This window comes from Microtetraspora sp. NBRC 16547 (assembly GCF_030268965.1).
Taxonomy (GTDB): Bacteria; Actinomycetota; Actinomycetes; order Streptosporangiales; family Streptosporangiaceae; genus Microtetraspora.
The window spans coordinates 342,244-398,327 of sequence record NZ_BSSE01000002.1 but is presented as its reverse complement, the minus strand read 5'-3'; the positions used below and the strand labels follow the sequence as shown (position 1 = coordinate 398,327).

Below are 56,084 nucleotides of genomic sequence, written 5' to 3'. Positions count from 1 at the left end.
GTCGTGGTAGCCCGGATCTCCGCCTTCGTGATCGGCGCGGTCGCGATCGCGCTGAGCATCTTCGCCCAGTCGCTCAACGTGGCCTTCCTGGTCGCGCTGGCCTTCGCGGTGGCGGCCTCGGGCAACCTGCCCGCGATCCTCTACAGCCTGTTCTGGAAGAGGTTCAACACCGCGGGCGCCGTCTCGGCGATCTACGCCGGCCTGATCACGTCCGTCACGCTCGTCATCTTCTCGCCGGTGGTCTCCGGCGCGCCGACGTCGATGTTCCCCGACAGCGACTTCCACTGGTTCCCGCTGTCGAACCCCGGCATCGTCTCGATCCCGGTCGGCTTCCTCGCCGGCTACCTCGGGACGATTCTCAGCAAGGAGTACAACGCGTCGAAGTACGCCGAGATCGAGGTCCGCTCGCTCACCGGTGTCGGCGCGGAGAAGGCCACCGAGCACTGACCCCGGGGCGATGATCCGGGTCCGGTGACACCGGTCAGGCCCGGCCGCGGGCGGCGCAGTCCCCGCGGCCGGGCCGTTCCCATGCCCGGCGCCGCCCGCGCGCCGGAGCGGGGGTGAAGGAGCACCTGTCCGCCGCGAGATGGTACGGCGGATCTCCTGTGGTTATCGTCGGTTTCGTGTACCGGCAGACGGCCAGAACCAGGATTCTCGACGCGGCCGAGGAGCTCTTCTCGGGCGGAGGGTATGACGCGACCCCGACGGCGCGGATCGCGGAACTGGCCGGGGTGCCCAAGGGTCTGCTCTTCCACTACTTTCCCCGCAAGATCGACGTACTGATCTCGCTGGTGGACGAGCGGACCCTGGTCACCGAGCACGACGTCGAGGAGGACGCCCCGGCGGCGCCGGGCGACGCCGCGGGAGCCCTGTCCCGGCTGGCCCGCCGGATGCCGCTGCACGCCTCACCCGCGATGCGGCGGATCCTGTTCCGCGAGGCCGACACGCACGGCTCGATACGGGACCGGCTGCACCGGCTCAACGCGGAGATCATCAGAAGGGCGCGGTTCGCGCTGGAACTCGCCAGACCGGGCGGCCGCGGCGACGCGGCGAGGCTGGAGGCCGCCGCCGCCACGTTCGCCGCCGTCCTGCTCTACCAGGAGAGCCTCTGCCAGCTCACCGGCCATCACATCGACCCGGACGCGGTCGCCGAGCTGATCGCCCACGCGCTGGGCTGACTCGCCGCCGTCTCCGCCGCCATCTCCGCCGCCGGATCAGGCGGGGACCTTCTCCATGGTTTCGCGCTCCATGGCTGCGCGCGCCCCGGGCTCGGGCCGGGCGGTCCGCGGTTCGGCCGCGCGCGGCTCCCCGCCCTTCGCGTTCACGCCCTCGACTTCCCCGTGCTTTGCTTCCGCGGCTTCCTGAGCCGCGCTGTCCTGAGTCGCGCTGTCCTGAGTCGCGCCGTCCTGAGCCGCGCGGTCCTGAGTCGCGCCGTCCTGAGTCGCGCCGTCCTGAGCCGCGGCCTCCAGCTCCGCGGCCTTCTCCCGCTTGGCCAGCGTGGTGAGCTCCTCCATCGCCTCGTCGATGTGGCCGATCAGGCTCCACACATCCGGCACCCGGTCAGGGCAGGCCACCACGCCGAGGTCCAGCCGCCCGTCGTACGAGATGCAGGTGATGCTGAGCGCCCCTGTGACGTCGGTCAGCACGGACATCGGGTAGTACGACAGCACCCGGGCCCCGCAGAGGTAGAGCGGGAACGGCGGACCGGGAACGTTGGACACGATCAGGTTCACCCCGGTCCCCACCATGCCGGCGAGCCGGAACAGCACAGGCGTGGCCAACGCGGAGAACGGCGCGGGGAACATCGCACAGACGTCGCTGAGCCAGGTGGCGGGCGACACCGCGAAACGCCGCTTCGCGGCCAGCATGGCCGAGCGCACCGACGACAGCCGCTCCTTCGGGCAGTCCACGTTCGTCGCCAGCGGAGTGATCATCGCGGAGATCTGGTTGCCGATGGTCTCGCTGCCGCGCGCCTTGCGGACGGCGACGGGGACCGCCGCGATCAGCGGCTGGTCGGGCAGCGAGTCGCAGGAGATCAGCCAGCGGCGCAGCGCGGACGCGCACAGCGTCATGACGACGTCGTTGACACTCATCCCGAAGGTGCGGGAGACCCGCCGGATCTCACCCAGCGGGATCGAGCCGAAGGCGAAGCTCCGCTCGCCGGAGATGACCCCGTTGAACGGGGTGCGCGGGGCGGCGAGCGACGGCAGCTCGGGCCGGGGCCGTTCGTCGCCGAGCAGACGCCGCGTCGCGCGGGCGACGAGACGGGCGCCCGGCAGGGCCGAGGCGAGGGGGACGGCGTCGAGGTCGGCCACCACCCGCGTGAACGACCGCAGCGCCGCGACCGGGTGGACGACCGAGCGGGCCAGCCCGCCCGCCAGCAGGCCGATCTGCTCCGGCGTCCGCTCCGCCGGGACCTCCGGAGGCATCTCGACCAGGCGCGGCTCGGGGGAGATGTCCAGCAGGGAGGCGAGGATCTCGGTGCCGGACACACCGTCGATGGCGCAGTGGTGGACCTTCATGTAGAGCGCCACCCGGCCGTCCGGCAGCCCGTGGATCAGATGCATCTCCCAGAGCGGCCGGGCCCGGTCCAAGCGGCGCGCGTGAATGCGGGCGACGTGCTCGGCGAGCTGGTCGTCGTCGCCGGGGGCCGGCAGCGTCGACTCGTAGACGTGGTCGCGCAGGTCCAGGTCCGAGGCCTCGACCCAGTACGGCCGGTCGAGCGCGAAGGGCACGTCGGCGAGGCGCATCCGCAAGGGAGGCGCGAGGTGGAGGCGCTCGCGCAGCAGGTTGATCAACCCCTCCCAGGTGACCGTCCCGGTGGGCGCGGACGCCGGATCGAGGATCGCCATGCCCGCGACATGCGACGCGGTCGTATGCGACTCCGCGCTCAGAAACTGCGTGTCGAGTGGCGTCAGCTGACGCATCGGCAATCCTCCCTGCTCGCCGCCATGCTCCGTGGCGGACGATCATCGTCCGCTTCCGGAGTGTGACCATCATCTCCGCGCCGGGTTACCGCCGCGTTTCCCGCACGTCTCCGGGGAGTGATTTCAGACGAGCGTGACCCCGGCGTGGAGCCGGGAAAAGGCCACGGGAGCGAGACCAGTGCAGGTCGGACGCGCCTCACCTCTCCTGATGCAGGTGAGGTGGCCTCGTGGTGACATTCCCGTTCGACGGCTCTTCTAGTGCCGCTCTTGGCAATCTTTGTCCTCGGTCACCGTGACGGGGTGTCCCACGATCCCGTCGTAGAGGTAGCCCAGCGTGTTGCAGGCCGTGCGCGACGGCTGGGTCGCGCCGGTCTCGTCGGTCGCCCGGGCCTGGAGGACGTACGGGCCGGGCTCCTCCGGGAACCAGGCGATGTGCCACGGCGCCCAACCGGCGGCCACGCCCCGGCCGCGGATGAGGGCACGCAGCCACGACCGGCCGCCGTCGACGCTGACCTCCACCTTCACGACGCGGCCGTTCCCCGACCACGACCTGCCGCGCAGGATGTGCCGGCGTCCGGCCTGGAGCGTCGCGTTCCAGGGCAGCTCGAAGGCGCTCTTGACCACCTGCGTGGTCAGCGGCTCCTCCGACTGGCCGGGGCCGAGCATCCGGTAGAGGTCGGTGCTCCAGGGAGACGCCAGCGGGGTGGTGGAGACCTCGATGGCGCCCAGCCACTTGATCGAGGCGATCCCGGTCCAGCCGGGGACGATCAGCCGGGCGGGGAAGCCGTGGTCGAGCGGCAGCCGTTCGTCGTTCATCTCGTACGCGAGCAGCACGTCGTCCAGCACCTTGGCGATCGGGAGCGGGCGGCGGACGTGGCCGAGGTTCACGCCGTCGTGGACGTACTCCGGGTCGAGGCCGCTCGGCAGGACGTCGACGGCGTCCTCGCGGAGCCCGGCTAGCGCGAGGATCGCGGCCAGCGGCACACCGCGCCAGCGGGCCACGCCGATCGCGCCGAGCCGCCACGGCGTGCCGGGGGTGTGCAGGCCCTGCTGGGAGGCGAAGAAGGCCCGCCCGTTGCCCGCGCATTCGATCGCGACGTCCATGGTCCGCGCCGGCAGTGCGAGCAGTTCGTCGTACGTGAAGTCGCGGGGCGAGCGGAGCCCCGACCCGTGCACCCTGAGCCGCCAGGCGTCGACGTCGATCAGCGGGGTCGAGGTGTGGTTCCTGACGAAGAACCGGTCGTTGGGCACGTGGTAGCCCCGCCCCCGCATGGCCTCCCAGCGCATCTCGGCGCAGGTGCCGTATACGTCGAACAGCTCGGGAGGCACCGGCTTGACGAAGGGCCGCCCGGGCTCGGTCCCCGGGATACAGCGGATCTCCCCGCGCGGGCGCGGGACGCGGACCTTGGAGACGGACGTGCCGGTCGGGTCATCGAGAGCCATGTGGACCACCCTCCTCGATCTTCACCTATTTCCTACCAGGAAACCGTGAATCCTGTGGCGCGGCCACGACCTCTGGGCCCGCGGGGCGAGATGTACCGGCGCGGCGGCCTCGACGCCTGCCGACGAGCGCGGAGTCATCCGGCTGCCGGCGCCAGGGAGTCCGCCTACCGGCGCCGGGGTGTGCGGCTACCGGCTGTCGGGCCCGCGGCCGACGAATGCGCGTAGGCGGTCCAGTGGCCAGGTGTTGATCACGTCGTCGGTGGTCAGCCAGGCCCGTTGGGCGATGCCGACCCCGAATCGCTGGTTGGCCAGGTGCGGGATCGCGTGCGAGTCGCTGTCGATCGAGAACTTGACGCCGTGGTGGCGGCCGAGCCGGACCAGATCGGACGGGAGATCGGCTCGGTCCGGGAACGAGTCGATCTCCATGGCGGTGCCGGTGCGCGCCGCCGCCCGGAACACCGCGTCCCAGTCGGCGTCCACCGGGGGCCGCTTGCCGATCTTCCGCGTGGTCGGATGGCCGATGATGTGGACGTTGGGGTTCTCGCAGGCGGCGATGAACCGGCGGGTCATCTCGTCGCGGCTCTGGCCGAAGTGCGAGTGGACGGACGCGACGCATATGTCGAACCCCTCCAGGATCTCGGGCGGCCAGTCCACGGAACCGTCGGGGGCGATGTTGAGCTCGGTGCCGTGCAACAACCGCATGTCGGGATATCTCCGCTGCAGCGTGGCGATCTCGGCCCGCTGCTGGAGCGCCTTCTCCAGCGTCATCCGCTGCATGACCAGGTCGGGCGCGTGATCGGTGACGGCGTAGTAGGCGTAACCCCGGCGCGCCGCCGCGGCGACCATGTCGTCCAGCGAGGCGATGCCGTCGGTCAGGTTCGTGTGCGTGTGCAGGTCGCCCCTGAGGTCGCCGAGCTCGACCAGCCGGGGGATCCGGCCCTCGATCGCGGCCTGGACCTCGCCGCCGTCCTCGCGCAGCGTCGGCGGCACCCACTGCATGCCGAGCGCGTGATAGATGTCCTCCTCGGTCTCGGAGGCGATGACGTGCTCCTCCCCGTCGAACAGGCCGTACTCGGAGAGCTTCCACCCCCTCTTCACCGCCATCTCGCGGATGCGGACGTTGTGCTCCTTGGAACCGGTGAAGTAGACCAGGGCGGCCCCCCACGACTCGGCCGGGACCAGGCGCAGGTCCACCTGGATGCCGCGATCGGTCTGGACCGAGGTCTTGCGGTCGCCCCGCGCGATCACCTCGGTGACGTACGGCTGCGACGCGAAGGCGGCCATCAGCTCGACCGGGCCGACGGCGAGGATGTCGACGTCGCCGATCGTCTCGCGCATCCGCCGGAGCGAACCGGCATGGGTGATCCGCTCGGCGGGCAGCGACGCGATGACCCGCTCGGCCAGATCCACGGCGATGCCGAGGTGGACCCGCCGGCCCGACTGCTCCAGCTGCTCGACTCCCTTGAGCAGGTTCTCCTCGGTCTTGGGGCCGAAGCCCCGCAGCCCGGTCAGCCGCCCGCCCCTGATCGCCTCGGCGAGGGCCGCGGGGGAGTCGACGCCGAGTTCCTGGAACAGGAACAGCGCCTTCTTCGGCCCGAGCGACGGGACCTTCGTGAGCTCGCGCACCCCCTCGGGAACGACGGCGCGCAGATCGTCGAGCTGGCGGAAGCTGCCCCGCTGGAGGAACTCCTCGACCTTCTTGGCGATCGCCTCGCCCACGCCGGGAATCCTGCGCACGTCCGTCTGGCGGAGATCCTCGGGGAAGCCGGCGATCGACTTCGCCGCCTTCTGATAGCTCCGCACCCGGAACGCGTCCCCGCCGTTCAGGGCGAAGAGCTCGGCGTACTCCTCGATGGCGGCAGCCGCCTCGTCGTTCGACCGTCCCATGCCAGCAGCGTACGGCGTGCCTCCGACAATCTTCCCTCCCGCCTGCCGCCGGCCTGGACGGTCACCCCCGGCGGAGCGGAGAGAGCGGAATCCGCTCTGGGAAGCGGCCCGCGGCCATGCCGTGCGGCATGACCGTCGTCCAGAGGCCGCAATGCCGTCAGGCCGGGCCACCCGGCCGGGACGGACGAACGGCGCCCGCGCCGGGACGACGCGGGCGCCGCGCGGATCAGAACTGGACGGCCCGCGCCTGGTAGGGCTCCTCCAGGTAGGACATCTCCTTGTCGGAGAGTTCGAGGCCGGTCGCCGCCAGCGCGTCCTCGACGTGGCGCTCCTTGGTGGCGCCGACGATCGGCGCGGTCACGCCGGGCCGGTGCAGGAGCCACGCCAGCGCCACCGACGCCGGTGCCACGCCGCGATCGCGCGCCGTCTCGGCCACCCGATCGATGATCGCCGCGTCGGCCGCGCCGCCGTAGAGCTGCTCCTGCCGCGCGCCATCCCCTACCTGGCGTACGGTGTCGGCCGGCGTACCCGCGCGGGCGAGCAGGCCCCGGGCGAGCGGGCTCCACGGGATCAGGCCGACACCCTGGTCGAGACACAGCGGGATCATCTCCCGCTCCTCCTCGCGGTAGACGAGGTTGTAGTGGGGCTGCATCGCGACGAATTTGGTCCAGCCGTTGCGTTCGGCGGTGTTCTGGGCCTTGGCGAACTGCCAGGCGTACATGGAGGAGGCGCCGATGTAGCGGGCCTTTCCAGCGCGGACGACGTCGTTGAGGGCCTCCATGGTCTCTTCGATGGGCGTCTGGTCGTCCCAGCGGTGGATCTGGTAGAGGTCGATGTAGTCGGTGCCGAGGCGGCGGAGTGAGGCGTCGACGGCGGCGTGGATGTGCTTGCGCGACAGTCCCCAGTCGTTCTGGGCGGAGCCCATGGGGAAGTAGACCTTGGTGGCGACGACGTAGTCTTCGCGGCGGGGGAAGATCGCGCGGAGCAGGTTGCCGGTGATCTCCTCGCTGACGCCTTGGGAGTAGACGTCGGCGGTGTCGAAGAAGGTGACGCCGCCGTCGGCAGCTTTGCGGACGATGGGTTCGGCCTGATCCTGGGGGAGTACCCAGCCGCCCCATTTGTCGGGGTCGCCGTAGCTCATCATGCCGAGGCAGATCCTGCTGACCTTGAGGCCCGTGTTGCCCAGCCGTACGTAATCCATGCCGATCACCCTAGGTTCCGTCCGGTCGTGATGGACATACGGGCCAGCTGAACGAACTCTGCGAGGAGCGGCGGTGGCAGGTCATCAGGCGGCCACGTCCCTTCAGCTGGAGTTTGTCCTTCAATACTCGTCTATGCGGGCGGCGTAGCCGCTTCGTGAGCAGCGAGGTCTTCAGGGCTGCCGACGAATGCCGGTCCACAACCGGGTGGAAGACGTTCCACCACCATCGTCACGGCTTGTGCTGGCGTAGCCGCCCATCCCACCGTCTCGCTGCGGAGTGGACCGGATACCTGGTAGCTGCCCTGCACAGCGGGGACGATGTAGGGGATATCCCACGTCCATCGAGGGTCCGTACAGCGGCTGAAGTGCAGTTCTCCCATGCCCGTCCACGGCAGCAACTGCCGCAGGCGAGGCTCGGCATATGCGGCCTCCAACAATTCGGGACGTACGCGTCCATCAGCGCGAACATTGTGCCGGCTCAGTCATGCGCGCGGTCGGCGCCCGGGAAATAATCCTTTAGGATTCCTGACCATGATCGCTTGGGCCAGTTACGCGGCGGACGACTGATAGCTATTGGGGCCGCGACGGCAGGCCGGTCTCGTTGACGGCGAGATTCTCCGGACGGCGGCGGCACGGCAGGACGTGAAAGGCGTTGGCGTGGAAAGGGGTCCGGTCCCCGCACCACTGAAGCTCATGCGAGGGCGGGGACGCGTCGGCCGGCGTCGCGAGAGCGAATAGGAGCTTCGAGAGCGGTACGAGAGATTATCGCGACCGCGGCCTGCCGTGGCGGGCCAGTAGAACCCTTGCGAGCACATAGGAGGCGCACATGAACATCGGCAAATGGATATCGCTCGTCGCGGCGGGGGCTGTCATGTCGGTTGCGGGGTGCGGGCAGACGACTGGTGCCGTGGCGAGCGCTTCCGAGGGTCCCGGGAACATCGCCATTCATAAGGAGGAGCAGACCGAGTACTCCTTCAAGCTCCAGAATAGCAACATGACGGTTGATGACCCTGAAACGTACAACGCCATGATCAACCTGGCCGACGGCCGGCGGGTGGCGATGTTCTACCGTCGCGGCACGGGCCTCATGGAGCAGCGCTACAGCCCCCAGGCCGGAGGGTGGACCAAGCCCCGCGCGATCTTCCGCACGGAGTTGGATCCCTGCCAGGGCATCTCGATGCGCACCACGGTCGGGACCGTGGCCGTGATCGCCGACTTCGGGACATTCTGTTATGACGGTGAACCGCCGATGGAGTCCATCGCCGCCGTCAGCACGGGGAACTTCCAAACGTGGGACATCCACCTCATGAAAGGTATCGACGGCTGGGAGCGGTCCTCCATCTCTCGGGACGGAACTTCGGTTTCCTTCATCCAGGAAGGCTGGAGGATCCTTCGCTGGAATTCCGGTCGGGGATTCTTGGGCGTGAAGTCCCTGCCCGAGTCCTAGGCGGTCCTGGCCGCGAACGTCGCTGGCGGGCGGCTAGCGGGGGCGAGAGAGTCCGCGTTCGTAGTTCTGCGCCTCGACTATTTGATCGGCGCTACTGGTCCCACAACAACTTCCAGGATTCCCGCGGATCGCCTCAATCCCACGATGCGTGAATTACTTTAGCTCTGCGCCATAGAGTCTCGGAGCGGTAGGTGATCATTTTTTAGGGAGCGGTGGTAAGAGTGATGGGCGCAGCATAAATGAGTCATACTTCTGTTTAGTTGAACTTGGATAGACGATGATCATCGCGTCTTTGTTTGTCTCGACGTAGCCGCCGCGCTCGCTGAGTCGCACACATGATCCAGTGCGCACATCGCCGATATAAACCGGCTGGCCCTTGTCCATGGCGTGCCAGGATACTAAGTCCCCTGAAATGTTGATGTCGTCGATTTCTTTGTCTGGACCTTCGTCGAAGATGGTGCGGGGTTCGTCCCAGCCGACTCTCCAGGCGCGGGCCGTCTGAAAGTTGCTCTCGATCCATGCGAGCGTCGAACCACTAGCTACTAGCTGTCCTACTTGGCCAACTCCTTGCAGACCTTGCGGTGTCTCTACGGGTGATCCAGTCTGTAGTGAGGCGGCACGGAACTCCAAGCCACCATTGGATGGAACCTCAAGCCAAATAATTAAATCGCCAACTATTCGCGCTGTGTGAATTTTGCCACGAGCAATCACCGTTTTTCTATCCGTGGCTAAACCGTATAGATAGACTTCGGTGGTGTCGCGATCTATTTTCTTGCTCCATACAGCCTTTCCGGAAAAGGCGTCGACAAGCGGGTATGGGACGTTGGTATCTTCATCTAGCGTCCTATTCTTGCGAGATGCACTGTCCCAGGCGTGAACCGACCAGTCATGATAGGAGGACAGGGAGTGCTGGATTGCAAAAACAAACCAGCGGCCGTCGTAGGCTCCATCTACTTGCTGGTCGCGATCGGAGTGCTCCATCTTGTATACCGTTGACCAGGAGCCACTTTTCCAATCAAGTTGGACGATTTCCTCATTTATTGGAGCGCCGGTGTATTTGTCGGTGCCGGTTTCCAGTTGGCCGAATACCGCAGAGCCGTCAGGTCCAACCGATGTGGGTCCAACCTGGCCGCCTGTAGTATTTGTGGGAATTTCTCCCTTTGTTATCGAATTACGCCAAGAGGCGGGAAGATCGACTTCGCAGTTAAGGAGCTTTTCCTGGTAGGCGGGAGATGAAGCCTTCTTTTTGGGTGCGGAGTTAGCCTGATATATCGATGTCGACTGCGGTTCCGGCGTGCAGCCGATGCCACACATCAGCACCGCCAGTGCCATGATTCGTCTACCAGACAAAGCGAAACCCTCCATGGTCTGCATCTGGAACGTCTAGGGACAGTAGAGGCAGAGAGTGCGCAGAAGGGCCATTGTTGCGTATGCCGTCAGGCCGAGTCAGGTGCTTCGGTGAGTTATCAGGGGAGGGGCGAGGTAGGACTCTGCGTCGGAGTAGTGCATGGGCGGCGCGGGCCGGGACCGGCCGGAGAGTCGCACGCCGGGCCCGCTGGTGTCCCGGAGCACCGCGAGCCGCCGCAGGCGGGTCGCCTCGCCCCTGTAATGAAAAGGCCGCGTACGCGGCCGCACTTCACGTGGCCACGTACGGAGTGCCCGCAGGTGTCAGTTCATTGGATGGAGCGGGACACGCGAAAGAGCGCCGATGTCGATGGGGTGTTTCAGGGCTACGGCTCTCCCGCGTCCAGGCGGTGGACAAGCCTGCGGAGCGCCTGAATCTCGGCCTCCAACGCGCGCTTGCCCTTTGTGGTGATCGAGACCCACGTACGGGGACGCCTGCCCTCGTAGCCCTTGTGCATGGCGATCAAGCCCGAGTTTTCGAGCACCTTCAGATGCCGCGAGAGGTTGCCGTCGGTGACCGCGAGCTGGTTCTTGAGGAAACCGAACTCCACCTGACCGGCTTCGCGAGCGATCGAGAGGATGCCGAGCCGTACGCGCTGGTGGACGGTGTCGTCCAGCGCATACGTCGGATGGAGCGCGTTCGCGTCACCGGGGTCCGCGGGTGAGGTGTCCGCTTTCATGTGGTTGTCGTGATCAACGCGGTGGTGTGTGGTGCCCTTCGCGGTCGCCCTGATCTCCATTCGGCGAAACCCGCGACGAGCAGAACCGCCGTCAGCAGGAGTGCTTTGAATTGCGGGCCGTCGGTCCAGCCCGGGTCGGCGGGGTATGCCCACGGGAGCCAGCCGGTGCCCCACGACGCGGCAAGGTAGGCCGACAACAGTGCGGCGTGGCACAGTCCCGCCATGGCGGTGATCCAGCGGCGTTCGAGAAGGCCGAGGACCAGGAGACCCACTCCCACGAGGTACCACGGGCAGGCGTAGGCGTTCTCGATGAAAGTCGCGTTCCCCGGCTGCCCGCGGCTGAAGAAGAGAGCGAGGAACGCCGCCACGACGAGCGCGAACGTGACACCCATGGCCCAGAGCCATGACCCCCGGCGGGGCAGGATCCCCCGGATTTCGCCACGATGGCGATACCAACGAGCGAACGCCAACCAGACCAGAGGCAACACGGCGAACCAGATCCCCCAGGCCACGAATCGCAGGACCGCCCCGTCGAACTCATGGGCGTCGCAGGGAGCGCCGGGGATGTGGGCGACGCACAGTCCCTTCAGCTCCGCGTAGGCGAAAGCCGGATAGGAGAGCACGTTCCGGCCGTGCGCGCCGAAGTTGTAGGCGTAGCGGGCGACGGGAACCGCCGCGAGCGACATGAGCCCGAAGCCCAGCAGCGGCACCCACGAGCCTCGCAACTGCATCCGCGCCCTTGATCGCAAGGAGTCGGTCTCCGCGAGCAAGGCGCCCGGTTCCCGAGGCCACGCCCCTGGCTCTTGGGAGTCGGCCATGGCAGGTGTGTCCACGCGGTATCCCCCATCGTTCGTACTCGGAGTCTGGACAGCGGGCACAAGGTGCCGCCGGTCGTCAACTTTGTATCGCAAAGTACTTGGCAGTCAAGAGTGACCACAGGATGAGAGCGGTGCGTAGGACGGCGCGGGCCGGCACCGGCCGTTGATCGCGGTGTCCCGTTTTACGGCGCGGTCGCAATCAGTCGATGAACAGGCGCCGGACGGTACGTACGGCAGGATGTCCAGAATGGCGGCCGGCGTCAGTGGCGCGGATGCCCCGGCTACGCGTGGAAGGGCGCGGGCAGCAGCCCCGCCGCCCGTGAGACACGGGACGCGTGGTCACGCGACCGTCAGGTCACGTGTCGTCGCGTTCCCCCGCTGCCAGGACTGCGCGAAGTTCGGCCACCGACGGGGCCCCGGAGACGCCTCCGGCATTCCGGTACAGGCGGCACGCGAGCCCAGCGGGTTGTCCGGGCTCGGCGAAGGGGTCGAGTCCGTCGACCAGGATCGTGGGCGAACCGTGCATGCCGAGTGCTTGGGCCTGGTTGTGGTCGGTGACCACCTGACAGGTGATGTGGACATCCGGTCGTCCGGAGAGCGCCTCGGCCAGGCGTGCCTCCAGCAGGGGCAGGTTGGGGCAGTCGGGGACTGTCAGCAGCGTCACGTCCATGACCTCACCCTAGTTCTCTGTCGTTTCGGATCTGACCCGCTCGACCGGCGGGCGGTCATTTAAGCGGTCGGCCCTTCACACATCTCGGATGACCACGCCTGGTTCTCCTCCCCCGCAGACGAGACCGCAGGGGAGGCTGTCGTGCTATCCGGGTCCCGTACGGGGTCTGAACGGCGGTCCGGGAGTCAGCCCATCATCGCCTTCATCGGCTGCCACGGGGTCGCGTCGAAGATCAGCATGATGGAGGTGATCCGGCCGTCGTCGAGACGGAAGTGCTCGGCCGTCCGCTGGGTGCCGGCGGGGGTGGCCGTGTGGACGTCGTAGACGAGGGTCGCCTCCGACTCGCCGTACAGCTCGCTGATCATGTCGACTCCGGTGACGACCTGGAGGAAACCGGGGAGGCCGGACAGATGGCCGGCGGCGTCCGCCGAACTCATCAGCGGGCTCTGGAAGGCGAACGTCTCGGCGAGGTGGGCGGCGGCCGCGGGCACGTCCCCGCGGAATCGGGCCTCGTGATAGCCGCGGACGGTCTGCCGTGTCCGGGTGGAGGCGCTGGTCATCGGACTCCGATCTTCCGGCCGTGGGGACGGCCGGCGGTATGGGAAGGGTTGGCCTCGCGGGCGTGTCATGCCTGGGGGTTCGCGCCGGTGCGGTTCAGGTGTTCGGTGAGCCGGTGGTGGTTGTCGGCGAGGCGCAGGCACAGGTGCCGCAACTGCGTGAGCTCGGCGGGTGTGAACCCCCGGAAGATGGCCGCCATGGCGACCTGGGTCGGGCGGCGGAATGCCTCGATCCATTCCAGCCCGGCGGGCGTGATCTGGGCGCGGACGGACCGCCGGTCGTTGCGGTCGGGGACCCGGCGGACCAGTCCGTCGCGTTCGAGGGTGTCCACCAGCCCGGTGACGTTGCGGGAGCTCACCCCGGCCGACTGGGCCAGCTCGCCGATGCTGATCCCGTCGTCCACGGCGGCGCTGAGGCGGATCAGGATGTCGAGCGCCCCGGCGCTCAGCCCGCGGCCTTCCGCCCCGTGCGAGCGCATCCGCTCGATGGCGTGCACGGCGGTGCGTACGGCTGCCGCCGCTTCGAGGGCGAGAGTGTCCTCCTCTCCGGCGAAGCGGGCCATCGCGTCCCTGGCCCGGGGGTCGAAGAGGAGGTCGTCGTGGTCGCGGCGGAAACCGCTCGTATCCGATTTATGTACATCCTTCATGATGAGGCACGACTTTAATACCTACTTCACGAAATTGTCCACACGGTCCCTTCCGGTCCTGTGAGAGCGCATCTGTGCGCAACCGCGATCGGGTCACATCTTGCGGATGGTCCTGGCCTCCTCGGCGGCGGCGAGCACGCCGTCCAGCGGGGCGCCGCACCCGGCCGCGACGGCCGCCGAGACCGCGCCCTCGACGAACGGCACGTCCGCGATCACTACGGACCCGGGGCTCTCCAGGAGTCGCGCGGTCAGCACGGAGCTGCCGAGATCGGGGATGAGAAGAACGCCGTCCCCCTGGTCCACCTTCTCGATGGCCGCCGCGACCTTGTCCACGCTCGTGCCGATCCCGCCGTCGTCGGTGCCTCCCGCCGCCGCGACCGGCACGTCCACGCCGCAGATGCCCCTGGCCAGTTCGGCCGCCTCGGAGGCGAGGCCGTCGCTGTGCGAAATGAGAACGATGCCCACCATTCCGGTTCCCTGTAGGTCTCTCTTCGTAGGTCTCTTCTCCGCCGTCCGACCCTCAGCGGGAGGCGGCGGTCCTGAGCGCCGCGAGGAGGAGCGCGGTGGACGCCGCCCCGGGATCCTCGTGGCCGATGCTGCGCGGGCCGAGATAGCTGGCCCGTCCCTTGCGCGCCTGGAGCGGGATCGTCGCCTTCGCTCCCTCCTCGGCCGCCGCGGCGGCCGCCTCCAGCGCGTCCTCGGGCGTCCCGCCCTCCTGTACGGCCAGGGCCAGCGCCCTGACGGCCGGAGCCAGGGCGTCGACCATGGTCTTGTCGCCCTCCTCCGCCCCGCCCAGCCGCCGTATGCCGGCGAGGCCCGCCTCCAGGGCGGCGGCGAGCTCGGCCGCCGACACCTCCGTGGCCTCGCCGAGGGACTTGCCCATCTCGCGGAATGCGATGCCGTACAGGGGGCCGGAGGCTCCGCCGACCTTCCGGATCAGCGTGGACCCGGCCAGGACGAGCACGCCGCCCGGCGTGACGGGCGGGCGGGCGGCCAGCGCCTCGGCGACGGCGGTGAATCCCCGGTCGAGGTTGGTGCCGTGGTCGGCGTCGCCGATGGCGGCGTCCAGCCGGGTGAGATGGTCACGGCCGGCCCGCACGGCGGCCGTGGCCTCCTCCATCCATGTGGTGAAGAACCGCGTGTCCAAGGGGGACTCCAGAGTGTCGGGTTTCGGTCAACGGCCCCAGCGCAGCGCCGGCGTCTCCACCGGAGCGTCCCAGAGCCGGGTGAGCTCGCCGGTGAGCGCGCACGTCGTCACCGAGAAGCCCTGCATGTCGAGGCTGGTGACGTGGTTGCCCACCAGGCTGCGCACCGCGGTCGCGCCCTTCTCCTCCAGGTACGCGGCGACCTCGGCGAAGACGATGTACAGCTCCATGAGCGGGGTGCCGCCCATCCCGTTGACCATGACGAGCGTTTCCCCGGAGAGGGGGAGGTCGTCGTCGATCGCGTCCATGGTGAGCCGGACGAGCTCGCGGGCCTCCCGGTGCGCGGCCCTGGCCCGGCCGGGCTCGCCGTGGATGCCGATGCCGAGTTCGATCTCCGCGTCGCCCAGCTCGAACGTGGGCGCGCCCGCGGCGGGCGTGGTGCACGCGGTCAGCGCGACGCCGAAGGACCGGCTGCGGGTGTTGACCTCCTTGCCGACGCGGGCCACCTCGGCCAGCGGTGCCCCGCTCTCCGCGAGCGCTCCGGCGATCTTCTCGACGAACAGCGTGGCGCCGGTGCCCCTGCGTCCGGCCGTGTAGAGCGAGTCCCGCACGGCGACGTCGTCGTCGACCAGGACACGCGCCACCTCCACGCCCTCATCGCCGCTCAGCTCGGCCGCCATCTCGAAGTTGAGCACGTCGCCGGTGTAGTTCTTGACGATGTGCAGCACCCCGGCGCCGCCGTCCACGCCGGTGGTCGCCGTAGCGATCTGGTCGGGGACGGGCGCGGTGAAGATCTCTCCGGGGCAGGCCGCGTCGAGCATGCCGTAGCCGACGTATCCGCTGTGCAGCGGCTCGTGGCCGGAGCCGCCGCCGGAGACCAGCCCCACCTTGCCGGGCCGGGGCGGCTCCCTCCTGAATATGACCTTGTTCTCGATGTCCACACGGAGCGAGGGATGCGCGGCCGCGACACCGCGCAGCGTGTCGGTGACCACCGAGCCGACACCGTTGATGAGCTTCTTCATGCAGCCGTCCTCACGCGGGGGGCCAGTCGTCCCTTTTACGCCTGCCCTGTCGTGAGGGACGGCAAGCCTCGATCCCCAGCGTCCCCGCCGTCGGTCTGGAAGATCTCCTTCCACACGGCCGCCGTCGCCGGAGCCGCGTCGATCCGGATGGTGGAGTTCGGCCCGTGGGCCTGGGCTCTGCCGGCCGCTCGCGGCCCTGGTCGGCTGATCCACGGCGTACCGCGCGCATGCTGGCGCTCACGACGGCGGTTGTAGGAGGATTCTGGGGATCTGTGACCAATGGGAGGCGGGCGCATGTCGGTGTTGCGGGATCTCGTGGCGGGCATCCGAGGCGGTGGGATCGAGGTGGTGGACCTCACCGCGCCGCCGACGGGCGCGGTCATCGGAGCCGGGCCCCTTCCGATCGTCGGCGGCTCCGGCAGCCCGGTCCGGGTCCTCGCCCTGGGGGAGCGGTGAACGTCGCCGAGGCCGTGGCCGCGGTCCTCGCCTCGCTCGGAGTCGACACCGCGTTCGGCGTCGTCGGCAGCGGCAACTTCCACGTGACCAACTCCCTCACCGAGCACGGTGTGCGGTTCGTCGCCGCGCGGCACGAGGGCGGCGCGGCGACCATGGCGGACGCCTACGCGCGGATGAGCGGCACCGTGCCTGTGCTCAGCGTCCACCAGGGGCCGGGCCTCACGAACGCCCTGACCGGGATCGCGGAGGCCGCGAAGAGCCGCACCCCGCTGCTGGTGCTGGCCGGCGAGGCCACCTCGCCGCGGTCCAACTTCCGGATCGACCAGCCGGGTCTCGTGGCGGCCGTGGGCGCGCTCGCCGCGCGGGTCGACTCGGCCGAGACCGTCGTCGAGGACACGGTGCTCGCCTACCTCACCGCGCTGCTCGGCCGCCGCACCGTCCTGCTCAATCTCCCTCTCGACGTCCAGGACGCGGTCCTGCCCGACGACGTCGAGCGGGCCGTACGGGATCTGCGGTCGAGCCGGATCGCCGACGCGGGGGAGCGGGGGTCCGACGTGGTGCCGCCGGACTCGGCGCAGTCCGGCCCCGCCCCGGCCGACTCCGTGAGCGAGCTGACCGGGCTGCTCGCCACCGCGGAACGCCCCGTCTTCGTCGCCGGCCGTGGAGCGCGCGGCGCGCGGCGGGAGATCGAGGCGCTCGCCGACCGGACGGGCGCGCTGCTCGCCACGTCGGCGGTCGCGCGCGGGCTCTTCCGGGGCAGCCAGTGGGACCTCGACGTGAGCGGCGGCTTCGCGTCGCCGTTGGCGGCCGAGCTGATCCGCGACGCCGACCTGATCGTGGGCTGGGGCTGCGCGCTGAACATGTGGACCACGCGGCACGGCTCGCTGATCGGCCCGGACGCCAAGGTCGTGCAGGTCGATCTCGATCCCGACGCCGTCGGCGCGCACCGGCCGGTCCACCTCGGGGTGGTCGGCGACGTGGCCGAGACCGCGCGGGCGGTGGCCGAGGCCATCGGCGTGCCCCGTGACGGGTACCGCACCGCCGAGTTGGCCGCGCGGATCGCCGGGGAGATCCGCTGGCGGGACGTTCCGTACGAGGACGGGAGCGGGAACGGCCGCATCGACCCCCGCACGCTCACCATCGAGCTGGACGATCTGCTGCCGGCCGAGCGGATCGTCTCCGTCGACTCGGGAAACTTCATGGGATATCCGTCGATGTTCCTGTCGGTTCCGGACGCGAACGGCTTCTGCTTCACCCAGTCGTTCCAGTCGATCGGGCTCGGCCTGGCCACCGCGATCGGCGCCGCGCTCGCCCGGCCGGACCGCCTCCCGGTCGCCGCGCTGGGCGACGGCGGCGCGCTGATGGGCGTGGCGGAGCTGGAGACCGTCGTACGGCTCGGCCTGCCGATGGTCGTCGTGATCTACGACGACGAGGCATACGGCGCGGAGGTCCACCATTTCGGCCCGGGCGGCCACCCGCTGGACACCGTCACGTTCCCGCCAACCGACATCGGGGCCGTCGCCCGCGGCTTCGGCTGCGACGCGGTGACCGTACGCGAGCGAGCCGACCTCGCGGGTGTCGCCGAGTGGCTGAAAGGGCCGCGTGACAGACCACTGGCGGTCCACGCCAAGGTCACCAAGGAGCGGGGCGCGTGGTGGCTGGAGGAGGCGTTCCGCGGGCACTGACCCCTCACGCGCCCTTCGGGCGGCTCTCCCGGAGTCTTCCCGACGGGCTCTCCCGAGGGGGCCGGATCAGGAGGTTACGGTACCGTAGGTTACCGTTCCGTCATGGCTGAGATCGTGTATCCCCCGGTGATCCGGACCGCGCTGGCGCTCTTCAAAGCGCTGGATCTCAAGATCCGTGTCGAGGGCGCCGAGCGCATCCCCAGGAAGGGCGGGGCGGTGCTGGTCAGCAACCATGTCAGCTACCTCGACTTCGTCTTCGCCGGTCTGGCCGCACGTCCCTCGCGGCGCCTCGTCCGGTTCATGGCGAAGAAGGAGGTCTTCGACAACCCGGTGGCCGGGCCGCTGATGCGCGGCATGCACCACATCCCGGTGGATCGTTCCGCCGGCGCGGGCGCCTTCGGCGCGGCGGTGCGCGCGCTGAAGGACGGCGAGATCGTCGGGAACTTCGCCGAGGCCACGATCAGCCGGTCGTTCACGGTCAAGGACATCAAGAGCGGTCCGATCAGGATGGCCTCGGACGCGGGTGTTCCCCTGATCCCCGTCGCCGTGTGGGGCCCGCACCGGCTCTGGACCAAGGGCCGTCCCCGCAAGCTCCTCCAGCGGCACGTGCCCGTCACGATCCTGGTCGGCGAGCCGATGCACCCCGAGCCGGGCACCCCGCTCGCCGACACCACGGCGGAGCTGCGGCGGCGGATGTCGGAGCTGCTCGACCGGGCCCAGCGGACCTACCCCGACATCCCCCCGGGCGTCTGGTGGCAGCCCACCCACCTCGGCGGCACCGCGCCCACTCCCGAGGAGGCCGCCGCCCTGGACCGCCCCCGCGGTGCCCGGCGCGCAGAGCCCAGGCCCGGCGAGGCGTCCTAGTGCCCCTCCCGTCAGCCCCCCGGGGCGGCCGGCGATCGGCCGTCCCGGGGAGCCGCCCGTCGGTGTTCGGGGTCAGCGGCCGTCGCCGACCACGACCCTGGCCTTGTTGTAGTTCTTGCCGTTGCCGTCCGGCTTGTAGTTCTTCTCGTTGTTGCCCGCGATGTCCGCCGCGAACCAGTGCACCTCGGCAGTCCTGTCGATCGTGATCTGCTGCGCTCCCTCGCGCATCCCCGCCGCGGTCAGCTTGGCGGAGGAGAACGTCGGCCGGCTGCCGTCCAGCGTGTAGTACACATTGGCCGGCTCGTCGATCGTGAACGTGAACGAGGTTGAGTCGGCGTTCTTCGCGGTGACCTTCAGCTCCGACGTGGGCGCGTTCTTGTCACTGGCGTACGCCCGGGCGACCTCGAGGATGGCGATCTGCCCGGCGGAGAACTCCATCGCCTCCTCGTGGCCCTCGCTGAACGCCGGCTGGAAGCCCACGGCCTGGAAGCGCTTGGTCTCGGGGTCGTAGACGTCCGCGCCGACCTCGAAGTCCCAGCCGATGATGCCCTTGTTGTACCAGTGCTCGTCGGCGCTGTTGCCGGCCGCCGAGTACAGCACGTCCGGGACCGGGCCGGTGCGTCCCGGCCAGATGGCCGTGCCCCGCCAGGTCTGCACGGCGGAGAGGATGTGGCTGGAGGCGCTCCAGAAGAAGCTCTCCGTGCCGTAGTCCACCCGCGGCAGCAGCTCGCGCCCGGCCGCCTTGTACGCCCCCGGAGGCCACATGAAGTAGCCGCCGTAGGAATGGGTGTTCATCGCGAACTTGATGTTCGGGTACTTCTCGGTCAGCCACACCTCGTTCTTCGCCTCGGGCTCGGACAGCTTGGCCGGGCCGGCGAACGTGTCGCTGCTGCAGTTCGTCGAGGCGCCGCTGTACCCGTCGAAGATGGAGCCGACGGAGAAGTTGCGGTTCAGGTCGACGCCCCAGGAGTTGCGCGCCGCCGGGTCCGCCAGGTTCGCCGCGCAGTGGTTCGTCATGTTCCTGCGCTGCATGTTGTAGTCGTAGAGGGAGTAGTGCCCGCCGTCGGGGTTCACCGTCGGCAGGATGAAGATGTCGAGGTCGTCGACCAGCTTCTTGGTGTCGGCGTCCCCGGCGTAGTTGCGCAGCAGCCGCTCGGCGGTCTCCACGCAGGTCAGCGGGGTCACCCACTCGCGCGCATGCTCCTGGCAGTAGAGGAACACGCCGGCCTTCGAGCCGTCCTTCCGCTTGCCGATGCGCAGCGCCTTCATCTGGAACGGCTCGCGTGAGACGGTGGCCGGCGCCTTCAGGTTGTCGGTCAGCTTCGTCGCCGACGCGGCGGCCAGCAGCCCCGTGCCCGCGTTGCCCCGGTAGGTGGCGGCGCTCACCAGCGCGGAGGCGGCGGCGTCGCCGTTGATCGCGTCCACGACCTGCTTCGCGGTGCTGCTGACCGCCCCGGACGCGTCCGTGGCCAGGCCGACCACGATGTCCTTGCCGTTGACCGAGACGCCGAGCGGGGAGGACGCGGCCGCCGGCTTCGTCAGGGCCACGCTGACGTCGTTGCCGCCCTCGTGCCCGTACGCCTTGGAGCTGACGTAGAGCGTGCTCGCCGCGGCCGTGCCGAACTGCGCCTGCGCCGCCCGGCGGTAGCCGTTCGTCTTGTACGGCAGGTCCACGAGCTCCGAGAGCTTCGGGAACTCGCGGGTCAGCGAGGTGATCCGGTCGGTGACCTCGGTCGGGTCCATGTAGTGGTCGACGAAGTCCGCGACGTAGTGCTTGCCCGGCGGCTTGCGCGGCTGCCCCAGCCACTTGGTCACCGGGACCGTGACGGAGCCGCCCCGGTTGCTGGTGATCGTGGCCGTCGTCGGCGCCTGCGTGATCGGCAGCGGCGAGGTGAACCGGTGGTACATGTACTGCCCGGCGTCGGTGAAGCGCGACATCGTGGCCGTGCCGCCGGAGTCCGGAGCGGTGCCGGGGCCGCTGTCCCAGGTGACGTTCAGCACGGTCTGCGCGTCGGTGGCGCTCGACTTCACCTCGACGGACAGGAAGCGCTGGTCGTCCAGGCTGGTGAACCATTCGGCGCGCAGCGGGGTAAGCGTGTCGGTCTCCGCCGTCGCCGCGGCCGCCGACTTCAGCGCCTGCGCGCGCTCGGCCTGGTTCTCGGCGTAGTCGGTCTGGTCGGAAATGGCGCCCTGGACGTCGAAGCCCTGGTCGCGCAGGCTCTGCGCCTCCTCGGGGCTCAGTACGGCGTGGACCTCGATGCCGTTGTCCAGGGGCTTCTTGTACTCGGCGAGGTCCACGCCCATCGCGTTCAGCCGGTCCACGTCCGCCTGGTCGGGGACGACGATCCGCATCAGCGCGACGCCGTTCTGGGCAGTGGTGGACTGCCGGTCGGGGACGACCTCACCGGGGGAGGGGGACGGTTCGGCGAGCGCCGGGAGCGCGCTCAGGGTGAGTGCCAGGGGCAGGGCGAGCGCGACCGCGATGCGGCGCGCCCTCCTGCGGTCCAGAGGACTCCTCATCAGAGACTCCTTCTCCGGCGTGCTCCGTCCGGGTAGGGGGTCAGCCCGGCGGGCGCACGCGAGTGGAAGAAGTCTTGAGCGGCGACATATCGCCGTCAACAGCCCGATATCACCGTGTTATATGACCTTTGCTGTTAAGAGCTGATGTTGAAGGATGTTGAGTGATAAATCGCCCTAGTTGACGGAAATTCGGACGTGCCGTGCGGTGGCTCGCTATGCTTGCCGCTCCCCGGGGCCGTTTCGGCCGCGCGGCACAGGACGGTGCATCGCCGCCCGGCACCCGGACCTGGTCCGCGCGCTCGTCGTCGAGGAGGGGGGCGCGCTCAACCGGCAGCCGGACGCCCCGAACCCCGTCCTGGACGTGAGCGGCTGGCCCCGGTGCGTGGCCACGCTCGCCGAGCTGCGCCGGGAGGTCGAGTCGCGGGGCATCCCCGACGCGAGCTACTTCCTGGAGAGCGCGGCCGAGCACCCCGACGGCTGGGGCTTCCTCTTCGACCGCGCCGACATGATGGAGTCCCAGCGGGCGCTGATCGGCGACTGGTGGCCCGACTGGCTCGCCTCCACCTGCCCGGCCCTGCTCGTCCACGGGCAGGACAGCTTCGTCATGCGCACCGCCATGGCCGTCGAGATGGCCGAGCGCCGCCCCGGCACCGTGCTGCGCGAGTTCCCCGGCTGCGGCCACTGGGTCCACGACGACGACCCCGACGGCTTCGCCGATGCCGTACGGGAGTTCCTGGCCGCGCTGTGATGGACGAGCCCGGATTGGACATCGGGTCGCGAAATACCTATACCTGATCTGTTTTCCCACTGATCGGAGGCATCCCATGTGGCAGCGGATCGACCCCGGATCGGCGGGCTTCGCCCCCGATCTCGCCGAGCGGCTCGACGCCCTCGTCGAGGAGGGCCGGGCGCCGGGCCTGCACGGCGTCGTGGTCACCAGGCACGGCCGCCTCGTCCTGGAGCGCTACGGCAGGGGCGAGGACTACGCCTGGAACGCGCCGCTCGGCGTGGTGGACTTCGGCCCCGAGACCCGCCACGACATCCGCTCCGTCACCAAGAGCGTCGTCGGCCTGCTGTACGGTGTCGCCCTCGCCGCGGGCCTGGTCCCGGAGCCGAACGAGCCGATCCTGCGGCACTTCCCTGAGCATGCCGACCTCGCCGCCGACCCCGGGCGGGCGGCGCTCACGGTCGAGCACGCCCTGACGATGACCCTCGGCCTCGAATGGGACGAGAGCGCGCCGTACACCGGGCCGGAGAACTCCGAGATCGCCATGGAGATGGCCGAGGACCGGTACCGGTTCGTCCTGGAACGTCCGATCGTTGAGGAGCCGGGGAAGCAGTGGTCCTACAGCGGCGGCGCGGCCGCCCTCGTCGGCGGGCTCATCGCCCGCGGCACCGGCCGTCCGCTGGAGGAGTTCGCTCGCGACGCGCTCTTCGCGCCGCTCGGCATCACGTCCTTTGAGTGGATGACGGGGGAGGACGGCGTGGCGTCGGCCGCCTCCGGGCTGCGGCTCGCCCCGCGCGACCTCGCCAGGATCGGCCAGGCCGTGCTCGACGCGGAGGTGATCCCCGCCTCCTGGGTCGCGGAGACGCTGCGGCCGCGCGTGCCCACCTGGGACGGGTTCTCCTACGGCTACCTGTGGCATGTGGGGCCGGGCGAACGGCCTGGCAGCCGGCCGGGGGAGCCGTCCTTCTGGCGGGCCATGGCCGCGGGCAACGGCGGCCAGCGGCTCTTCCTCTTTCCCGATCTCGACCTCGTCGTGGCCGTCACCGCGGGCGCGTACAACGCGGGCGAGCAGGACGCGGCAGCCCGAGCCGTCCTGGACGAGGTGCTCCTGCCCGCCCTGACCTCCTGACACCCGGTCTGGCACTCCGGCGGCCCTCTGGTCTGCCGGCCGGTGGGGGCCGGTAGGTCACGCTGCTCTGGTGGCGGCACGGTCCCGTGGCCAGGTGTCCGGGCCGGCCGAGCGGCTCGGTGGCATCGGCGGCCACCGGGACACTCGATGCGGCATTCCGAGCCGGGCGCCCCAGGCGTCGGTCAGGAGAGGAAATCGGCGACGGCATCCAGCCAGGCGCGGGGCTGATCGATGTGGGCCATGTGCCCGGCCTCGTCGATCAGCACGACTCGCGCGGCCGGCAGCGAGGCGGCGGCCTCGACGGCCAGGGCCGCCGGGAAGGTCATGTCCTGCCGCCCCTGCAGCAGCAGTACGGGGATCCCGGTGGCGGCGAGCCGCCGTACCGCGTCATCGGGCCGCGCGGCGGGCAGCGTGCCGGTCTGCCAGGGACGCATCCACTCCGCGGAGAAGCGGACGGCCTCCAGACGCTCCAGATAGCCGGGCAGCGCCTCCGCGCGCCAGACATCCGCGCGTGCCCCGGCGAACGCCGCCGCGCGGGTCAACTCCGGGCCGGACAGCGTCGGATCGGACCACACGCGGGCCTCGTCCGCGCGCCGTTCCTCGCGCTCCCGCCAGCCCGCGAACGCGTCGGGAGGTACGGGGAGGACGCTGCTGGACGCGATCACCAGCCGCCGGACCCGGTGCGGCGCGGCCAGGGCCAGCCGCTGGGCGAGCAGGCCGCCGTAGGAGAAGCCGAGCACGTCGGCGCGGGAGGCGCCGAGCGCGTCCAACAGGGCGACGAGGTCGCCGACGGCGGTGTCGGGCGTGTACTGGTCGTCCGGCAGGCCGCGGCTGGAGTGTCCGCAGCCGCGCAGGTCCGGCAGGACCACCTGATGCCGGCCGGAGAGCTCGCCGAGAGGGTCGCGCAGGTAGCTGTGGTCCCAGTCGGGGCCTCCGTGGATCACGAGCAGCGTGCGCTCGGCGGGCCCGGCCGTCCGCGCGACGAACAGCTCGACAGGGGGCTGCGCGGAGACGGTGACCATGATCTCGCTGAACACCCGGTCAGTATCCCGGCGGCTCCCCGCCGCGACAAACGCTGCTACTCAGGTTGGGTCCCCGCCGGACGCTCGTGACCGAGGTCCCTTTGCCGGGCCGTCCAGTGTCCTTGGGCATCGTGGGACGGCCCGGCCGTACGCGAATTGGTATGGTCGGCCGGTTCAGATCGGCTCGCCGCCGATGCCGCTATTCGTGGGGACGGATTGCATGATCTTCATTACCGCCAAGTTCCGAGTGCTGCCGGAGCACGCCGACCGGTGGCCCGAGATCAGCGGTGATTTCACCCGGGCGACCCGCCAGGAGCCGGGCTGCCTGTGGTTCGACTGGTCGCGCAGCGTCGAGGACCCGAACGAGTACGTCCTGGTCGAGGCGTTTCGCGACGACGCGGCCGGGGCCGCGCACGTCCAGTCGGAGCACTTCAGGGAGGCCCAGCGGACCCTGCCGGCGTACCTCGCCGAGACGCCTCGGATCGTCAACACCACGGTCCCGCAGGACGACTGGTCCCTCCTCGGCGAAATGGCCGTGCCCGAGCGCGGCTGACTCCCCGGCCCGGACGGCATCCGTCCGGGCCCGCCCCTCATGTGAGGTCACCACCTGGTCCGCCTTACGGATGTCTCGGAGTTCCAGGCTCGTCGCGAGCGTCGAAGCGAGGGCCGTCGGAGGATCATAGGGGTCCCCGAAGAGGCGGATCTCTCTTACTGATCTCCCCGAGCGCGTTGAAGATCTGGGCGAGTACCTCATGGTTGACGCGCTCTGCGACGACGCGGCCGAGGACGATTTCCTCGTTCGGAGGATTCCGGAGATCGCATGCAGATTGCAGGCTAACGTGCCTGCGTGGGCACCATTCAGATCCGGGACGTTCCGGATGCGACCGAGCAGACGCTCAAGGCGCGGGCCGAGCGCGAGGGCAAGCCTCTGACCGCGTACGTGCTGTACCTGCTGAACGAAGAGGCCGCCAGCCCTACCCTGGACGAGGTGATGGACAGGATCGCCACCGACGAGCCGATCGCGTACGACCCGGACTTCGTCAGGGAGCTCCTGCGCGAGAGACACCGGTAAGCCTGGTCGGCGACGCCTCGAACGTTTTCCGCCTGCCGGCGAAGGCCAAGGGCGACAAATGTGCGCTCGCCGAGCTGCTCGGCGTGCCGCTACTCACCGATGACGCCAAGTTCGCCGGTTCGACGGGGCATCGGGCGGAGATCCACCGCTACCCACCCCTGTCGGTGTGAGGCCGCGACGAGCCTGACACCGCAGGGCCGACGTCATCGGGGCGGCCTCCTCTCCGGACATCGGCTGCTACCGGATTCGTCTGCAGTGCTCCGGCCTTCAGGCCCGGGGGGGTGAAGCGGACTCTCCCGCGTAGCGGGGCAGGAAAAGCCGATTCGCCGTCAAGGCGGATCGGCTTTTTGGCGGATCAGACGGAGCGGTTTTGCTGCTCGATGTACTGCCGCAGGACGCTGATCGGTGCTCCGCCCACGCTTCCGGTGAAGTAGGAGCCCGACCACAGCTTGTTCGCCCGATGGTAGTGCCGGGCCAGCTCGGGGAACTCGGTCCGCATCCGCCGCGAGGAGACGCCCTTGAGGCTGTCGACGAGACGGGACAAGGCGACCTTGGGCGGGAAGTCCACCAGCAGATGCACATGGTTGGCCTCGCCGGTGAACTCCGCGAGCTCGCACTCGAAGTCCGCACACACGTCATGCATGATCTGCTCCATGCGCTCCAAGTGCGCTCTGGTGAACACCGGATGCCGGAACTTGGTCACGAAAACCAAGTGGGCATGCAGGACGAAAACGCAGTGCCTGCCAGTTCTGATATCTCCATACTCGGCCGTAAACCCAACGGTACGATCACGGTGTGCAGCTCCGGTACAACGTCCGCCTCTACCCGACGCCGGGCCAGCGTCAAGCCCTGGCACGGGCGTTCGGGTGCGCGCGGGTGGTGTTCAACGACGGGCTGCGCGCACGACAGGACACCCGGGAACAAGGGCTGCCCTACATCTGCGACGGTGACCTGTCCAAGCAGGTCATCACCGAGGCGAAGACGACCCCGCAGCGCGCCTGGCTGGGCGATGTCTCCTCCGTGGTGTTACAGCAGGCGCTCGCCGATCTGAACACCGCCTACCGGAACTTCTTCACCTCGGTCACCGGCAGACGCAAGGGGAGCAAGGTCGGCCCACCCCGCTTCCGGTCCAAGAGGGACAACCGGCAGGCGATCCGCTTCACGAAGAACGCTCGCTTCTCCATCACTGCGGGCGGGAAACTCCGCCTGCCGAAGATCGGCGACGTTGATGTGCGATGGTCGCGGGACCTGCCCGCCGAACCGTCGTCGGTCACGGTGATCAAAGACAGCGCGGGGCGGTACTTCGCCTCGTTCGTGGTCGAGGTCGCCGAGCAGCCCCTGCCGCCGGTCGAACCGGAGGCGGGGATCGATTTGGGGCTGTCCGCGTTCGCCGTCCTGTCGGACGGGCGGAAGATCGACGCCCCGCGCTTCCTGCGCCGGGCGGAGAAGAAACTCAAGAAACTTCAGCGGGCGCTGTCCCGCAAGGAGAAGGGATCGAACAACCGGGCCAAAGCCCGGCAGGGCGTTGCCCGCCAGCATGCGAAGGTCGCTGATGCGCGCCGTGAGTTCCACCACCAGCTCTCCACACGACTGATCCGCGACAACCAAGCGATCTACGTGGAGGACCTGGCCGTGGCAGGGCTGGCGCGTACCCGGTTGGCCAAGAGCGTGCATGACGCGGGCTGGTCGGCGTTTGTCGGAATGCTGGAGTACAAGGCCCGCCTGTACGGGCGGGCCTTCCACCGGATCAACCGGTGGTTCCCCTCCTCGAAGCTGTGCTCCGAGTGCGGGACTGTCGCCGGCACGATGCCGTTGGACGTCCGATCGTGGACCTGCCCCTGCGGGGCGGTCCACGACCGGGACGTGAACGCGGCTAAGAACATCCTGGCCGCCGGACGGGCGGACAGGTTAAACGCCTGTGGAGGGCAGGTAAGACCACCCCACCAGGTGGCACAGCCCGAAGAAGCAGGAAGCCTCAGAGGTGCCGCGTGAGCACGCGGCACGGGCTGAATCCTCGGCCTTCAGGCCGGGGAGCGCGTCAAGTACGGTAGGCGTCCCGACGGTGTTTGATAGTCAGAATGGTCACGGCGTGCTTGTCCTCGTCGATCTGGTAGACGACGCGATAGGTTCCGCGTCGCGCCACATGCAGCCCGTCGTACGGCTCTTGCAGGGGCTTGCCCACGCGCCATGGCTCCTGGGCGATCGCGTGGGTGATCAACTCCCAGGCGGCGGCGGCAACGCCTTCGGGCAGTCCGGACGCGAGGGCGCGTCGCGCCGGTGGAGCGAGGAGGACAGAGTATCGCTCGCTCACGCGCTCGCCTTGCCGAGGCGAGTTGCCATGATCTCGGCCATCTCCTCTTCTGTGGTCACGTCGCCGCGCGCCTCGGCGGCGACGGCCTCCACCAGATCGGCGCGCATCTCAGCGTCGGCGAGGATTTCCAGGGTCTCCTGTAGGGACTCCCACTCCGCCACAGAAAGGATCACCGCATGCGGCCGTCCGTTCCGGGTCAGAGTGAAATGGTCGTGCTCCCGGGCGGCGCGGTCGGCCAGTTCGGTGAGCCGGTCCTTCGCCTCGCTGATCGGAATGAGCTCCATAAGCACATGGTATCTGTCTGGCCGGAACCTTGGCCGACATTTCCGCCACTCCTCCGTCTGGCGACGGGAATTCTGCGAGCGTCGCGGATCGAGCCGAGAGAGGCCGGGAGTTCGTCGCCTGAATAAATCGAAGCGGGCCCGGATCTCGGCGTGAGATCCGGGCCCGCTCCGGCGGGGCCGCCCGTCGAGGGTGATGGCTCGCGAGGGTGGTCCCTTCGCGGCGCGCTCGACGGTCAGCCCATGTGCGGGTATCGGTGATCGGTCGGCGGGACGAAGGTCTCCTTGATCGTGCGGGCGTTCACCCAGCGGATCAGGTTGAAGATCGACCCGGCCTTGTCGTTGGTGCCGGAGGCGCGGGCGCCGCCGAAGGGCTGCTGGCCCACGACCGCGCCGGTGGGCTTGTCGTTGATGTAGAAGTTGCCCGCAGCGAACCGCAGCCGCTCGGACGCGGACGCGATGGCGTACCGGTCCTGGGCGATGATCGAGCCGGTCAGCGCGTACGGCGAGACGCTCTCCATCTGGTCGAGCACCGAGTCGAACGTGGAGTCCTCGTAGACGTGAACCGCGAGGATCGGGCCGAAGTACTCCTTCACGAAGATCTCATCCGTGGGGTCGGAGCACTCCAGGATGGTCGGCTTCACGAAATATCCGGTCGAGTCGTCGTACGAGCCGGTGAGGACGTCGATCGAGTCGACCGACCTGGCCCGGTCGATCGCGTCGCGGTGCTTGGCGAAGGCCCGGCCGTCGATGACGGCGCCCATGAACGTGGACAGGTCGCCGGCCACGTCCCCGACCGTCAGCGACTCGGCCGTGGCGACGACGTCGTCCCGCATCTTCGACCAGAGCGACCGCGGCACGTACGCGCGCGAGGCCGCGGAACACTTCTGCCCCTGGTACTCGAAGGCGCCGCGGACCAGCGCGGTGGCCAGGACCTCGGGCGACGCCGACGGGTGGGCGAGGACGAAGTCCTTGCCGCCGGTCTCGCCGACCAGCCTCGGGTAGCTCCGGTAGCCGGTGATGTTCTCGCCGACGGTGCGCCACAGGTGCTGGAACGTCCCGGTGGAGCCGGTGAAGTGGATGCCGGCGAGCTCCGGGTGGGTCAGCGCGACCTCGGAGACGGCCGAGCCGTTGCCGGTCACCATGTTGATGACGCCCGGAGGCAGCCCCGCCGCCTCCAGCAGCCGCATGGTGAAGTGCGCCGCGAACTGCTGCGTCGGCGACGGCTTCCACACCACGACATTGCCCATCAAAGCCGCAGAAGTCGGCAGATTTCCGGCAATGGCGGTGAAGTTGAACGGCGTGATCGCGAGGACGAAGCCCTCAAGCGGCCGGTACTCCAGCCGGTTCCACACACCCGGCGACGACACCGGCTGCTCGGCCAGGAGCTGCCGGGCGTACGCCACGTTGAACCGCAGGAAGTCGATCAGCTCGCAGGCGGCGTCGATCTCGGCCTGCTGCGCCGACTTGGACTGGCCGAGGATCGTGGCCGCGTTGAGCGTGGCCCGCCACGGGCCGCTCAGCAGGTCGGCGGCCTTCAGGAAGATCGCGGCCCGCTCGTCGAACGACAGCGCCCGCCAGGCCGGAGCGGCCGCCAGCGCGGAGTCGATCGCCGCCCGCACGTCGGAGGCGGTCGCCTCGGACGCCCGCCCGAGTACGGAGGCGTGGTTGTGCGGCTGCACCACGTCGATGGGCGAACCGCCGCCCAGCCGCCGCTCGCCGCCGATCGTCATCGTGAGCTCCAGCGGCGCGCCGCTCAGCTCCTTGATCCGGTCCTCCAGGGAGGCCCGCTCGGCGCTGCCCGGCGCGTAGCCGTACGTCGGCTCGTTGGCCGGAACCGGAACATTGCTGATCGCGTCCATCACTTACCCCTCAGAGACCGCAGGAAGAAGGCGACGTTGGCCGGGCGCTCCGCCAGGCGGCGCATGAAGTAGCCGTACCAGTCGTCGCCGTAGGGCACGTAGACCCGGACCGAGGCGCCGGCGCCCACGAGCGCCTCCTGCTTGTCCGTCCGGATCCCGTAGAGCATCTGATACTCGTAGCTGTCCTGGCCGCGGCCGTACCGGTCGGCCAGCATCTCGGTGATCGCGATGAGCCGGTCGTCGTGCGTGCCCACCATGGGATATCCCGTACCCGCCATGAGGATGCGCAGGCACCGCACGTACGCCCGGTCCACCTCGGTCTTGCTCTGGTGCGCGACCGAGGCGGGTTCCCGGTAGGCGCCCTTCACCAGGCGCACCCGGGAGCCGGAGAGGTCGCGGCAGTCCTCCTCGCTGCGGAAGAGGTACGCCTGGATCGCCACACCCGTGTCGGGGAAGTCCTCGCGCAGGGCGCGCAGGATCGAGAGCGTGGAGTCGACCGTGGTGTGGTCCTCCATGTCGAGCGTGACGGTGGTCCCGCAGTCCTGGGCGGCGGCGCAGATCCGCCGCGCGTGCTCCAGCGCCATCGTCTCGTCGAGCGCCTGCCCGACCGCCGACAGCTTCACCGACACCTCGGCGCGGCGGCCGAGGCCGAGCGGGGCGAGCGCGTCGAGCATCGTCACGTACGCCTTGGCCGTCAGGGCCGCCGCCTCCGCGTCGCGGATCTCCTCGCCCAGATGATCGATCGTGACCGTCAGGCCCGCGTCGGTCAGCCGGCGCACGGCGGCGACCGCGTCGGAGGCGGTCTCGCCCGCGACGAAGCGGTCGACGACACGGCGGGTGGGCGGCAGGCCGGAAACGGCGCGCCGCGCCAGCGGATTCCGCGAAGCCGCGAGAAGCAGGGAACCGAGCATGGCTCAAGGGTAGATTCGCAGTTCAGAGCTGGTCCACGGACAGGCGTCACAGCATTTTCAGACAAATGCACAATAATGGCGGCATGCAGGAAATCGTCGATGAGATCGCGCGGTTGCTCGACGCCTCGGTCACGATCGAGGACCGCTCGTTCCACCTTCTGGCCTACGGCGCGCAGAGCGGTGACATCGACACCGTGCGCCAGGAGTCGATCCTGCGCAGGAGAGCGAGCGACGAGGTCCGGGCCCATTTCGAGGCGTACGGCATCGCCACCTCCACCGTCCCGGTCCGCATCCCTGGCATCCCCGGCCTGCGCGGCATGCTCGACCGCGTGTGCGTGCCGCTGCGGCACGGCGGCGTGACCTACGGGTACCTGTGGCTCCTCGACTCCGGCGCGCTGACCGACGCCCGGCTCGCCTCGGTGGCGCCGCTGGTCGAGCAGGCGGCCGCCGTCCTGGCGAGGGAGGCGCGCACCGGACAGGCCCGCCTGTGGGACTTCTTCTCCGCCGACCCCGCCACCAGGGCCGCCGCCGCGCTGCGGGTCACCGGCCCCGTCGCGGCGATAGCCGTACGGACCGCGCCGGACCGGGCGGCCGCGCTGTGGCGGCTCCCGCGCGGCGTGCTCGCCGAGCCGGGCGACGGTCCGGAACCGCTCACCGCGGTCCTGTCGCCCGCCTCCCAGGCTCCCGGAGTCGCCCGCATCCTCCAGACGACGTACGGCACGGCCGCCGGCATCGGGGGAGTCCGCGAGGACTCCGGCGACGCCTGGGAGAGCTGGGCCGAGGCCGTGCTCGCGCTCCGGGTCGCCGAACACGTCCACCGCCTCGGGCCGGTCACGAGCTGGGCGGACCTGGGCGTCTACCGCTTCCTGGCCCGGCTGCCGAGGAGCGATCTCGCCGAACTGGCCACCGAGTCCGCCGCGCTCGGCGACCTGGCGGGCACGGTCGAGACGTACCTCGACCGGGCCGGCCAGGTCCAGGAGACGGCGGCCGCGCTCGGCGTGCACCGCCAGACGCTGTACTACCGGCTGGGCCGGGCCGGGCAGGTCACCGGGCTCGACCTCGCCGACGGCCGGGACCGCCTGTTGCTCCACCTGTCGCTGAAGGCGGCGGCCCTCACCGGGGAGTCCGGCCGACACACACCCGGCCGGCGAACGTCGTGACCGTCGGCGGTCAGGCGCAGGTCCGTTCGTAGACACGGAGCAGCTCCATGCTGATCCGCTCCAGGGAGTAGCGGGAGCGGGCGCGGTCGGCCGCCGCGTATCCCATGGCCGTACGGAGAGTCACGTCCCCGAGCAGCTCACGGATCCGGACCGCGGTCTCGGCGGGCCGGCCGGGCCGGGTGAGGAAGCCGGTGACCCCGTCGACGACGGAGTCGAGGTGCGCGCCCACCGCGGACGCGACGACCGGGACGCCGCAGGCCATGGCCTCCAGGGCGGCGAGGCCGGTCGGCACGGTGGGAGCGAGGGAGAGCACCATGTCGGCGCTGCGCATCAGCTTCGGCATGGTGGCGTGCGGGACCAGGCCGAGCAGGTCCACGCGGTCGCCGACCCCGTGGTCCCTGGCGATCGCCCGGAGCCGCTCGATGCTGAGGTCGTCCCCGCCCGCGATCACGAGGTCGGCGTCGGGGACGGCCGCCAGCGCGCCGATCGCGGTGGCGGCGCCGCTCGCGGCGATCTCGCCGGGGTCGCTGCCCAGGCCGACGTGGAGGAGGCGCGGACGCTCGCCGCGCGGGAGAGTGGGGCCCTGGCGGCGGAACCGCTCGACGTCGATCCCGCTCGGGACGACCGAGATGTTGCGCCGGGGCACGCCCATCCGGATCAGCTCGGACTCCTCGTCGGCGCAGGTCGCGATGACCGCGCGGGCGTGGCGGCCGATGGCGCACTCCAGCCGCCGGACCGGCGTCTGCCCGCCGTGGAAGTGCCCGTGGAACGTCTGGGTGACCGGCACGCCGAGACCTTCGGAGCCCGCGATGGCGGCCAGCCCGCCGGCCCAGGAATGCGCGTGGATGATGTCGGGCCGGTCCTTGCGCCAGTGACGCATGAGACCGGCGCTGAAGTCGGGAAGGTAGGGCAACAGGTCGTTCTCAGACAGCTCTATGTCCGGTCCCGCAGCCACCTGCTCGATGGAGACGCCTTTGGACGGCTGGCCGGCGGCGGAACGCGTGTAAACCGTCACCCGGTGACCGCGGGCCAGCTCGCGGGCGATCGCGGGAGTGTCGGAGGTCAGGGCCTGCGCGGAAACAATGGCGATATTCATGGCACACCTCAAGCCTGAAGAGCTTCAAAAACGGTGTGCCTGCGTCTTAGGCACCAACTACATCCGCGAGTTTACCGCGCTCCAACTCGCGCTAAACCCCCAAATCGGTGGAAATCGTACAGAAGCCACGATTCGCCCCATGCCGGCATGTCGTCATTCGCCCTGCCCGCCGCGCGACGCGGGGTGGCCCCCGGGGTCATCGGGACCGCCGGAGGGTGAGCACGGTGATCTCGTCGAGGACGTGGTTGCCGCAGAACTCCCGGTGATCCTCCTCGATGGCCTTCACGACCGTGCCGGGAGGCTGGCCCGCGCACCGGGTCAGGACCTCGGTGAGCCTGCCCTCGCCGTAGCTCTCGCCGTCCGCGCCGCGGGAGCCGACCAGCCCGTCGGAGTAGAGCAGCAGGGTCTGGCCCGCCGTGAGCGTCAGCTCCTCCACCGCGGGAACCGCGCCCTCCTCCAGGCCCAGGGGGACGCCGCCGCCCTCAGTGAAGCGCACGCCGCCGTCCGGGAGGAGCAGCGCCGCGGGGTGGTGCCCCGCCGAGGCCAGCCGTACCCGGCGCCCGCGCACGAAGCCCGCGGCGGCCATGACGAACAGGCCGGTGTTCTGCGCGACCAGGGCGTCGTTGACCTTGCGCAACGCCTCGCCCGGATCGTCCTCGCGGACGCTGACCACCCGCATCCCGCCGCGCACCATGGCGGTGACCGACGCGGCCTCCTCGCCCCGGCCCGCCGCGCTGCCGATGACGAACCCCCACCCGTCCCTGACCGAAAACACGTCGTAGAACTCGCCGCCGATCGCGCGCGGTTCCGACCCCGGATGGTAGATCGCCGCGGTCTCGAACCCCGGGATGTCCGGGAGCGTACGGGGGAGCACCCCGGTCTGGAGCGTCTCGGCCGCCTGCGACCTGCGCTGGAAGCTGCGCTGCGCCCGCATGGCCAGGCCGAGCTGGGCGCCGGCCTCCTCCAGCAGGCCGAGGTCGGCGAGCCCGAACGGCGGCCGGTCGCGGAGCCGTACGAGCGTGAGAACGCCGAGGAGCTCCTGCCCGGTTCCGATCGGCACGGACAGCAGCGACCCCGCCCGCATGTCGCCGAGGACGCCGGGGCCGAGGAGCGCGTCGTCGGACAGCATCTCGTGGACGGTCCCGCTGCCGGTCTCCAGAACCTGTCTCACGACGGGCGCGCCCGCCGGATCCATCCCCTCGACGGCGCGCTGCAGGCGGGTGACCGGCTCGCTGGCCGGTGGCACCACGGCCGCCCGCTGGAGGGTCCGGTCGAGGGCCCGGTGGAGGGCGCGGTGGAGGGCCCGGTCGAGAGCGTCGTCGCGGAAGACGTCGGCGATCACCCAGTCTGCGGTCTCGGCGGCGAGCAGCCGCGCCGCGCGGATGAGGGCCACCGGCTCGCGCAGGCTCTCCTCGTCGAGCAACAGGCGGGTGAGCCGCGCGAGCAGGTCGTGGCGCCGGGCGGCGGCCATGGTCGCGGACTCGTCGGCGACCCGGTCCGAGTCGGACGCCTCCGGGAACCGGTCCGGGGACGACGCCTCCGGGAGCCGCACGTCGGTCGGCAGCGCGACCGCCGCGATCATCTCCCGCGGCTCGCCCGGCATGCGCAGCCTGCTGAGGACCAGCCGGACCGTGTGCGTGCGGCCCTGGTGGGCCAGCCGGGTCTCGAAGGTCGCGCTCTCGTCGCCGTGCAGTACGGCCGTCAGGTGCGACCGGAAGGCGGCGCGCCTGGAGACGTCGATCAGCAGCGGGAACGGCCGCCCGAGCAGGTATCCCGCCGGGCTGCCCAGCAGCCGGCTGGTCTCGTTGTTGATCCGCCGCACCACGCCGCCGGCGTCCATGACGACCAGCGGGACGGGAAGCGCGCGGAAGACCTGGCGCAGCAGCTTCTGCTCGCGCTGGTTGCCTCCCTCCTTGCGCCTGTGGTTCCTCCCGAGCTCCGCGAGCGCCGACCGGAGCAGTTCCTCCGCCGCCTCCAGTTCGTCCAGCGCGGCGCCCGGCGCGGGCGTCTCCCGGAGTGCGGCGATGCGGGCCGCGAGGCCGCTCAGCTCGCGCTCCAGTTCGGATAGGTTGGTCGACATCTGCCCCCTCTCCTGTTTCGACGGTACGTCACCGGATTCCGCGCATCGATGGGGTCCGTATTAACGCCAAAAGTAGGGGTATGACGGTTCTTGCCATGGAGACCACCCCGAGTCTCGCCCGCGATCTCGCCGCTCTCGGCAGGGTGACCGAGGGCATGTCGTACGAGAGCGTGCTCCGCGGCGTCACCGAGGCCGTGGCGCGCGGCGTCCCCGGGTGCGCGGCGGGCTCCGCTGAGCTGTGGCAGGAGGGGCCGGTCCTGCTCGCCGCCTCCCACAGCGAGCTCGTCGCGCTCACCGACCTGGAGCGTGACCTGCGCGAGGGTCCGTCGAGGGAGGCGCTCGCCTCCGGGCGGCCGGTGGCGATCCCCGACGTGACGCGCGACCCGCGCTGGCCCCGCTATGCGGCGACGGCCGTACGGCACGGCGTGCGCTCGGTGCTGGCTCTGCCGATCGAGGTGGACCGCGCCGTGATGATCATCGGCCTCTACGCGGTGCGACCCGGAGCCTTCACCGGGGGAAGCTCCCTGCTGGCCATGCTCGCCGAGCAGGTCACCGTGGTGCTGTCGAACATCTGGGAGTACGACGACGTCGTCACGGGCGCGGCCCAGATGCAGGAGGCCCTGGCCGGCCGCTCGGTCATCGACCAGGCCAAGGGCATCATCATGTCGACGAGTGGCTGCTCGGCCGAGGCCGCGTTCGACGAGCTGAGGCGGGTGTCCCAGCACCACCAGATCAAGGTCGCCGACCTCGCCAGGCTGCTGGTCGCCGAGCACCAGAGCAAGCACGGGGGCGACGGCGCGGAATGATCTGGGAGCGATCTGGCGGAGTGATCTGGGAGCGATCTGGCGGAGTGATCTATTCGGGCCGCTCCCGCGCGGTCTCGAAGGCGGCCAGCGCCTCCTCCAGCGTGTCGAACATCGGCAGCCGCTGCGACAGGCCGGTCACCCACATCACCTTGGAACTGGGGTACCGCACGGCGACGAGGGCGAAGTCGCCCCCGGACCCGGTGGCGCGCTGCCAGTGGTGGACGATGAGCCCGAGCGCCCGCGAGTCCATGAACGTGACCCCGGCCAGATCGAGGACCATGCTCGGCCCGTGATCGTGGGCCGCGGAGTCCAGATAGCCGGAGAACTCCTCCCGCGTGGTGGCGTCGAGGATGCCGCCGACATGGACCGCCACGACGCCGCCCACGGCGCCGGCGTGCACCGTGGAGTGCAGAGACAGCGTCTCGGGCTTCGGCACTTCGCGCCTCCTGGACGGACGGAGTGAGGCCCCGCCGCGCGAGGCCTGTCCGGCAACTTTACTGGCGCACAGGGGGTGGCGATACGTCCGACTTTGGGGGAATATCGGAGTAGAGGTCCAGCAGAGGGCCCTGTCTCGAGGCTGTAGCGAGGCGTGCCGTCTGCGCGGGCTGGTCCCGGCTCGGCGTCGCTCGCGATGCGAGTACGAGGAGATTCCACGATGGCTGCCGAGGTTCGAACAGCGACCATCCCCCCGCAGGCCGGAGCGACGAGCGGCCGCAAGGGCACGCCGACGCCGCGGGCGAAGCACGCCCCTCCCGCCGAGCGGCCGCGCGATCAGGACCAGCCGACCGCCGAGGAACTGCTCGCGGAGCTCACCCGCGAGGACCTGACGCCGGAGCGCCGTGAGCGCCTCCGGGAGATGGTCGTCGAAATGCACCTGCCCATGGCGAGGGACGTCGCCCGCAGATACCTCCATCGCGGCGAGCCGCTGGAGGACCTCCTCCAGGCGGCCTACGTGGGGCTCATGAAGGCGATCAACGGGTACGACGCCAGCCTCGGGCACGGCTTCCGCGGCTACGCCATGGTGACCATGACCGGCGAGGTCAAGCGGCACTTCCGCGACCGCACCTGGGCCGTCCGCGTACCCCGGCTCTACCAGGAGCGGCGCTCCGAGCTGAACCGGCTCGTCGCGGACATGACCCAGGAACTCGGCCGATTCCCGACGGTCGCCGAGCTGGCGAAGAAGATGCGCATCTCCGAGGAGGACATGCTCCTCACGATGGACGCCTCCGCGGCGTACAGCACGCTGTCCCTGGACGCGCCGCTGGGCGCGGACGACGACGCGGCGGCGCTCGGAGACGTGCTCCCGGAGGAGGACGACGCGCTGGCGACGCTCGTGGACAGGGAGGCCGTCAAGCCCCTGATCGACGAGCTGCCCGAGCGGGAGAAGAACATCCTGCTGCTCAGGTTCTACGGGAACCTGACCCAGGCCGAGATCGCGGCCGAGTTCCACATATCGCAGATGCACGTCTCGCGGATCCTGCGCAAGGTCCTCGACCAGCTCCGTTCGGAACTCGTCGCGGGATGACCGCGCGCCCCTGTCCGGGGACGGCGGCGTCGGTGCGCCGCCGTCCCGGGGTATGTTCACCCCCCGGCCTGTCGCGGCGGGCGGTCCTGACATGTTCTGGGGGAGGCGTTGCCCGGTGAACGAGGAGGACGTCCCACCGTCCGATCCCGGCCCGTCCATTTCCGGCCCGTCCACTTCCGGCCCGTCCGTTCCCGGCACGGCCGAGGAGCTCACGTTCTCCTTGGCCGACCTGCCCGACGTGCGGGAGTTCGCCGCGGTGCGGGCGCGCAGCAGGGGAATGCCGGAAGACGCCGTCGGCGACTTCGTCATCGCGCTCAACGAGGTCGCGACGAACGCGGTGACCCACGGCGCCCCCGAGGCACGGCTGCGCGTGTGGGGCGACAGTGACGGGCTGGTCGTGGACATCCACGACGACGGCAGGGAATGGCGGCCCGGGTCCCCGCCCGGGAGAGTCGCCCCGCCGGAGAACGCCACCAGCGGCATGGGCCTGTGGGTGGCCCGCCGGCTCAGTACCGACATCTGCGTCAATACGGGGAGCAACGGGACTACCGTCACCATGCGTTTCAGCGTCTGACAGGGGTAGTAGGGACGGCATGACTGTTCCCCGCATACTCGTGGTCGGCGGTGGCTACGTCGGCATGTACGCGGCGCTGCGCCTGCAGCGCAGACTCCGCCACGCGGAGGGTCGCATCACAGTCGTCAACTATGACTCCTACATGACTTATCAGCCCTTCCTGCCCGAAGCGGCGGCGGGGAGCATCGAGGCGAGGCACGTCGTCGTGCCGCTGCGGCGGGTGCTCTCCCGATGCGAGATCCTCAACGGCACCATCCTGCGGGTGAGCCTCGCCGACAAGGTCGCGGAGTTCCGGCCGCACGAGGGGCCGGAACGCGTGCTCGGCTTCGACTACCTGGTGTTCTCTCCCGGGTCGATCTCCCGCGTGCTGCCGATTCCCGGCCTCGCCGAGCTCGGGATCGGGTTCAAGACCGTGGAAGAGGCCATCCACCTGCGGAACCACGTCCTCGGCAAGCTCGACGTCGCCGCGTCCAGCTCCGACGAGCGGCTCCGCCGGCGCGCGCTCACGTTCGTCTTCGTCGGCGCGGGATTCGCCGGAGTCGAGGCGATCGGTGAGCTGGAGGACATGGTCAGCGACGCCATCAAGTCCTTCCACGGACTGCGCCACCAGGACATGCGCTGGTTCCTCATCGAGGCCACCGACCGGATCCTGCCCGAGGTGGGTCCGGACATGGGCCGCTGGACCGCCGAACAGCTCCGCAAGCGCGGCATCGACGTGCGGCTGCGTACCCGGCTGCTGTCCTGCGAGGGCGGGCACATCGTCCTCGACGACGGCGAGGAGTTCGACGCCGAGACCCTGGTGTGGACCGCCGGGGTCAAGCCGCACCCGCTCGTCAAGTACGGCGACCTGCCGCTCGACTCCAGGGACCGGGTCCTGGCCAACGAGTTCCTCCAGATCGAGGGCACCCGGTTCGCGTTCACGGCCGGCGACACCGCCGCGGTTCCCGACCTCACCCGCCCGGGCGAGCTGTGCCCGCCCAATGCCCAGCACGCCGTACGGCAGGCCCGGCGATTGGCCGACAACATGCTGGCGACCATCAGGAGCCGACCGTGCAAGCCGTACCGGCACAGGACCGCGGGGGCGGTGGCCGCCCTGGGCCTGCGCAAGGGTGTCGCCCAGATCTACGGCCGGGAGCTGCGCGGGATGGTCGCGTGGCTGATGCACCGCACCTACCACCTGTCACGGGTGCCGACCTTCAACCGGAAGACCCGCATCCTGGCGGACTGGACGCTCGCCCTGTTCTTCCGCAGGGAGATCGTGTCCCTCGGCGCGCTGCAGTGGCCGCGTGAGGAGTTCGAGCTCGCCGCCCGGACCACCCCTCGCGCACCCGCCCGCGAGCCCGTCAGCCCGTCAGCTTCTCGGCCCTGAAGTCTGAAGGGCCGAGCTTGCGGGACGGCGTCAACCGGAGGTCGGGGCGGTGCCGTTCCTGGCGATCCAGGCGGCGTAGTGCGGGCGGTCGGCGCTGGCCTCGCGGTGCGCCTCCGCCGCGAACTCGGCCAACTCCTGGGCCCGCTGGGCGAGCGGCCCGTCCCGCCGCCAGGCCACCAGGTGCCTGAGCCGCAGCGGAGTGCCGGTGAGCGGGCGCACCACGATCCCGGGGCCGTCCTGCACCGTGGCCTGGCAGGGGGAGATCGCGTGGCCCCCGGCGACCAGCTGCCTGATCATCGCCTGCTCGGTCATGCTGTGCGGGACGCGGGGGGTGAAGCCCGCCTTCTGGCAGGCGGAGTAGACGCACTCCGGCCAGCCGACCCCGTCGGGCGGCGAGATCACCCAGTCGTCGCCGGCGAGGTCGGCGAGGTCGACCTCCTCCCGCCCGGCCAGCGGGTGTCCGCTGCTCATCAGCACGAAGACCGGCTCGGTGGCGACCAGGCGCATGCCGACCGAGGGCGGCGCGGGCAGTTCGTTGCCCGGATAGTCGACGAGGGTGGCCGCGTCGAGGCGGCGGGAGGCCAGCAGGTCGAGGAGGAGCCTGGGCGAGTACTCGGTGTGCACCGTGATCGTCAGGCCGGGCACCTTGAAGAGCCGGGCGACCAGGCCGGACAGCACAGGCGTCACGTACCCGCCGATGCGGGCGAGGTCGGACTGGCCGTCGTACGCGCCAGCCCCGGTGACCAGTTCGTCCACGGCGAGCAGGATGGACCTGGCGCGGGTGAGCACGAACTGGCCGAAGGGCGTCGGGGTGACACCGAGCCGGCCCCGCCGGAAGAGCCGGCCGCTGAGCGCGCTCTCGACGCGTTGCAGCTGGGCGGTGAGCGCGGGCTGTGACACGCCCACGGCGTTGGCCGCCCTGCTGAGACTTCCGGCGTCGGCGATGGCGCAGATCACGCGAAGGTGGCGAAGCTCAACCTGCACTCAGGTTCCTCCTTTTCGCCCCTATAACGCGAGCACTATAGCCGTTCAGGATTAGCGGACATTTCGCAACGCACGCATCGTGGTGGGTACATCGCACCGACAAGAGGACCTTTCATGCCCGTGACCCATCGCCACTCCGGATACGTCCTGACGGACCACCGGATCACCGTTCCGCTCGACCACGCCGATCCCGGCGGCCGGACGATCGAGGTGTTCGCCCGCGAGGTGGTCGCGGCGGACCGGGCGGCGGCGGACCTGCCCTGGCTGCTCTACCTGGAGGGCGGCCCTGGCCATCGGGCGCCGCGCACGTTGCCCGGCTGGCTGGAGCGGGCGAGCCGGGACTACCGGGTGGTGCTGCTCGACCAGCGCGGCACGGGGCTGAGCACGCCCGCGACCCGGCAGACCCTGACCGGCGTGGACGACCCCGCCGGCCACCTGCGCCACTTCCGGGCCGACAGCATCGTCCGGGACGCCGAGCTGCTCCGCGCGCATCTGGCCGGAGACCGCCCGTGGAGTGTGCTCGGCCAGAGCTTCGGCGGATTCTGCGCGCTCACCTACCTGTCCCTGGCGCCGGAGGGGCTGCGCGAGGTGATGATCGCCGGCGGACTGCCGTCGCTGACCGCGTCCCCGTACGAGGTCTACCTGGCGGCCTATCCCCGGGTGCTGGCGCACAACGAGCGGTTCTTCGCGCGCTACCCGGGAGACCAGGAGGCCGCCGCCAAGGTGGTGGGGCATCTGCGGGAGCACGAGGTCCGGCTGCCCGGCGGCGACCGGCTCACCCCCCGCCGCTTCCAGACGCTGGGCATCACCTTCGGGCAGCAGGGGCGGTTCGACACGCTCCACCACCTGCTCGAGGACGCGTTCACCGGCGACGGCGAGCTGTCCGACGCGTTCCTGCGCCAGGTGGACGCCGTGGTCTCGTTCGCCGAGCATCCGCTGTACGCCCTGCTGCATGAGGCGATCTACTGCCAGGGTGCGGCGTCGGCGTGGGCGGCGCAGCGGGCGCTCGGCGAGTTCCCCGAGTTCGATCTCGAACGCGGCGGGCCGGTCCGGTTCACCGGGGAAATGATCTTTCCGTGGCTGTTCGAAGAGGACCCGGCCCTCGCGCCGCTGCGGCCGTACGCCGAGCGGCTCGCCGCCTACTCCGCCTGGCCGAACCTGTACGACCTGGACCGGCTGGCCGGCAACACGGTGCCCGTCGCGGCGGCGATCTACTACGACGACATGTACGTCGAGCGCGAGCACTCGCTCCGCACCGCCGAGATGGTGGGCGGTCTGACGTACTGGATCACCAACGAGTACGCCCATGACGGCCTGAGCCGAGGGCCCGGTGCGCTGGACCGCCTGATCGGCATGGTCCGCCGCTGAGCCGGCGCCGCTGTGACCCTGGAGCGGACTTCGCCCAGGTCAGGTGGGGCTATATGCCGCGAATTGTGCAAAGCGCAACGGATAACGCACACCTGCGGACTGTGGCCATAAATCCGGAGTTATCCCGATATGGGATGTGCCCTCGGAGCGGTGAAGCCCGATAGTGCAGGCAACCCCCTATCCCGCTCTGGAGGTTTCCTCCCCATGCGTACACGCAGGCCGCTCGCGGCCCTGGCGGCCATCCCCCTGGCCGCCGCTCTGATCACCGTCCCTCCGGCGGAAGCCGCCGAGGTCGGCAGCGCCACCGTCGTCCCCATCCAGGTCACCGGCGACCCCGCCAAGCGGTTCAACCTGATCATCATGGGTGACGGCTACACCGAGAACCAGCTGTCCACCTTCGCGGCCGACACCGACCAGCAGCTCAACGTGATGTGGTCCATCGAGCCGTACAAGTCCTACCGGAACTACTTCAACGTCTACCGAGTGGACATCGTGTCCGGCGAGTCCGGCATCGGCTGTGACCCCGACCTGGCCTCCGGCACGAAGAACACCCCGCTGAGCATGGCCTTCTGGGGCGGCTGCAACGCCTCCAGCGTGCAACGGCTGATCACCATGAGCAACACCGCGGCCAACAAGTACGCCAACATGGTGGCCGGGACGAGCAGCGCCAACCGGCAGATCCTCGCCCTCGCCAACAGCGGCACGTACGGCGGGGCGGGCGGCACCTACGCCACCTCCTCCGGGCACAACTCGATGTCGGCGCTCATCGCACCGCACGAGATCGGCCACTCGCTGGGCGGCCTGCAGGACGAGTACACCTACTACAGCCGCGGCGTGGACGGCGGCCCGTACACCGGCGGGGAGCCGAGTTCGGCGCACCACACCCTCCTTACCGAACAGCAGATGAAGGACCAACGGAAGAAGTGGTGGCGCTGGCTCGGCGAGCCGAGCGAGGCCGGCGGCACCATCGGCAGGTACGAGGGCGGCCTTTACTACAGCAGCAAGGTCTGGCGCCCGAGCGAGCACTCGATCATGCGAACGCTGGGCTACTACTACGACCAGGTCGGCCGTGAGGTGATGACCCAGCGGATCGCCGCCAAGACCAGCCTGATCCAGGACAGCACGCCCACCACGGCCAAGGTCGGCGCCGACCGGGTGCTCTGGGTGGAGCCGCTGCACCCCAACAGCCACGCGCTGACCACCACGTGGAGCGTCGACGGCACCGAACTGCCCGGCCACCCCACCGCGCTCGACCTGCGCGTCCTGAAGCTGACGCCCGGCACGCACACGGTGAAGGCCACCGTCACCGACCCGACCGAGTTCGTCCGTGACCCCGCCATCCGGGCCGGCGCGCTCAGCGCGAGCCGTACCTGGACGGTGGACCCCGGCGTGGTCACCACGCCCGCCCAGGTCACGTCCGGGCTGCGTTCGTCCACCCCCACCGACCGCGCCGTGTCCCGCGACGAGGTCGTGTACGTCGAGACCACCCACCCCGACGACGCCGTGCCCTCGGTCACCTGGACCCTGGACGGCGCGACCCTCGGCGAGACCGACGCCGACCTGGACCTGTCCACGCTCGGCCTCGCCCCCGGCAACCACACGCTGGCCGCGTCCGCGGGCGGCGACAGGCGCACCTGGACCGTGGACAACACGCTGCCCACCACCGCGTACGAGCTGTCCGAGCCGCTGGTGAAGTCCGGCGAGAACTACGTGTTCAACGGCCCGTTCACCATGCGGCTCACCGGCGAGGACGACCGGGACGGGTACGTCGTGCGCGAGTCCCGGGTGGACGGCGACGGCTGGTTCAACTACTTCGGCTGGCCGACGTCCGCCGACGACCCGTGGCTGTTCACCGAGAAGGGCACGGTCATCGACAGCCTCACGTACGGCAGGCTGCCGCGCGGCAGGCACACCGTCGAGTACCGGTCGATCGACCCCAGCGGCAACCACGGGGCGCCGAAGAGCTTCACGGTGACCACCCTCGCCGCACCGCCGGAGTGCACCACCACGATCACCGGCACCCGCAACGGCTCGCTGTCCCTGCGGTCCGGCGTCACCTGTCTGGACGGCGCCCGGGTCAACGGCGGGGTGACCGTCGGCTCCGGCGCGTCCCTGGTGGTGAAGGACGGCACGATCAGTGGAGCGCTGACCGCGACCGGCGCTGCGGAGGTGCACCTGCTCAAGGCGACCGTGCACGGCTCGGTCGCGATCCACGGCACCACCGGCCAGTTGATCGTCGCGGGCTCCGATCTCAGGGGCTCGGTCAGTCTGACCGGCAACACCACCGTCGACTCCCTGGTCGTCGCCGGCACCGCTGTCCGCGGCGCGCTGACCTGCAGCGGCAACACGCCCGCGCCGTCCGACGCGGGCGTGCCGAACGGGGTCACCGGAGCCGGCCAGTGCGCCGGGCTCGTCGACGACCCGCGGGCCAAGGGGTTGGACGCTCCGTACGCGGCGGTGCGGACCAGCGACGTGCCGGAGCGGGGTGACGCCCCAGCGTACGAGCACGCGCACGAGCACGCGCACGAGTGACGCCGGGCCGGGACACCTCCCCGGCCAGGCGTCTTCCATCGGCGGGAGGAGCGGGGCCCGTCCCGCCCCTCCCGGCCTGGTGTCTCGTCCTGGGGAAGGCTTTGGTTCCCTCTGGCGATGTGCTGTTCGTTGTCGGAGAGCATAAAGAGTACGAAGGTGCTCAAATCGCTCCCGGAAAGCGGGGCCGGAGCAGGAAATCGTGGGGCCGACGATGTCCGGTGACAAGAACGAGCGACCGGCGATGCCCGGACGGATCTTCGAGAAGACGCCGGAGGGAGCCTATGCCACCTCGGCGCGCGGTCTGGAGGTGCTGCGAGATCCACTGTTGAACAAGGGGACCGCGTTCACCCGCGAGGAACGTGCCGAGCTGGGGCTGGACGGTCTGGTGCCGTCCGCGATCGAGACGCTCGACGAGCAGGTCCGCCGGGTGTACGCGCAGTATCGGGCGCAGTCGACCGACTTGCTGAAGAACGTCTACCTGACCGCGCTGCAGGACCGCGACGAGGTGTTGTACTACCGGCTGCTCTCCGAGCATCTGAGGGAGATGCTGCCGATCGTGTACGACCCGACGGTGGCGCAGGCGATCGAGAACTACAGCCTCGAATACCGGCGGCCGCGGGGCGTCTACCTGTCCATCGCCGATGTGGACGGTATCGGGCGGGCATTCGAGAACCTCGGGATGGGCCCGGACGATGTGGATCTGATCGTGGCCTCCGACGCCGAGGAGATCCTGGGCATCGGTGACTGGGGCGTCGGCGGAGGCGCCGGAATCGCGGTCGGCAAGCTGGCCGTCTACACCGGCGCGGCCGGGATCGACCCGACGCGGGTCATCCCCGTGGCACTGGACGTCGGAACCGACAACGAGAAGCTCCTGCAAGACCCGGCCTACGTCGGCAACCGGCACGCACGCGTACGCGGTCAGCGCTACGACGACTTCATCGACGCCTACGTGACCGTCGCCACCCGGATGTTCCCCAACGCGATGCTGCACTGGGAGGACTTCGGTCCGTCCAACGCCCGGAGAATCCTGGAGAGGTACACCGACCGCATCCCCACCTTCAACGACGACATGCAGGGCACCGGCGCGATCGTCCTGGCGGCGATGCTCGGCGCCGTACGTGTCTCCGGCACGCCACTGCGCGACCAGCGGATCATCGTGTTCGGCGCCGGCACGGCGGGCATCGGGATCGCCGACCAGATGCGCGACGCGATGGTTCGCGACGGACTGGACCGCGACACCGCCATCCGCCGGATCTGGGCGGTCGACAAGCAGGGCCTGCTCACCGACGACATGACCGACCTGCGGGACTTCCAGGTCCCCTACGCGCGGCCGGCCTCCGAGGTCGCCGACTGGCGCAGGGACGACGGCGGCATCAGGCTCGGCGAGGTCGTCGGGCGCGTCAAGCCCACCATGCTGCTCGGCACCTCGACCGCGCACGGCGCCTTCACCGAGAAGATCGTGCGCGCGATGGCCGCCGGAGTCGACCGCCCCATCATCTTCCCGATCTCCAACCCGACCGAACGGATCGAGGCCATGCCCGGCGACCTGCTGCGCTGGACCGACGGCCGCGCCCTGATCGCCACCGGCATCCCGATCGACCCCATCACCTACGACCGCGTCACCTACTCCATCGGGCAGGCCAACAACGCCCTGCTGTACCCCGGACTCGGGCTGGGCGTGATCGTGTCCCGGGCACGGCGGGTCAGCGACGGCATGCTGCACTCCGCCGCCGAGGCGGTAGGCGGCATGGTGGACGTCTCGGCACCGGGCGCGTCGCTGCTTCCCCAGGTCGATAACCTCCGGGAGGTCTCGGCCACGGTCGCGGTCGCGGTCGCGGAACAGGCGGCCAGGGAAGGCCTGGCCCGCGACCTGAAAGACCCGGTCCAGCAGGTGCAGGACGCCATGTGGCAGCCCGCGTACCGGCCGATCAAGGCACGGCGCGCATGACCTCCGGCAAGAAGGACGACCGGAGCGGACCGCCGATCCTGGACCTGCCGATCGGGCTCGACACCTCCGGCACCCGCACGGAAACCGACTCCATCGGCGAGATCCAGGTGCCCGCCGACCACTACTGGGGCGCGCAGACCCAGCGGTCGCTGATCCACTTCAACATCGGTGACGACCGCATGCCGAAGGCGGTCTACCACGCCTACGGCTACATCAAGAAGGCGGCGGCGATCGTCAACGCGGCTTCGGGCCGGCTGCCCCGCTGGAAGGCCGAGCTGATCGGCCGAGTGGCCGACGAGGTCATCCGCGGCGACCTCGACACCGAGTTCCCGCTGTACGTCTGGCAGACCGGCTCGGGGACGCAGTCGAACATGAACGTCAACGAGGTGATATCCAACCGGGCGCTCCAGCTGATCGGCGGCCGGCTCGGCAGCAAGGACCCGATCCACCCGAACGACCACGTCAACATGGGGCAGTCCTCCAACGACACCTTCGTCACCGCCATGCACATGGCCGCCGTCCTGGCGATCGAGACGCGGCTGCTGCCGGCATCGGCCCGGTTACGGGAGGCCGCCGAGGCCAAGAGCCGCGAGTGGGAACACGTGGTCAAGATCGGCCGCACCCATCTCGAAGACGCCACCCCGCTCACGGTCGGTCAGGAATGGTCGGGATACGTCGCCCAGCTCGCCGACGCGATCGACCATCTCAGCGGCACCCTGCCCGGGCTGTACCGGTTGGCGATCGGTGGAACCGCGGTGGGCACCGGCCTGAACGCGCCGCCCGGCTTCGGGGACGAGGTCGCCGCGCGGATCGCCGACCTCACGGGACGCCCCTTCGTCAGTGCGGCCAACAAGTTCGCCGCCCAGGCCTCCTGCGACGCCCTGGTCCGTACATCCGCGGCGGTGCGCGCTCTGGCGGTCCCGCTGTTCAAGTTCGCCAACGACATGCGGTGGCTGGGGTCGGGACCGCGTGCCGGCCTGCACGAGCTGATCCTGCCGTCCAACGAGCCGGGGTCGTCGATCATGCCGGGGAAGGTCAACCCCACCCAGGCCGAGGCGATGCTGATGGTCGCCATTCAAGTCATCGGAAACGACACCGCGGTCTCGATGGCCGGAGCGGAGGGCAACTTCGAGCTCAACGCCTTCCGCCCGATCATCATCAACAATGTCCTGCATTCGGTGCGGATCCTGTCGGACATGATCGACCACTTCCGTACCTACCTCGTCGAAGGCGTCCGGCTCGACACCGCGAAGCTCAAGGACGACCTCGACCGGTCCATCATGATGGTGACCGCGCTCAGCCCGGTCGTCGGCTACGACAAGGCCGCACGGATCGCCCATCGCGCACTGGACGAAGACCTCACGCTCAGGGACGCCGCCCTCAAGTCGGGGGTCAGCGAAGACTTGTACGGCCAGGTCGTCGTGCCTGAACGGCTCACCCGACCCGGAGTCGCCGGCGTCCGCCCAGACCGGCAGCCGTGACGAGGCCGAGCATGCGCCGAGATCGTCAGGGGGAGCAGCGTAGGGCGGGCGGCACCCCCGACGAGGCGTGCCGCCCGCCCTACTCTCACCACTCGTTACGGCAGCGGCGGCAACTCCGGCGGGGTCGCCGGATGCCTCTCCTCCAGCGCCGCCAAGGCCAGCTCCACCGCCCGCGCCAGCTGCGGATCCCGCCCGGCGACCAGGTCCTGCGGCGTCACGATGACCTCGACGTCCGGGTCGACGCCGTGGTTCTCCACGCCCCACCCCTCGCCGTCCAGCCAGAACGAGTACCGCGGCTGGGTGACGACGGTCCCGTCCGCAAGCGAGTACCGCGCGTCGATGCCGATCACGCCGCCCCAGGTCCGCGTACCTACGAGCGGCCCGATGCCGCGGTTCTTGATCCCGGCGCTGACGATGTCCCCGTCCGACCCGGCGAACTCGTCGGTGACGGCCACGACGGGCCCGCGAGGCGAGTCGTCCGGGTACCGCATCGGCTCGTACCCCCGGGACAGCGCCCACCCGGTCACCCGCCGCTGCAGCTTCTCCAGCACCAGCTCGGAGACATGACCGCCTCCGTTGTCGCGGACGTCCACGATGAGCCCGTCGAAGCCCATCTCGGCACGCAGGTCCCGGTGGAAGTGCGCCCACCCGTTGGACACCATGTCCGGCACGTGCAGGTAGCCGAGCCGCCCGCCCGACGCCTCACGCACGAACGCCCGCCGTCCGGCCACCCAGTCGTGGTACCGCAGCGGCGTCTCGTCGGCGATGGGCGTGACGACGACCCGGCGGGTCTCGCCGCCGGAGCCGGGCTGGACGGTCAGCTCCACGGGCCGCTCCGCCGCGCCGGACAGCAGGGCCAGCGGCCCCCGGACCGGATCGACCCGGTGCCCGCCCACGGCGACGATCGCGTCGCCCTCCCGGACGGCGACGCCGGGCGCGAGCAGCGGCGAGCGGGCCTCGTGGTCGGAGGACTCCCCGGGCAGGATGCGGCTGATCCGCCACACACCGTTCTCGTCCCGGGTGAGGTCGGCGCCGAGCTGGCCCTGGCGGCGCTTGGGATCGCGGGCGGCGCCGCCCGGCCACGCGTAGGCGTGGGAGGTGGCCAGCTCGCCCTGGACCTCCCAGATCAGGTCGATCAGCTCGGAGTAGGTGCCGATCCGCTCCACGAGCGGGGCGTAGCGGTCGAGGGTGGCCCGCCAGTCGACGCCGTTCATGTCCGCACGCCAGAAGTGGTCGCGCATGAGCCGCCCGGCCTCGTTGTAGGCCTGCCGCCACTCGGCGACCGGGTCGATGGTCACGGCCACACGGTCCAGGTCGATGGTGACGACCTCGCCGTCCTCTCCGGTGGCGCGGGTCTGCAGGCCGTTCTTGCCGGTGGCCACCAGGCGCGTGCCGTCCCCGCTGACCTCGAAGGCCCGGAACTCCCTGCCCAGCTCGCTGACCTTGCGCTTGGTCAGGTCATAGCGCTCCAGGACCGGCGCGCCGGGCTCGGTACCGTCGCCGAGCTGGCCGTTGAGCGGATGGCGCAGCCACAGCAGGCCGTCCTTGACGGCACACAGGTTGGAGTAGGTGCCGGCGGGTACCGGCACGGGCACGATCCGCGCCGCCAGCCCGTCGGCGTCCACCTCGGTCACGGGCGGCGTGTCGGACGTGCCATCGTTCCCGGCGTCCGAACCGGCGTCGGCCTCCCCGTTGAAGCCGCGGCCCGCCAGCGAGGGGTCGAACGGCGAGGGCGTGGTCGCCTTGAGCGGCACCAGGTACGGCCGGCAGCTGCTGGGGAAGGACAGGTCGAAGACGTGGGCGTCGTAGACCGGGTTGAACGTACGGTCAGACAGGAAGGCCAGGTGCTTGCCGTCCTTGGTGAAGGACGGGCTGTAGTCGTTGAAGCGCGGCGGGGTCACCTCAATCGCGGTGCTGCCGTCCACGCGGGCCAGCTTGAGGTGGCAGCGCTCGGTCTCGTACGTATGCGCCCACGCGAGCCAGGCCGAGTCCGGCGAGAACGTCAGCTGCCGCACGTCGCCGTGAGCGGTGCGGTCCAGCTCGCGGACGTCCCCGGAGTCGAGGTCCACCACCAGGAGCCGCCCATCGTGAGTGGCGACCGCGGCGTGCTTGCCGTCCGGCGCGGCGGCAAGGTCGAGCACCCGGCCGAGCTGACCAGCGGCCAGCGTGCGAATCTCACCGCCGGGTGTGCCGATCTCCAGCGCGTCCTCGCCGGAGGCATCCGACACCCAGACGGCCCGGCCGGCGTTGTCGAGAGGCCGCGGCAGCCGTACCCGGACGCCGGGCTCGGCGCGCAGCATGCCTGCGGGGCCGTCGCGGTGGGGCAGCCAGTGGGCGCTGCCGCGGATCTCGACCACGCTGGCCCGCCCGGTGTTGTCCGGCGCGAAGCTGCCGACCTTGCTCGGCGCCGGCCGCTTGGCCCGGGCCGGGCGCGGCCCGCTCAGGGTGATGTCCAGCTTGTACGGCTCGGCTTCCAGGCTCTCCAGCAGCCACAGCTCGCCGCCGAGGCTGTAGACGACGCGGGAGCCGTCGGATGCGGCATGGCGCGCGTAGAAGCCGCGGTGCGTGGTGTGCTGCCGCAGGTCCGAGCCGTCGGGCAGGCAGGAGTACAGGTTGCCGTCGCCGTCGGTGTCGGCGAGGAAGGCCAGGCGCTCTCCCACCCACATGACCGACCAATGCTGCGCGGGGTTGTCGGCGAACAGGCGGGTGAACTCGCCCTCGCCCGTGGCGTCCACCCAGATCTTGGACGCGGTGCCGCCGCGGTAACGCTTCCACTGCGACGGTTCGCGCCACACCGCGGAGACGGCCGCCACCTTGGGGCCGCTGACCGCGGCCTCGCTGACCCTGCCGTACGGCAGAGCCGTCGCCTGGCCGCCGTCCAGCGGAACCGCGTAGGCCCACAGCCGGGAGCGTGAGCCGTGGCCCGCGGCGGTGACGGCCAGCACGTTCCCGTCCTCGGTCCAGCCTCGAACGCCCGTCATGGCGTTGCCCCAGTGCGTGAGCCGCTCGCCCTCGGCGCCCTCCAGATCGGCGGCGAACACCTCGGGCTCGCCCTCGCGGGTGCTCGTCCACGCGATGCGCGTGCCGTCGGAAGAGAACCGGGGATGGGAGACCGCGACCCGGTCAGCCGTGAACCGCCAGGCCCTGCCGCCGGCCACGGGCGCCAGCCAGACGTCGTCATCCGCTACGAAGGTGAGGAGGTCACCATGCAGGTGGGGGTATCTCAGGTATGCACCATTTGCCACATCCGCACCCTATGTCGATTGGCGGGTCCAGCGGCGACCATATTGACGCGGCCTGCTCCGCGCGGAGCTGCCGGATTGGTCGTGGACCCGGCCGCGCGGCGGCGCGTTCCTGTGGGTCCGGCTTCCGTACGGCGACGCGGAGATCGCGGCACGCCCCATTCTCCGCGAAATTCCGATCGGATAACGCTGACCTGCTGTGATAGGGCAGGATCTCGCCCCAGCATGATCCCGTCCGTTACGGAGTCCGGAACCCGCGAAACGTCACGGGCTTTCGGACCACGAAGCCGAGCCGCTCGTAGAGTGCGCGCGCGTGGGTGTTGGCTTCGGCCACGTGGAGGAACGGTCGTTCGTTCCGAGAGGTGATACGTGTGACCAGGGCGCGCACCAGGCGGGCGGCATGACCTCGTCCGCGAGCTTCGGGGGCGGTACAGACGGCGCTGATCTCGGTCCATCCAGGCGGACGGAGCCGCTCGCCCGCCATGGCGACCAAGGCGCCGTTCTCGCGGATGCCCAGATAGGTGCCGAGTTCGTGAGTTCGAGGCCAGAACGGTCCCGGTTGGGTGCGCGCGGTGAGCTGAAGCATGTCAGACACGTCGTCGACGCCCAGTTCGACTATCCCCGAGTCGGGCCCGGCATCGGCGTCACCGGGGTCGCTGCCCGCAGGACAGATCATCTGGAAGCCGCCGAGAGCGAAGACCGGCTCCCAGTCCGCAGGCGGGGTCGCCGGGCAGCTGAACAGATCGGCGAGTTCGCCGCGACCGAGCAATCGCGCGAGGTCGGCCCACTCCGCCGTGTCCGGCTCGGCGGACACCGCGGAGAAGGTCGCGACTTCCGGGAGGTAACCGGCCGCCCGGCCGAGCCGACGGGCCAGGTGCGTGTGGTAGCCGCGGAGCGACTCACGGACCGGGTCGTCGAGCGTGACGGCGTCGCGGTTGACCATTGTGCCGTGCCTTTCGTGTCGTGCGCGTGTGAGAGTCGGCGGTCGCCGGTGCTGTGCCACTCGAGCCCGCGGAGCCGCAGTGTAGTCAGGCGGGTTCCTGTCCTCGTGTGGGGAGGGTGCCAACCTGGCCATGCTCGACGGAGCCGAACTCGGCCAGGCGATCGCCGCCCACCCCGGCCAGGGCGAGGACAGCAGTGGCAAACGGGGTGACAGGATGTGCAAGATCCGCTAATTTCGGCCGTCTCGTCCTCGCCTTCCAGGAGTTCTGACATGGTGACCGCGTTGCGCGCGACGATCGCGTTCGGCCTGCTGGCGGGCTTCTACGTGCTCGTCGCCGCCGTACTCGGAGCCGCGGTTCTCATCGACGTCGCCGCCGTACAGCACGTCACGGCCGGCTCGGTGAAGATTGCGATCGTGCTCACCCTGGCCGCCCTGGCCCTGCTGCGCGGTCTCATCCTGGTCAACCGGCGCGGAAGCCAAGCGGAGCCGGGCGTCGCGGTCGGCCGCGCGGACGAGCCGGTGCTCTGGCAGACGGTCGAGGAGCTCGCCACGCGGGTGGGGACCCGCCCCCCGGACGAGATCCGGCTGGTCGCCGAGGTGAACGCCGCGGTGAGCGAGGACACGAGCTGGATGGGACTGCTGGCGGGCCGCCGGACCATGTACGTCGGCCTGCCGCTGCTGATGACGCTCACCGTCGACGAGATGCGCGCGGTGCTGGGACACGAGCTCGGCCACTACAGCGGAGCGCACACGCGGCTGGGCGCACCGGTGTACCGCGGCCGGATCGCCATGCTCGCGGCGGTCCGGTCCCTGGAGAACCACCCGTTCATCCAGAAGCTCTTTTCCCTCTACGCCAGGCTCTTCCTGCGGGTCTCCCAGGCCGTCTCACGCAGGCAGGAGCTGGAGGCCGACAGGTTCGCGGCCGCCGTCGCGAGCCGTGAGGCCGCCGGAAACGCCCTGCGCAAGGTGCACGGCACGGCGGACGTCTGGAACCTGTACATGGAGCGGTACGTCGGCATGACCGGCATGGCGGGAAGCCGTCCGGCCGACCTGTTCGGCGGCTTCCGCGCCCTCGTCGACGTGCATCGGGCCCAGATCGCCCAGGCGGACGGGGCCGACGAGGAGACCAGCCCGTACGACTCCCACCCGAGCCTGCCCCAGCGACTGGTCGCCATCGCCGCCCTGGAGGACGCGCCACACGTCGGCGACCCTCGTCCCGCACCGGCGCTCCTCCGGGACCCCGCTCGCGCGGCGAACGCCGTGGAGCAGACCTTCTGGACCGATGAGGCGCTGAGGCTGCGCCCGCTGCCCTGGGAGGAGATGGTCGCCCAGGGCATGTACATGGGCCTCAACGACGAGGCGGTGCAGGACCTCTCGGTCGCGGGTCAGCGCATCGTGGGCGGGCCGGCGCCGTCCCTCGATGCCGCCTTGGAGGCGCTGGCCCGGGGCCAGGCCGCCGCCCTCCACGAGGAGCTCCTCCGGCTCGATTGGCGCCCGTCGCCGGATCTGGTGGCCAAGGTCCTGGCCCGCGCCATCGAGGGCGTGCTCATCAGAAACGGCAAGGCCCGGTGGACGCTGTCGTGGACCGACCCCGCCACGCTGCTCGACGCGGCGGGCAAGAAGGTCGACGTGGACGAGTACGCAGCCCGGCTCGCGGCCGATCCCACGCAGGTCGCGGGCGCGCGGGAGTGGCTCGCCCGGATGGGCGTCTCGCTGCTGCCCGGGGTGGGGACGCCATACGCGGCCGCCACGCTGCCGGGCTGACGAAGTGGTACGTGCTCGGCCGCTGGGCGTACGGCGACCTTAACGCCCTATGCGATGGCGCGTGCTGCGTAAAGTGCTGCCATGGGCGAGGAGTGGCATGAGGTCGGCGACCGGGTTTACGTCCGTCGCCATGAGTCCTACGACCTGAACGTCGGACTGGTGGTCGGCGAGGGGCACTGCCTCGTGCTCGATACGCGGATGTCGCACCGGGAGGCGGCCGACCTGATCGAGGCGATCAGGAGGATCACCGGCAGCCCGTGGACGGTGGTCAACAGCCACTCCCACTTCGACCACTACTTCGGCAACGCCCTGTTCCGGCCCGCCGAGATCTGGGGCCACGTCAGGTGCGCCGAGGAGATCGAGCGGGACGGCCTCGAGCAGCGCGCGAAGGTCGCCGGATTCGTGCCGGAGGACAGGCGCGCCGAGGTGGAGGAGGTGGAGATCGTCCCGCCCGATCACACGTTCACCGACTCCGCGACGCTCGACATCGGCGGACGGGTCGTGCACCTGCGCCATTTCGGGCTCGGGCACAGCAGCAACGACATCGTCGTGCACGTACCCGACGCGGGCGTGGTGTTCGCGGGCGACCTGGTGGAGGAGGGAGCGCCGCCGGCGTTCAGCGACTCCTACCCGCTCGACTGGCCGGCTACGACCGCGGCGATGCTGGTCGAGCTGCCCGAGCCAGTGATCGTGCCCGGTCACGGCGCCGTGGTCGGCCGCGACTTCGTCGCCGGCCAGCAGGCCGAGCTGGCCGCCGTGGCCGAGCTGGCCAGGCGGGCGCACGTCGAGGGGGTACGCAACCTCGTCAAGCTGTTCCCCTACCCCGAGGAGGTCGCCAGGGAGGCCATCGAACGAGCCTTCCTCCAGCTGGACGACCTCTCCCGCTGATGACCTATCCGGGGCCCGAGCCCCGCCGTGACACGTCAGGCGCTCCGTAACCACGCCGAACTGCCCCCCGCCACCACGCCCTTGGGCGCGTCCGCCGAGGCGAGCAGCGGCGTCCCGTACTCGGAGGACGGAAACGGCTCCTGACCGAAGACCGTCACGCAGACGGTGTCGCCCCGCCGGAAGGCGAGCACGTCGGCTCGGCCCGTCTCCAGCCACTCCAGTTCGCCGTCGATCCTGGACCGCAGGCGGAGCGCGTCCCTGTGCAACCGCCACGTGGAGCCGTCGCGGGCCATCTGGTCCTCGATCGCGAAGTCGGCGAACCAGGACGGTTGCGGCAGCCACGTAGCCGAGGAGGTGGAGAAGCCGAAGGACGGGCCGGAGGCGGTCCAGGGAAGCGGAACCCTGCAGCCGTCGCGGCCGTAGTCGGCGGTTCCGGAACGCAGCCAGGTCGGGTCCTGGCGCGCCGCGTCGGGCAGGTCGAGCACCTCGGGCAAGCCCGCCTCCTCACCCTGGTAGAGGTAGACGGAGCCGGGCAGCGCGAGCAGGAGCAACAAGGCCGCACGGGCCCGCCGTACGCCGAGGGCCACATCGACGACTCCGCGCGGGCGGGTGTCCGGTCCGCCTTCGCGGCTGATGAGGCCGAAGCGGCTGACCGTCCGGTGCACGTCGTGGTTGGCCAGCGTCCAGGTGATCGCCGTGCCGATCTCGGTCAGGCCGCGATCGATCGAGGCGCGGAAGCGGCCGGCGTCCCACGGGCAGACCAGGAGGTCGAAGTAGAACGCGCCGGGCAGCTCGTCCGGGCGCAGGTAGAGGGAGAGGTCGCTGACGGTGGGCACCCAGATCTCGCCGACGAGCGTGCGGCCGTAGGAGTCGGCGATCTTGCGCCAGCGCCGGATCACCTCGTGCACTTCGGGCTGGTTCGCGGCGTAGGGGTTGTCTTCCGGATAGTGCGGCCAGTCCGGCAGGTCGGCGTGCTTGAAGAGCATGTGCGCCACGTCGATGCGGAAGCCGTCCACGCCGCGCTCGAACCAGAAGCGCAGCACGTCATCGAAATACGCGCCGACGGCGGGGTTGCGCCAGTTGAAATCGGGCTGGGAGGAGTCGAAGCTGTGCAGGTACCACTCGTCGTCGACGCGGGTCCACGCCGGACCGCCGAAGATCGACCGCCAGTTGTTCGGCGGCTCCTCGCCCCGGCCCTCGCGGAAGATGAATCGGTCGCGGCCCCGCCCGGCCAGCGCCTCCTTGAACCACGCGTGCTCCGCTGAGCAGTGGTTGGGCACCAGGTCCATCAGCACCGCCAGGCCGCGCTCGTGCGCGGCGGCCAGCAGCCGGTCGAAGGCGGGCAGCCCGCCGTAGCGGGCGTCCACGTCGGTGTAGTCGGCCACGTCGTAGCCGTGGTCGGCGCCGGGCGACGGGTAGCAGGGGTTGAGCCAGATCCCGTCCACGCCCAGTTCGACGAGGTAGTCGAGTTTGGCCCGAAACCCGTCCAGGTCGCCCACTCCGTCGCCGTCGGCGTCGTGGAACGAACGCAGGTAGACCTGGTAGATGACGGCATCCCGCCAGTTCATACGGTTTCTCCCCGAGAGATGTGAATGACCTGCCACACGCCGAGCGGTGGCAGCGCGGCGACGGCGTG

50 protein-coding genes and 2 pseudogenes (2 of these 52 only partly in view) are annotated in these 56,084 nt (G+C 70.2%); 23 read left to right on the top strand and 29 right to left on the bottom strand.

Translation table 11 applies throughout. The annotated features are described in order from the left end of the window. The 3 genes and pseudogenes from QSK17_RS04495 to QSK17_RS36050 form a co-directional block, all read left to right on the top strand. Positions 1-447 carry the 3' end of a monocarboxylic acid transporter gene (locus tag QSK17_RS04495; RefSeq protein ID WP_285703099.1) on the top strand. The gene continues 1,164 nt to the left of window position 1, outside the view, so only the last 447 of its 1,611 coding nucleotides appear in the window; the start codon falls outside the window, past its left edge; the stop codon is at positions 445-447. A 176-nt stretch (positions 448-623) separates the two neighbouring features. Continuing rightward, positions 624-1,178, top strand: coding sequence for a TetR/AcrR family transcriptional regulator (locus QSK17_RS04490; protein WP_285703098.1), 555 nt, complete (start codon positions 624-626; stop codon positions 1,176-1,178). Positions 1,179-1,340: 162 nt separating this feature from the next. Continuing rightward, a pseudogene (locus QSK17_RS36050) lies at positions 1,341-1,412 on the top strand (hypothetical protein); the annotation flags it as partial. A 90-nt stretch (positions 1,413-1,502) separates the two neighbouring features. On the opposite strand, the pseudogene QSK17_RS04485 reads toward QSK17_RS36050, so the two are convergent. From QSK17_RS04485 to QSK17_RS36045, 5 genes and pseudogenes are all read right to left on the bottom strand, one after another. After that, positions 1,503-2,927, bottom strand: a pseudogene (locus tag QSK17_RS04485) (WS/DGAT/MGAT family O-acyltransferase); the annotation flags it as partial. A 255-nt stretch (positions 2,928-3,182) separates the two neighbouring features. Continuing rightward, positions 3,183-4,370 (bottom strand): sulfite oxidase, encoded by a 1,188-nt coding sequence (locus QSK17_RS04480; protein ID WP_285703096.1) that lies wholly within the window; start codon positions 4,368-4,370, stop codon positions 3,183-3,185. A gap of 186 nt (positions 4,371-4,556) precedes the next feature. After that, the gene (gene polX, locus QSK17_RS04475; protein WP_285703095.1) at positions 4,557-6,257 is read right to left on the bottom strand and encodes a DNA polymerase/3'-5' exonuclease PolX; all 1,701 of its coding nucleotides are present in this window, start codon (positions 6,255-6,257) and stop codon (positions 4,557-4,559) included. 226 nt (positions 6,258-6,483) lie between these two features. Beyond that, positions 6,484-7,458 carry an aldo/keto reductase gene (locus QSK17_RS04470; RefSeq protein WP_285703094.1) on the bottom strand — a complete coding sequence of 325 codons (975 nt, stop codon included), beginning with the start codon at positions 7,456-7,458 and terminating at the stop codon, positions 6,484-6,486. A 131-nt stretch (positions 7,459-7,589) separates the two neighbouring features. After that, positions 7,590-7,892, bottom strand: a complete 303-nt coding sequence (locus tag QSK17_RS36045; RefSeq protein WP_352231760.1) for a DUF6193 family natural product biosynthesis protein — start codon at positions 7,890-7,892, stop codon at positions 7,590-7,592. Between the two features lie 392 nt (positions 7,893-8,284). Here QSK17_RS36045 and QSK17_RS04465 point away from each other — a divergent pair, with 392 nt between their 5' ends. Continuing rightward, complete coding sequence (locus QSK17_RS04465) at positions 8,285-8,905, top strand: hypothetical protein (RefSeq protein WP_285703093.1); 621 nt, start codon at positions 8,285-8,287, stop codon at positions 8,903-8,905. A 195-nt stretch (positions 8,906-9,100) separates the two neighbouring features. Here QSK17_RS04465 and QSK17_RS04460 read toward each other — a convergent pair whose 3' ends face one another. The 9 genes from QSK17_RS04460 to dhaK form a co-directional block, all read right to left on the bottom strand. After that, positions 9,101-10,279: a hypothetical protein gene (locus QSK17_RS04460; RefSeq protein ID WP_285703092.1), complete on the bottom strand. Its 1,179-nt coding sequence runs from the start codon at positions 10,277-10,279 to the stop codon at positions 9,101-9,103. 356 nt (positions 10,280-10,635) lie between these two features. Further along, positions 10,636-10,989 (bottom strand): winged helix-turn-helix domain-containing protein, encoded by a 354-nt coding sequence (locus QSK17_RS04455; protein WP_285703091.1) that lies wholly within the window; start codon positions 10,987-10,989, stop codon positions 10,636-10,638. Further along, positions 10,986-11,720, bottom strand: coding sequence for a hypothetical protein (locus tag QSK17_RS04450; protein ID WP_285703090.1), 735 nt, complete (start codon positions 11,718-11,720; stop codon positions 10,986-10,988). The genes QSK17_RS04455 and QSK17_RS04450 overlap by 4 nt, the downstream gene beginning before the upstream one ends. A gap of 442 nt (positions 11,721-12,162) precedes the next feature. Next, positions 12,163-12,477, bottom strand: a complete 315-nt coding sequence (locus tag QSK17_RS04445) for a thioredoxin family protein (RefSeq protein ID WP_285703089.1) — start codon at positions 12,475-12,477, stop codon at positions 12,163-12,165. A 185-nt stretch (positions 12,478-12,662) separates the two neighbouring features. Further along, on the bottom strand, positions 12,663-13,037 hold the full coding sequence (locus tag QSK17_RS04440) for a nuclear transport factor 2 family protein (protein WP_285703088.1): 375 nt from the start codon (positions 13,035-13,037) through the stop codon (positions 12,663-12,665). A 65-nt stretch (positions 13,038-13,102) separates the two neighbouring features. Then, positions 13,103-13,681 carry a MarR family winged helix-turn-helix transcriptional regulator gene (locus tag QSK17_RS04435; protein WP_285703087.1) on the bottom strand — a complete coding sequence of 193 codons (579 nt, stop codon included), beginning with the start codon at positions 13,679-13,681 and terminating at the stop codon, positions 13,103-13,105. A gap of 93 nt (positions 13,682-13,774) precedes the next feature. Further along, entirely contained in the window at positions 13,775-14,149 is a 375-nt protein-coding gene (dhaM, locus tag QSK17_RS04430) for a dihydroxyacetone kinase phosphoryl donor subunit DhaM (protein WP_285703085.1), read from the bottom strand. A 52-nt stretch (positions 14,150-14,201) separates the two neighbouring features. Then, entirely contained in the window at positions 14,202-14,828 is a 627-nt protein-coding gene (gene dhaL, locus QSK17_RS04425) for a dihydroxyacetone kinase subunit DhaL (RefSeq protein ID WP_285703084.1), read from the bottom strand. Between the two features lie 27 nt (positions 14,829-14,855). Next, positions 14,856-15,848, bottom strand: coding sequence for a dihydroxyacetone kinase subunit DhaK (gene dhaK / locus QSK17_RS04420; protein ID WP_285703083.1), 993 nt, complete (start codon positions 15,846-15,848; stop codon positions 14,856-14,858). Positions 15,849-16,142: 294 nt separating this feature from the next. On the opposite strand from dhaK, the gene QSK17_RS04415 reads away from it, so the two are divergent. From QSK17_RS04415 to QSK17_RS04405, 3 genes are all read left to right on the top strand, one after another. Beyond that, the gene (locus QSK17_RS04415) at positions 16,143-16,304 is read left to right on the top strand and encodes a cyclase family protein (protein WP_285703082.1); all 162 of its coding nucleotides are present in this window, start codon (positions 16,143-16,145) and stop codon (positions 16,302-16,304) included. Next, positions 16,301-17,989 carry a thiamine pyrophosphate-binding protein gene (locus QSK17_RS04410; protein WP_285703081.1) on the top strand — a complete coding sequence of 563 codons (1,689 nt, stop codon included), beginning with the start codon at positions 16,301-16,303 and terminating at the stop codon, positions 17,987-17,989. The genes QSK17_RS04415 and QSK17_RS04410 overlap by 4 nt, the downstream gene beginning before the upstream one ends. A gap of 102 nt (positions 17,990-18,091) precedes the next feature. Beyond that, a complete protein-coding gene (locus tag QSK17_RS04405) occupies positions 18,092-18,853 on the top strand; it encodes a lysophospholipid acyltransferase family protein (RefSeq protein WP_285703080.1) in 762 nt (253 codons plus the stop codon). Positions 18,854-18,925: 72 nt separating this feature from the next. Here QSK17_RS04405 and QSK17_RS04400 read toward each other — a convergent pair whose 3' ends face one another. Continuing rightward, positions 18,926-21,373 carry a M14 family metallopeptidase gene (locus tag QSK17_RS04400; protein WP_285703079.1) on the bottom strand — a complete coding sequence of 816 codons (2,448 nt, stop codon included), beginning with the start codon at positions 21,371-21,373 and terminating at the stop codon, positions 18,926-18,928. Between the two features lie 205 nt (positions 21,374-21,578). On the opposite strand from QSK17_RS04400, the gene QSK17_RS04395 reads away from it, so the two are divergent. Together QSK17_RS04395 and QSK17_RS04390 are read left to right on the top strand one after the other, a co-directional pair. After that, positions 21,579-22,121, top strand: a complete 543-nt coding sequence (locus QSK17_RS04395; protein ID WP_285703078.1) for an alpha/beta fold hydrolase — start codon at positions 21,579-21,581, stop codon at positions 22,119-22,121. Positions 22,122-22,197: 76 nt separating this feature from the next. Then, on the top strand, positions 22,198-23,229 hold the full coding sequence (locus QSK17_RS04390) for a serine hydrolase domain-containing protein (protein ID WP_285703077.1): 1,032 nt from the start codon (positions 22,198-22,200) through the stop codon (positions 23,227-23,229). 182 nt (positions 23,230-23,411) lie between these two features. On the opposite strand, the gene QSK17_RS04385 is transcribed toward QSK17_RS04390, so the two are convergent. Continuing rightward, complete coding sequence (locus tag QSK17_RS04385; RefSeq protein ID WP_285703076.1) at positions 23,412-24,266, bottom strand: alpha/beta fold hydrolase; 855 nt, start codon at positions 24,264-24,266, stop codon at positions 23,412-23,414. 205 nt (positions 24,267-24,471) lie between these two features. Between QSK17_RS04385 and QSK17_RS04380 the strand changes: the two genes are divergently transcribed. Both QSK17_RS04380 and QSK17_RS04375 read left to right on the top strand, forming a co-directional pair. Further along, entirely contained in the window at positions 24,472-24,804 is a 333-nt protein-coding gene (locus tag QSK17_RS04380) for a putative quinol monooxygenase (protein ID WP_285703075.1), read from the top strand. A 294-nt stretch (positions 24,805-25,098) separates the two neighbouring features. After that, positions 25,099-25,323, top strand: coding sequence for a FitA-like ribbon-helix-helix domain-containing protein (locus tag QSK17_RS04375; protein ID WP_285703074.1), 225 nt, complete (start codon positions 25,099-25,101; stop codon positions 25,321-25,323). 355 nt (positions 25,324-25,678) lie between these two features. Here QSK17_RS04375 and tnpA read toward each other — a convergent pair whose 3' ends face one another. Next, positions 25,679-26,077: an IS200/IS605 family transposase gene (gene tnpA, locus QSK17_RS04370; RefSeq protein ID WP_285703253.1), complete on the bottom strand. Its 399-nt coding sequence runs from the start codon at positions 26,075-26,077 to the stop codon at positions 25,679-25,681. Between the two features lie 41 nt (positions 26,078-26,118). On the opposite strand from tnpA, the gene QSK17_RS04365 reads away from it, so the two are divergent. Next, complete coding sequence (locus tag QSK17_RS04365) at positions 26,119-27,315, top strand: RNA-guided endonuclease InsQ/TnpB family protein (protein WP_285703073.1); 1,197 nt, start codon at positions 26,119-26,121, stop codon at positions 27,313-27,315. Between the two features lie 46 nt (positions 27,316-27,361). Here QSK17_RS04365 and QSK17_RS04360 read toward each other — a convergent pair whose 3' ends face one another. From QSK17_RS04360 to QSK17_RS04345, 4 genes are all read right to left on the bottom strand, one after another. Next, entirely contained in the window at positions 27,362-27,634 is a 273-nt protein-coding gene (locus QSK17_RS04360) for a type II toxin-antitoxin system RelE family toxin (RefSeq protein WP_285703072.1), read from the bottom strand. Further along, positions 27,631-27,918, bottom strand: coding sequence for a type II toxin-antitoxin system Phd/YefM family antitoxin (locus QSK17_RS04355; protein WP_285703071.1), 288 nt, complete (start codon positions 27,916-27,918; stop codon positions 27,631-27,633). Before QSK17_RS04355 ends, QSK17_RS04360 begins: the two co-directional genes overlap by 4 nt. 233 nt (positions 27,919-28,151) lie before the next feature. Beyond that, positions 28,152-29,777 (bottom strand): L-glutamate gamma-semialdehyde dehydrogenase, encoded by a 1,626-nt coding sequence (pruA, locus tag QSK17_RS04350; protein WP_285703070.1) that lies wholly within the window; start codon positions 29,775-29,777, stop codon positions 28,152-28,154. Then, on the bottom strand, positions 29,777-30,688 hold the full coding sequence (locus QSK17_RS04345; protein WP_285703069.1) for a proline dehydrogenase family protein: 912 nt from the start codon (positions 30,686-30,688) through the stop codon (positions 29,777-29,779). Before QSK17_RS04345 ends, pruA begins: the two co-directional genes overlap by 1 nt. A gap of 83 nt (positions 30,689-30,771) precedes the next feature. Here QSK17_RS04345 and QSK17_RS04340 point away from each other — a divergent pair, with 83 nt between their 5' ends. Continuing rightward, positions 30,772-31,848: a PucR family transcriptional regulator gene (locus QSK17_RS04340; RefSeq protein WP_285703068.1), complete on the top strand. Its 1,077-nt coding sequence runs from the start codon at positions 30,772-30,774 to the stop codon at positions 31,846-31,848. 10 nt (positions 31,849-31,858) lie between these two features. Here QSK17_RS04340 and QSK17_RS04335 read toward each other — a convergent pair whose 3' ends face one another. Both QSK17_RS04335 and QSK17_RS04330 read right to left on the bottom strand, forming a co-directional pair. Continuing rightward, on the bottom strand, positions 31,859-32,944 hold the full coding sequence (locus tag QSK17_RS04335) for a glycosyltransferase (RefSeq protein ID WP_285703067.1): 1,086 nt from the start codon (positions 32,942-32,944) through the stop codon (positions 31,859-31,861). A 196-nt stretch (positions 32,945-33,140) separates the two neighbouring features. Further along, positions 33,141-35,024, bottom strand: coding sequence for a SpoIIE family protein phosphatase (locus QSK17_RS04330; protein WP_285703065.1), 1,884 nt, complete (start codon positions 35,022-35,024; stop codon positions 33,141-33,143). A gap of 80 nt (positions 35,025-35,104) precedes the next feature. On the opposite strand from QSK17_RS04330, the gene QSK17_RS04325 reads away from it, so the two are divergent. Next, positions 35,105-35,830, top strand: a complete 726-nt coding sequence (locus QSK17_RS04325) for a GAF and ANTAR domain-containing protein (RefSeq protein ID WP_285703064.1) — start codon at positions 35,105-35,107, stop codon at positions 35,828-35,830. A gap of 49 nt (positions 35,831-35,879) precedes the next feature. Here the strand turns inward: QSK17_RS04325 and QSK17_RS04320 are convergent, their stop codons facing one another. Then, positions 35,880-36,266: an STAS domain-containing protein gene (locus QSK17_RS04320; RefSeq protein WP_285703063.1), complete on the bottom strand. Its 387-nt coding sequence runs from the start codon at positions 36,264-36,266 to the stop codon at positions 35,880-35,882. Positions 36,267-36,485: 219 nt separating this feature from the next. On the opposite strand from QSK17_RS04320, the gene QSK17_RS04315 reads away from it, so the two are divergent. The 3 genes from QSK17_RS04315 to QSK17_RS04305 all read left to right on the top strand — a co-directional run bounded on the left by QSK17_RS04315 (position 36,486) and on the right by QSK17_RS04305 (position 39,298). Beyond that, positions 36,486-37,355 carry a SigB/SigF/SigG family RNA polymerase sigma factor gene (locus QSK17_RS04315; RefSeq protein ID WP_285703062.1) on the top strand — a complete coding sequence of 290 codons (870 nt, stop codon included), beginning with the start codon at positions 36,486-36,488 and terminating at the stop codon, positions 37,353-37,355. A 115-nt stretch (positions 37,356-37,470) separates the two neighbouring features. Continuing rightward, positions 37,471-37,929, top strand: coding sequence for an ATP-binding protein (locus QSK17_RS04310; RefSeq protein ID WP_285703061.1), 459 nt, complete (start codon positions 37,471-37,473; stop codon positions 37,927-37,929). Positions 37,930-37,948: 19 nt separating this feature from the next. Beyond that, the gene (locus tag QSK17_RS04305) at positions 37,949-39,298 is read left to right on the top strand and encodes an NAD(P)/FAD-dependent oxidoreductase (RefSeq protein WP_285703060.1); all 1,350 of its coding nucleotides are present in this window, start codon (positions 37,949-37,951) and stop codon (positions 39,296-39,298) included. Positions 39,299-39,328: 30 nt separating this feature from the next. On the opposite strand, the gene QSK17_RS04300 is transcribed toward QSK17_RS04305, so the two are convergent. Beyond that, complete coding sequence (locus tag QSK17_RS04300) at positions 39,329-40,282, bottom strand: LysR family transcriptional regulator (protein ID WP_285703059.1); 954 nt, start codon at positions 40,280-40,282, stop codon at positions 39,329-39,331. 114 nt (positions 40,283-40,396) lie between these two features. Between QSK17_RS04300 and QSK17_RS04295 the strand changes: the two genes are divergently transcribed. The 4 genes from QSK17_RS04295 to fumC all read left to right on the top strand — a co-directional run bounded on the left by QSK17_RS04295 (position 40,397) and on the right by fumC (position 47,611). Further along, positions 40,397-41,650, top strand: a complete 1,254-nt coding sequence (locus QSK17_RS04295) for an alpha/beta fold hydrolase (protein ID WP_285703058.1) — start codon at positions 40,397-40,399, stop codon at positions 41,648-41,650. Between the two features lie 204 nt (positions 41,651-41,854). After that, positions 41,855-44,182 carry a M64 family metallopeptidase gene (locus tag QSK17_RS04290; RefSeq protein ID WP_285703057.1) on the top strand — a complete coding sequence of 776 codons (2,328 nt, stop codon included), beginning with the start codon at positions 41,855-41,857 and terminating at the stop codon, positions 44,180-44,182. Between the two features lie 211 nt (positions 44,183-44,393). Continuing rightward, entirely contained in the window at positions 44,394-46,130 is a 1,737-nt protein-coding gene (locus QSK17_RS04285) for an NAD-dependent malic enzyme (protein ID WP_285703056.1), read from the top strand. Continuing rightward, a complete protein-coding gene (fumC, locus tag QSK17_RS04280) occupies positions 46,127-47,611 on the top strand; it encodes a class II fumarate hydratase (protein ID WP_285703055.1) in 1,485 nt (494 codons plus the stop codon). The genes QSK17_RS04285 and fumC overlap by 4 nt, the downstream gene beginning before the upstream one ends. Positions 47,612-47,706: 95 nt before the next feature. Here the strand turns inward: fumC and QSK17_RS04275 are convergent, their stop codons facing one another. Further along, a complete protein-coding gene (locus QSK17_RS04275; protein ID WP_285703054.1) occupies positions 47,707-50,856 on the bottom strand; it encodes a S41 family peptidase in 3,150 nt (1,049 codons plus the stop codon). A gap of 235 nt (positions 50,857-51,091) precedes the next feature. Further along, positions 51,092-51,796, bottom strand: coding sequence for a GNAT family N-acetyltransferase (locus tag QSK17_RS04270; protein WP_285703053.1), 705 nt, complete (start codon positions 51,794-51,796; stop codon positions 51,092-51,094). A 270-nt stretch (positions 51,797-52,066) separates the two neighbouring features. Here QSK17_RS04270 and QSK17_RS04265 point away from each other — a divergent pair, with 270 nt between their 5' ends. Together QSK17_RS04265 and QSK17_RS04260 are read left to right on the top strand one after the other, a co-directional pair. Further along, positions 52,067-53,560 carry a M48 family metallopeptidase gene (locus QSK17_RS04265; RefSeq protein ID WP_285703052.1) on the top strand — a complete coding sequence of 498 codons (1,494 nt, stop codon included), beginning with the start codon at positions 52,067-52,069 and terminating at the stop codon, positions 53,558-53,560. An 81-nt stretch (positions 53,561-53,641) separates the two neighbouring features. Continuing rightward, a complete protein-coding gene (locus QSK17_RS04260; protein WP_285703051.1) occupies positions 53,642-54,448 on the top strand; it encodes an MBL fold metallo-hydrolase in 807 nt (268 codons plus the stop codon). Between the two features lie 35 nt (positions 54,449-54,483). Here the strand turns inward: QSK17_RS04260 and QSK17_RS04255 are convergent, their stop codons facing one another. Next, positions 54,484-56,016: an alpha-amylase family glycosyl hydrolase gene (locus QSK17_RS04255; RefSeq protein ID WP_285703050.1), complete on the bottom strand. Its 1,533-nt coding sequence runs from the start codon at positions 56,014-56,016 to the stop codon at positions 54,484-54,486. Then, a protein-coding gene (locus QSK17_RS04250) for an extracellular solute-binding protein (protein ID WP_285703049.1) crosses the window boundary here: on the bottom strand, positions 56,013-56,084 show its 3' portion. 1,041 nt of this gene lie beyond the right edge of the window; 72 of the gene's 1,113 nt are visible here — the last part of the coding sequence; its start codon lies off the right edge, out of view — the gene reads right to left on this strand; the stop codon is at positions 56,013-56,015. Before QSK17_RS04250 ends, QSK17_RS04255 begins: the two co-directional genes overlap by 4 nt.

What these genes read in the sequence shown, in the direction of transcription:
- QSK17_RS04480 (WP_285703096.1), bottom strand. Translation starts at nt 4,370, where the DNA reads ATGGCTCTCGATGACCCGACCGGCACGTCCGTCTCCAAGGTCCGCGTC.
- polX (WP_285703095.1), bottom strand. Translation starts at nt 6,257, where the DNA reads ATGGGACGGTCGAACGACGAGGCGGCTGCCGCCATCGAGGAGTACGCC.
- QSK17_RS04470 (WP_285703094.1), bottom strand. Translation starts at nt 7,458, where the DNA reads ATGGATTACGTACGGCTGGGCAACACGGGCCTCAAGGTCAGCAGGATC.
- QSK17_RS04465 (WP_285703093.1), top strand. Translation starts at nt 8,285, where the DNA reads ATGAACATCGGCAAATGGATATCGCTCGTCGCGGCGGGGGCTGTCATG.
- QSK17_RS04460 (WP_285703092.1), bottom strand. Translation starts at nt 10,279, where the DNA reads ATGCAGACCATGGAGGGTTTCGCTTTGTCTGGTAGACGAATCATGGCA.
- QSK17_RS04455 (WP_285703091.1), bottom strand. Translation starts at nt 10,989, where the DNA reads ATGAAAGCGGACACCTCACCCGCGGACCCCGGTGACGCGAACGCGCTC.
- QSK17_RS04450 (WP_285703090.1), bottom strand. Translation starts at nt 11,720, where the DNA reads ATGCAGTTGCGAGGCTCGTGGGTGCCGCTGCTGGGCTTCGGGCTCATG.
- QSK17_RS04445 (WP_285703089.1), bottom strand. Translation starts at nt 12,477, where the DNA reads ATGGACGTGACGCTGCTGACAGTCCCCGACTGCCCCAACCTGCCCCTG.
- QSK17_RS04440 (WP_285703088.1), bottom strand. Translation starts at nt 13,037, where the DNA reads ATGACCAGCGCCTCCACCCGGACACGGCAGACCGTCCGCGGCTATCAC.
- QSK17_RS04435 (WP_285703087.1), bottom strand. Translation starts at nt 13,681, where the DNA reads ATGAAGGATGTACATAAATCGGATACGAGCGGTTTCCGCCGCGACCAC.
- dhaM (WP_285703085.1), bottom strand. Translation starts at nt 14,149, where the DNA reads ATGGTGGGCATCGTTCTCATTTCGCACAGCGACGGCCTCGCCTCCGAG.
- dhaK (WP_285703083.1), bottom strand. Translation starts at nt 15,848, where the DNA reads ATGAAGAAGCTCATCAACGGTGTCGGCTCGGTGGTCACCGACACGCTG.
- QSK17_RS04415 (WP_285703082.1), top strand. Translation starts at nt 16,143, where the DNA reads ATGTCGGTGTTGCGGGATCTCGTGGCGGGCATCCGAGGCGGTGGGATC.
- QSK17_RS04405 (WP_285703080.1), top strand. Translation starts at nt 18,092, where the DNA reads ATGGCTGAGATCGTGTATCCCCCGGTGATCCGGACCGCGCTGGCGCTC.
- QSK17_RS04400 (WP_285703079.1), bottom strand. Translation starts at nt 21,373, where the DNA reads ATGAGGAGTCCTCTGGACCGCAGGAGGGCGCGCCGCATCGCGGTCGCG.
- QSK17_RS04390 (WP_285703077.1), top strand. Translation starts at nt 22,198, where the DNA reads ATGTGGCAGCGGATCGACCCCGGATCGGCGGGCTTCGCCCCCGATCTC.
- QSK17_RS04380 (WP_285703075.1), top strand. Translation starts at nt 24,472, where the DNA reads ATGATCTTCATTACCGCCAAGTTCCGAGTGCTGCCGGAGCACGCCGAC.
- QSK17_RS04355 (WP_285703071.1), bottom strand. Translation starts at nt 27,918, where the DNA reads ATGGAGCTCATTCCGATCAGCGAGGCGAAGGACCGGCTCACCGAACTG.
- pruA (WP_285703070.1), bottom strand. Translation starts at nt 29,777, where the DNA reads ATGGACGCGATCAGCAATGTTCCGGTTCCGGCCAACGAGCCGACGTAC.
- QSK17_RS04345 (WP_285703069.1), bottom strand. Translation starts at nt 30,688, where the DNA reads ATGCTCGGTTCCCTGCTTCTCGCGGCTTCGCGGAATCCGCTGGCGCGG.
- QSK17_RS04340 (WP_285703068.1), top strand. Translation starts at nt 30,772, where the DNA reads ATGCAGGAAATCGTCGATGAGATCGCGCGGTTGCTCGACGCCTCGGTC.
- QSK17_RS04335 (WP_285703067.1), bottom strand. Translation starts at nt 32,944, where the DNA reads ATGAATATCGCCATTGTTTCCGCGCAGGCCCTGACCTCCGACACTCCC.
- QSK17_RS04330 (WP_285703065.1), bottom strand. Translation starts at nt 35,024, where the DNA reads ATGTCGACCAACCTATCCGAACTGGAGCGCGAGCTGAGCGGCCTCGCG.
- QSK17_RS04325 (WP_285703064.1), top strand. Translation starts at nt 35,105, where the DNA reads ATGACGGTTCTTGCCATGGAGACCACCCCGAGTCTCGCCCGCGATCTC.
- QSK17_RS04315 (WP_285703062.1), top strand. Translation starts at nt 36,486, where the DNA reads ATGGCTGCCGAGGTTCGAACAGCGACCATCCCCCCGCAGGCCGGAGCG.
- QSK17_RS04305 (WP_285703060.1), top strand. Translation starts at nt 37,949, where the DNA reads ATGACTGTTCCCCGCATACTCGTGGTCGGCGGTGGCTACGTCGGCATG.
- QSK17_RS04295 (WP_285703058.1), top strand. Translation starts at nt 40,397, where the DNA reads ATGCCCGTGACCCATCGCCACTCCGGATACGTCCTGACGGACCACCGG.
- QSK17_RS04290 (WP_285703057.1), top strand. Translation starts at nt 41,855, where the DNA reads ATGCGTACACGCAGGCCGCTCGCGGCCCTGGCGGCCATCCCCCTGGCC.
- QSK17_RS04285 (WP_285703056.1), top strand. Translation starts at nt 44,394, where the DNA reads ATGTCCGGTGACAAGAACGAGCGACCGGCGATGCCCGGACGGATCTTC.
- fumC (WP_285703055.1), top strand. Translation starts at nt 46,127, where the DNA reads ATGACCTCCGGCAAGAAGGACGACCGGAGCGGACCGCCGATCCTGGAC.
- QSK17_RS04270 (WP_285703053.1), bottom strand. Translation starts at nt 51,796, where the DNA reads ATGGTCAACCGCGACGCCGTCACGCTCGACGACCCGGTCCGTGAGTCG.
- QSK17_RS04265 (WP_285703052.1), top strand. Translation starts at nt 52,067, where the DNA reads ATGGTGACCGCGTTGCGCGCGACGATCGCGTTCGGCCTGCTGGCGGGC.
- QSK17_RS04260 (WP_285703051.1), top strand. Translation starts at nt 53,642, where the DNA reads ATGGGCGAGGAGTGGCATGAGGTCGGCGACCGGGTTTACGTCCGTCGC.
- QSK17_RS04255 (WP_285703050.1), bottom strand. Translation starts at nt 56,016, where the DNA reads ATGAACTGGCGGGATGCCGTCATCTACCAGGTCTACCTGCGTTCGTTC.